Genomic DNA, 57,671 nt, shown 5'->3' with positions numbered 1-57,671 from the left:
GAGTAGAATCCACTCATTCTTGATCGCAAAGGGGATCAACGCCATCCCTATCGATCCTAGAAAACAAATCCATCCCAATACCCTCTTTCTCCCCCATCGATCGGAGAGAGCCCCCAGAGGCAATTGAAAGAGGAGACTACCATAGACAAAAGCGCTAATCAATATGGACACCCATGTCGCTCCTAGCCCTTCACGCAGCCCATAAACAGGAAAGCTTCCTGAAAGAGTAGCCTCAAGGAACCCATATAAAAATCCAGGACAAAGGGCAACAAAGCCCATGCGGTTAATCCGTACCATTCTCCTTCCACTTGCCTCTGAAGGATTATTAATCGGCGGGCGATGATCTTCGAGGAGGAAGATCCCTACTAAAACGATGAGAAGCAACGCTCCCATGGTAACAAAGGGTACCCATTCTCCAAACGTCAACAGATTGATGCCAAGAGGCCCCAGACCGAATCCTATCCCAAAGGCTAATCCATACTGGGAAAGCAGGCGTCCCCTTAGATGCATCGGACTTTCCGATGTAATCCATAACTGAGAAGCATAGTGAAGGATACTATCTCCAATTCCGACTACAAAACGTAGTACCATCCATGGCAAAAAGCCCGTCATTACCGGAAATAAAAAAGTGCCTCCTGCCAATAATACCATTCCAAAACCAATCACAGTACGGTACCCATAACGACGAACGAGAGCACCACAAAAGGGGGTAGAGAGTAACACCCCCAGATATAGAGCGGTAGCATGGAGTCCATTCATACTCGAGGAGACTCCATCTTTTTCTAACAACGTTGCCATCAAGGGAAGGAGTAATCCTTGGGTCAGTCCAGCTGCCGCCACTACTCCCAATAAGATCCTAAACCGTCTTTTTTCTTTTCCCTGTCCCATCTCTATCTCACCCAACCCTATTCATCAAAAAGAGGCCGATTCCTGGGAATGGGCCTCTTTCCTCAGCTTCTTTGATTAATGAGGAAGAAACGCCATTTGCAGGATAAATAGAACCATAAAGATATACAGAAGCGGGTGAATCTCTCGACCACGCCCCCGAATAATTTTTAACAATGGATACGAAATAAAACCAAAGGCAATCCCCGTTGCGATACTAAAAGTAAGAGGCATGCTCAACATCGTAATAAATGCAGGGAAGGCTTCATCAAAGTCATCCCAAGCTACTTTTGCCAATCCACCCATCATCAAACAACCTACAATAATCAACGTAGGGGCCGTAATCGCTGGCATAGCAGCCACTGCACTTACCAAAGGCTCGAAAAAGAGCGTACCTAATAACAATATGCTAACGACAACAGCCGTTAGACCTGTACGACCACCAGAAGCAACACCCGTCGAGGATTCGATATAGGCACTTGTTGGAGAGGTGCCCATAACTGCCCCAGCAGTCATCCCCGCAGCATCCGCAACCAAAGCAGAGCGCATTCGAGGAAAGGACCCATTTTTCATGAGACCCGCCTGTTCAGCTACTCCAATCATTGTACCTGTCGTGTCAAACAAAGTAACTAATAGAAAGGCAAAGATCACCGAATATAATCCTTGACTAAAAACTTCAGGCAATGATGTCAATGCCGCTCCAAAGGTAGGCGCCATACTGGGTGGCATAGTCACCAACGTCGACGGCATCTGAAAAAGACCCGCGATCCAGGCATACAGACCAATCAATACCATCCCAACAAAAAGTGCACCAGGAACGCGCAACGTCATCAGAATCAACGTAATGACGAGTCCACCTATGCTAAGAAGCGTCATTGGATCATGAAAGTCACCTAACCCTACCAGATTCACCTCATTATTGACAATGATACCAGCGGATTTTAACCCGATGAAGGCGATAAAAAGACCAATCCCTGCGGTAATTCCATATTTGAGACTTGGAGGAATTGCATGGATCAGCGCCTCTCGAAAACGGGTGAATGAAAGAATCAGAAAGATAACGCCTGCAACAAATACTGCACCCATCGCTGTTTCCCAGCCGATTTTGCTCTGCCCTACTACACTAAAAGCAAAATAAGCATTAAGGCCCATACCCGGTGCAATCGCAATCGGATAATTAGCAAATAGCCCCATGATTAACGTACTTAAAACCGATGCTAAAACCGTCGCTACAAACACTGCCCCAAAATCCATCCCCGCCTTCTTTAGAATGGATGGATTTACTACCACGATATAAACCATGGTTAAAAAGGTCGTTAACCCTGCCAGTATCTCACGGGAAATGTTCGTTCCACGATCAGAAAGTCCAAATAAACGCTCCACAGTACCCCTCCTACACCCCTAAATACGAACATTAAAACAGCCTCACATATATAATAATCGTTTTTAGCACGATTCTCAAGAACTAACCTTGTTCTTCGATTTTCAGCTAAATCTTCATGCCATCATCAAACAATAAGATTTCATTTAGTCTAGCCAAAAATACGGGCCCCTCAATCCTTTCTAGTAGCCATGATGTCCGCCGATACGACAAAAACCCCCTATACATAGGATGTAGGGGAAAAAGGGGGATAGTACAACGAGGAGGGATAGTACAATGAATCGAGCCCGGATAAAAACATATCGACATCGAATCGGAAAGAACCTCTACTTGATCATCAAAATTAATCAATCCGCTACTGCAAAAGCAGAACAAGGAAATGTACTAGCCAGCAATGCTCTTAATGTACAAATATTTAAAAATAAAAAGAAACAGAAAAAGTAACCACTGGTAACAGTATTTCACCCAAATTTTGAAAGGGGGAGAACTACATTGAAACGTCAGTCACTTAAACGAAACTCCGTTCGAAGGGGTAGAAACATCGTGATTAATAATCAGTCTGCCAAAGCCTCAATCAATCAAGGCGGCAATTCCTTTGCAATCAATGCTTCTGATGTTGGCATCGTCCGAATTCGACCATAATCATAACCCTTATTTTTAATGATCACAGCCATGACAATACCCTCTTTCAGCTCAAATGCTTATGATATACTCCAGAATAGGCCTCTTATCATTTACTCAGGGTCACGAACCTCATAAAGAAGTTCGTCCTCTTGTTCATCATAATCGACTCGCAAATCGTTACCATCTAGGAACCATAGCTCATCTTCCTCAATAAAAAAGGTAATTCCCTCCTCTACCGTTTGAAGTCCCGGATGACGAGGCTTCTCTACCGTTAACCGCAATGAAAATCCATTAGGGTTTCTACCTATTGAAAGCGAATCATCATAACGCACATCAAAACGTAAAGCATCTCCTTCGCCAAGTGACAACTCCCTTTGAAACCAATGCAACGCTGTAGGTGTAATTTCTATACCCATCGTACAACCTCCTTACCCGTAAAGATCAATAAAACATTTACACTCTATTAATCTACTATTCGTATAAAAACGTTAGATTGGAGTCAACGGTAACCCCCTTACCGTATCCAGCATCTCGGTCTACTTTCCTGTAAATGGAGAGTGGGCCTTTTCTTTATGATGAAACGAAATCATTTCAATGAACACCTGCTCGCATGACCTTTAAGTTTTTGGTATTATGAAAGAACAATTAGAACTCTTTTCTACGATTCATAGCTCATGATTGAACCAGAAACTACCTCAAGGAGGCCTCTTAATGTACCATATCACCGCCTTCGACAATGAAGGAAACAAACTTATTGATCAAAGCATTGAAGCCCAAAATGACACGCAGGCAAAAGAAAAAGGGCAAGCCATTCTACAAGAGAAAGAAGCCACCGGATCCCCTTTTAGAATCATACACAACTCTGGGCGCCTCATCGATTTTCTTAGCCACAAAGGTAAGAGCGCGAAGGAAAAAGCCTGATCCTCAACAGACCCTCGTTTAATAACGAATCAGGGTCTTTTTTTGAGGGTCTTTACTTTTCTTGGATTACCGTAGCCTCTACAGCTAATGCCACATTTCCTCGAATCGCATTGGAGATCATACACCGTTTCTCCGCAACCTCGGTCGCCTTCCTCGCCTCTTCCATTTGATTCACTGTAACATCATGATGAAGAACCACTTTTGGTCGGTGAGTGATGCTCTCAAACTTCTGGCCGGTTATCTCCACATTCACTATACCAACGGTCTCAAGTGTAAGATCCCTTACAGGGATTTTCTTTCTCTCCAGCATCGCTGCTAACGTAATGATGTAACAAGTGGCTGCTGCCCCAATCATCATCTCATCTGGATTGGTACCGATCCCCGGTCCCTTCATATCCTCTGGAATCGATACTTTCGTCACTAAATTACCCGTAGCGATCCTGCCTTCACCGCCTCTTCCTCCAAACCAATCGGCTGTTAGGCGAAATTCATGCTTTGGCATATTACTGTTCCCTCTCTTCAACATATTCGCCTCGATGGAGGTTAAATTTTATTGTACATTGCCTATGACCAGAATTCCAAGAGAAAATGCCTCTGAGGAGAACCACTCCCCAGGGGCATCGGTATCGGGTAAATTTAGAAGATTCTACTACAACAATCGGCTAATAAAACCTGCTGTCTCTGCCATAACCAATTCCTTATCATTATCCAAGGTAGCTACATGGTAAGAGTTTTCTAATTCGATTAACGTCTTATCGGACGAAGCGATGTTTTCATAGATCCACTGGGCATTCATCGGAGGGACTAAATGATCTTCGAGGGACTTAAATAGTAGGGTAGGACAACCGATTGCAGATACTACCTTTCGCGTCTCATCCGTTAAATGAATAATCTCTTTAAAAGAGCGTAGGGGAACTTTTTCATAGGCTAACTCACGAACACCCTCCGCTTTAATATCGGAACCAATCGCATCAAAGAAACGAGGCTCCTCCATTTGAGCAACCTCAGCTAGGTGAGACATCTCGATTGCTGGATTGACTAGAACAACCCCCTTAATCTCGGGATAGCGACTAGCCAGGTGAAGAGCTAGCGTACCACCCATGGAAAGGCCTACAACAACGATATGAGAACAAGTCTCTTGTAGCTTTCGATATCCCTCTTCCGTTGATTCAATCCAATCCTGATAGGTGGTCCCTTCCATATCTTCATAATGGGTACCATGTCCTTTTAGACGTGGTCCGCATACGGTGAAACCTTGATCTGCCAAGAACTGACCTAATCCCCGCACGCTCTGGGTCGTTCCAGTAAACCCGTGCTGTACCAAAACCCCCATTTCATTTCCTGGGAGGTAGAATGGCTCTGCATCCTTCATAACCGTATATTCTTGTGCCATCAAAAACACCCCTTATGATATCGCTTTCATTTCCTGAACAAATTTCGACGACTCCTAACCATATCCTTTTCCCACTTCGTAATCCACACAAGGTACCTATACCCCCCAAATAAAAAGGCGGAGCTTTTGCTCCACCTCGCTTATCTTCATGATTATTTCAGGCTATATAACTTCCCGAATTTCTCTTGCAAATATGCCAGATACGGCTTCACTGTAAGGTCTGATCCCGTCGCCCGTTTGACGATATCCGCCGCAGTATATTGAGATCCATATTGGTACAGATTCTCCTTAAGCCATCCATGTAAGACACCAAACTCCCCATCCTGAATCTGGTTCGGAATGTTCGGTTTAGCTCGGAGTGCTGCATCATAGAACTGGGCTGAGAGAATATTGCCCAGGGTGTATCCTTGGAAGGCACCGCCGATATTCCCAAAGTACCAATGTACATCCTGAAGAACACCATCTGCATCTTTAGGATCAAATACACCTATATCACTCTTATAACGTTCCCGCCAAGCTTCAGGTAGATCCTTTACAGCTAATCTTCCTTCTAGTAAATCCAATTCCAAGTCAAATCGAATCATAACATGCAGGTTATATGTCAACTCATCCGCATCGGTACGGATCAAGGAAGGTTCTACTTTATTGATCGCCCGGTAGAAAGTGTCTAACGATACCCTGCGAAATTGTTCTGGGAAGGTGGCTTGCAATTTGGGATAAAAATGTTTCCAAAATCCATAGCTACGTCCCACGATATTCTCCCAGAGACGGGACTGGCTTTCATGAACGCCTGATGAGGCTCCTTGTGCAAGGGGCGTTCCCTCAAAGTTCATCGAAATTCCTTGCTCATAAAGAGCGTGCCCTGTTTCATGGATGCTAGAAAACAACGCTTCCGTCATGTTGTTTTCCTTTACCCGAGTAGTAATCCGGACATCCCCCAAAGAGAACTTGGTCATAAAGGGATGATGTGTCTTATCCAGCCGTCCCCGATCAAAGTCGTACCCTAGTTGTCTAATCACATCTAGACCAAACTTCCACTGCTCCTGCTCGGGAAAATGCTTCTTTAGGCAAGAATCATCCACTGGATCTTGTTCTGCAATCGCTTTTACTAGGGGAACTAGTTGTTTCCGTAAATCAGAAAACAACGGACGTAATACCTCCACTGTCATCCCTTCATCTGAATCATCGATCAGTGGATCAGCAATATGCTCATGGGGAAAATACTCCGCATATTGACGGCTATAATCCAACGTCTTCTCTAAGTAGCTTTGTACTTTAGTAAAATCATTGGCTGATCGTGCTTCTACCCAAACTTGATAGGTATCCGTCAAGTGACTCACCATCTCTGCCATAAAAGAGGCAGGCACTTGAACTGCTTTTTCATACTGACGACGAGCGACACGAATCACTGCTGCATCCTGAGAGTCCACAGGCAAGCTTTTTTCATAGGAAGCTAACTCATCTAAGAGACGGCCGATCTCTCGATCCGTCTTCTTTTCATGGGCAATCTTCTCCATCAACCCGAGTTGCCTACCACGCGCAGTAGCGCCTCCCTTTGGCATGAAGGTATTTTGATCCCAGTTTAACAGCGCACTAATATTATTTAAGTCATAAACTTCCGATAAATAACTCTTCAATTCTTTCAATTTATCCTGCAAGAGTATCCCCTCCTACATTTTTATATCTTCGTATGTAGATCATTCTCAGTGTACTCTTTCCAAACAAGGAGGGCAACGGTTTTATTACCAACAAAAAAGGGCCTTCCATAAAGGAGAGGCCCTGCTCACATTGGTCTACCAACCACAGCCCCAGCCACAACCACCACCGTAGCCCTTGCCACCACCATAGCCGCCGTAACCACTGTCACCAAACAAGACAAAGATCGTTGCAATGATTAACAGAAAGATCAATAGACGCCTAAGACCAAATCCACCAAATCCACAACTACTTCCAGATCCACAGCCACAGTTCCCGCTCATAGACAATTCCTCCTAACGAGTTTTCCGTACAGAATACGTAAGAGGAATCCTTCTCGGAAGGGACGAGTACCCCCTTTCAATCGCCTGTTTTAACAATTTGATAGGGAATCGCCTCCATCTCCTATGAGACCTATTCCATAAACTTGAAACGAATTATACTGAATTTCTACACTGGCAACCTGGAAATGGACATCGCTTTGAAGGCTTAGGGTCGACTATAACGCCAACCACATGACAAGGATCAATTCTCTTCAAATGAATGCCTACTTCAATCAATATATTCCCAAAGGGATCAAACCCTTGGAAAGTGCCTCTTATAGGGTGCTCTATTCCTTTTACAAACAACGTCACAAACACACCTGGTGAAAGATTTTGGAGTAATTTGATTATACTAGAACATTTTGGCTTTACCCTTTTCTTTCTATGACATCTTTTGCAATGGCACCTTTTGCAATGACACCTCTTATGAGGACAGGTCATCAACCCACCCCCTCTCCTTCGTTTCTATTAATCTATGAAGGATAGGAGAAAAGGGTTCGTAATACTAACCTAAACTACTGCATTTCAATGAAGAATCCACTGTTCTAGTTCGGCTAAAGAAGTAATCGGCCGTTCACAAGCAAATTTCCGGCAAATATAAGCCGTTGGCTGGCCTTCAAGTGGTGATTGTTCCGCTATGAATGGGACCAACTGAATGATCTCGTCCGTCTTCTCTATCGGACGATAGATGAGGACAGCACCGGGTAGAAATGTTTCTTGCACATGGCGGATCATCTCATTCGTTCCTCTGTCTCCAGCTCGTCCAGAAATTACGATCTCCATCGGATTAACATAGCTGAATTGAACCGCCATCAGTGTAAATGTATACGCCATCGGCGCATTCTTCATTGTCGTTGCAAAGGCGGATAATTGAGCTTGAGCCTGCTGATCCCAATCTGGATCTGCTGTCAATCGCGCTAAACGAAGAAGATTAAGAGATGCTACACTATTACCCGATGGGGTTGCTCCATCACTCGTCTCCTTCGTCCGTGTGAGAAGCTCCTCTCCATCCTTCCCTGTGAAAAAGAGCCCCCCCTCCTCTTCATCACGGAAAAGATCCATCATAGCTTCAGACAACTCCAACGCTCTCTTTAAGAAGCGCGGCTCAAAAGTAGCCTCATAAAGCTCGATCAGCCCCCATGTAAGATATGCATAATCATCCACATAGGCTAAGATCCCCGCTTCACCATCCCGCCAGCGGGCCAATAACCGCCCATCATTCCTCACCAGTTTCTCTTCGATAAACTGAAGCGCCTTCACCGCCGCATCAGCATATTGCATGTCGCCCAATACTCGCGTTCCTTTGGCCAGTGCCGCAATCATCAGCCCATTCCAAGCCGTTAACACTTTATCATCCTTATGGGGGTGAATCCGCCCTTTACGAGCATCAAATAGCTTTTGCCGTGAAACTTCCAAACGACTCACTAGTACATCCTCTGATAGACCGTACTTAGTAGCTAGAGAAGAGACATCTTCCCCAATGAGATGAGGGATATTCTTCCCCTCGAAGTTGCCAGCTTCGCTAATATCATAGCAACGACAATAGAGAGCCCCTTCGTCCTCCCCAAGCACTTCCTTCACCTCATCGGGTGTCCAAACATAAAACTTACCTTCTACTCCTTCAGAATCCGCATCCTCAGCAGAGTAGAAGCCCCCTTCAGGTGCTGTCATATCCCGAAGCACGTAGCTAAAAATCTCTCGAGCTGTCTGTGCATAGACCTCCTTTTTTGTCACCTGATATGCTTCTAGATAGGCATAGGCGAGTAGTGCATTATCATAGAGCATCTTCTCAAAATGGGGGACAAGCCACTTCTCATCCACTGCATAGCGGGCAAAGCCATAGCCCACATGATCATAGATTCCACCCTGGCGCATTCCCTCCAGAGTCTTTTCTACCATAGCTAGAGCCCTTGGCTCCTTCTCTTGTTTCCAGTATCGCAGGAGGAACATCAGATCATGAGGACGTGGAAATTTCGGAGCTCCACCAAATCCCCCCCATTTCTCATCAAAGGAGGAGTCAAATTGTTTATATGCTTCCTCCAGTACATCCTCTGCCCACTCCCCTTGTTCAGACTGGAGCAACTGGGTCTGAAGAGCCTGGGTGATTTTCTCCCCAGCATTCTCCGCTTGCTCCCGTTCATCCCTCCATACTTGAGCCACCCGGTGTAAGATATCCATCAAACCTGGCTGACCATAGCGTGGAGTTTTGGGAAAGTAGGTTCCCGCAAAAAAGGGTTTTTGCTCAGGGGTTAGAATCACCGTCAGTGGCCATCCACCATGACCTGTTAGCGCCTGACACACGGTCATGTATAAATGATCCACATCAGGCCGCTCTTCCCTATCGACTTTGATAGGGACATACCACTTATTGAGTAAATAGGCGACTTCTTCATCCTCAAAGGACTCTTTTTCCATGACGTGACACCAATGGCAGGTTGAAGGATAATCACAACCCTTACGGGCTATGAATACCCAATCGACAGGAAGACAGGCTTGTCTTCTCTCTTAGCTTTTTCAAAGGCCTCATCACTCCAAGAATACCAATCTACCGGATTGTAGGCATGTTGGAGCAAGTAAGGTGACTTTTCCTTGATTAGTCGATTAGGCTCACTCATTGGATCACCCCCCTTTAGATGGTTTGGTATATCTTAACATAGTCTAGCCAAAGGCTAGAAATTTATAGATCAGCTTTTTGTTCTCACATTTTGGGTCTGTATTAACTCCCTCATGAAGCCTTACAGTATCAGACCGCTCTTCCCTATCTACTTTGACAGGAACATACCATTGTTTAGTTGTGCCTGTACTATAGCGAAGATGTTAGTTGACAGAATAATGAATCTCAGATAATATATCGTTACAATATATCGAAAGGATAGATGTAACGTGTCGGTGGAGCATATTATACTCGGAGTCCTCAGTTGGACGCCGAACTCAGGTTATGGTATTAAGTCGGAAGTAGAGCAAAGAGGAAGGGAGCAAGGGTGGGGACGTCTTAGTTACGGAAGTATTTATCCGAAACTGAAGAAGCTTGAGGTTGAAGGATTGATACAGACCTTGACAGTAGAGGAAGAGGGGAGAAAAGTAAAAACCTACGAGTTGACAAAAGAAGGATGGTTGGAGCTTTCTAACTGGTTGATCCAACCACCTGCTTCAGCAGAAATACGGGATGAATTGAAAATGAAACTAAGTTTCTGGGATTCAACTCTGCCTGGTGACCGAACGACTCTCATAGAACATGTGGAGCTAAGACGGAGAGAGACGAAAGATATGTTGAAACATTTCGACAATTGGTCTCACAACGGTGTATCCGCTATTGGTGAGATCGGAGGGATGGGTATGGATTACATAAAAGAACGTCTTCGTTTGGATCTAACATGGTGTGATCGGATGATTGCACAACTATATCAGGCACCTTCATCCCCAAGGCAGGATCCACAAGGGTTATTTATAAAGTCTGAGGAGAGAAAAAAGAGAAGCTTAGAGGATTAATAATTATCTATTCACAAGGAGAAAAAAGCATATGCATGTTCTCACTAAAATGAAGACGGGTATGAGCAACGGGCCTTTTCAACCTCTTACTCACCTTCCTTTTCGTCGTTTGTTTACTTCTCAAATTTTCTCAGACTTAAGTAACTGGCTGGACTTGATTGCCATCGGGACTTTGATTACTTACCAATGGGGTTTGGGCGCAGAAGCACAAGCTGCATTTGCTTTTATGACGGGTATACCGTGGATCGTAGTAGGGCCCTTGCTGGCCATTTGGGTAGATCGATGGAACAAAAAGCATGTAATGCTGGCTTGCTGTCTCCTACGGATTCCATTAATAATCGGATTTATCTTGGCCCCCAACATAGTAATATTGCTGGTTTTTGTCTTTCTCAAAGAAGTCTTGGATGTGATATTTGACCCTGCTAGACAATCCGCCATCAAATCTATTGTTTCTATGGATCAATTGCAAGAAGCAAATACCTTGAGTCAACTTTCTGTCCATACCTCCAAGATTGTTGCTCCAGCATTAGGCGGATTCATCGCCGCTAAATACAGTCCGGATATGGTATTTATCGCCGAAGTAATCGCCCTATTGTTAGCATCACTTTTTCTGTTTCGGTTGCCTTTGGGAGAAGAGCCAGTATCTGAATCCGCTTCAAAAGGAAAAAAAGGATTTTCGATGAGTGAATGGACTGTAGGCATCCACTTTATTTTCTCCAATCGGGTATTACTCTTTTCTGTGTCGATGATGACCATGGCAATGTATATCCTCTGGATGTACGATAGATTAATTATCTTGTGGGCCAAAGAGCTTGACCTAAGCGTAGGTGATTATGGTGTATTACTTGCTGCAATCGCCCTTGGAGGTGTAATCGGCGCTTTTCTCGTTTCACCTCTGAGTAAGATCTTTTCCAATCCATTAAACATGATGACTATAGCAGGAATGGTAGGAGGGGGAGCATTACTTGTGATAGGAATAGGGGGCTTAGCCTGGTTTACTGCTCCGTTCTTAGTGTGGTGGTTAGTATGGTTTGGAATAGGTTTACTTGGTCCCTTTACAGCCATTCCCTATGCTACCTTGTTACAGGCAGAATCACCTTCTAACACGATAGGGAGGACTGTGGCAACTGTGAATGCCTTGCAAAACTCCGCCATGCTTGCATCCCCTTTCGTAGGAGCATATCTAGCCGTTAAAATAGGTATAGGAAGCGTTTTCGTTATAGCAGGTGTTACCTTCTTTACGGTTTGTGCGATTGGAACCTGGTTGGTAAAGAGCTTAAATCTGATCCCAGTGACGATGCGGATAGAGGAGGACAAGGTTTCTTAAGTTCAATAGTCTCGTTTCATCTACCAACATATCTTTTCAAGATATATCCCTTACACAAGGTAGATTCGACCGATGTCTAGATCAAATTCAGTACAAACAGGAATGCTACAAGTTACTTATTTTAATTTGTTTAGTAAAAAAGTTAAAAAATCAGGTTTATTTTTTAATCGCAGGTATAACTGTGGCGCCGTAAACCATGAATAACCTCTTCGAAGTTCTTCAAGGCTGATTGGCTCAATTTCCTTAAAAAAATTAATGGGGACAGCCACTCCTTGATCAAGTCCTGCCAGATAGCTGACCACCCCCTCCCCCCATCCAGGTACTTCATTTTCTGCTATACGACTAATCTTCTCTACTGAACCTACAATCGGCTGTCCAAACTCAACATAGCCACACAATGATTTGATAGGGGAACTAACATATAAAAAGGCATTTACAGGTTCATTGACAAATTTTCTCCTATACTCATATCTCTTAATTTCTCGTTTAATATCATTGAAGGGCTGAGGGCGGATACTCAAAAGCATATGAGGCCTGTTATTTGACGCCTGTTTCCTTTCAATATCAAGAGAAAGTTGAGTCAGTTCCTTCTTCACGATTGTCATCCCTACCTAATTATTTAGTATCATCGTAAGTAGTCTAAAGGAAATGGTAGTTGGAATATTTCCTTTAGGAAAACTAGATGACGGTCTTGGTTTAGATCCGTATATAGCTTTTATTATACTTGAATAGGAAAGAACCCTACGTGCAAAAAGAGGGGTTCGATCAGCCGATTCGCACCTCCTAAAAGTAGTAGAGAATCAGAAAGAACCCTCATACCATACAAAGGGTTCTTTCTGATTCTCTTATCATATGAGCTTTTTTTCTCATATCTGTAATAGATAGTTCCAACCAACATCTATTTTATTAGGGTGAGTTTATATTTTCACTAACATTTTGCCAATGTTCTTCCCAGAAAATAGTCCGATGAAAGCTTCTGGTGTTTTCTCAAACCCTTCAACAATGGTCTGCTTCACAATGATTTCCCCAGCGTTTAGCCACGGTGCGACTGCATCGATCAGCTTTTGGGTTGCCGCAGCATAATCCTGCGGAAAACCAACACCTTGCATACGCAAATTTTTAGGGACAAATTCAACCAGGTTAGACGGCCCAGGTAATGGTGTCGTACTTTCGTATCCAGATATCATACCTGAGATCGCAATGCGGCCATTTAGATTCATACAATCAATCGCCGCTTCCAGATGATCATAGCCCACATTATCCACATAAACATCGATACCATTAGGGGCTGCTTGTTTAAGCAATTCCTTGACATCCCCATCTTTATAGTTAAATGCAGCATCGAAACCAGCCTCTTCTAATAGCCAACGAACTTTTTCTGGACTACCTGCCGATCCAATGACATATCCAGCGCCAAGTTTGCGAGCAAACTGACCTACTAAATTACCAACTGAGCCGGCAGCGCCCGAAACAAAAACCGTCTCTCCAGCCACAAGAGAAGCATATTCCGTCAAAGCACGGTAAGCGGTCAACCCAGAGTACCCCAGAACACTTAATATATACTCATTCGGAAAATCATTCGAAGCTATTTTCATTGCAGTAGCTTCAGAAAATACGCTATGTGTACTCCATCCAGCAGGACTGTAAACCGGATCCCCTATTTGCAACATGTTCACGTTGGAACCTTTTTTTTCAACAATTCCGACTGCCCCTCCAGGAATCGTTTGACCAAGTTCAAGTGGAGGGAGAAAAGAATCAAAGTCTCCAAATGCTTCGCGCATAACAGGTTCCATTGAAATAAAAGTGTTGCGGATGAGCACTTCGTCCTCACCTGGTTCAGGTATGTCCAAACTAACCTCTTTGAAATCATCTATCGTTAAATTGCCCTGTGGTCGTCTAGCTAGTGACCATTGCTGCATTTGATTATTCATTTATTTTCTACTCCTTTTAGTGGCATACAAATGAAATCCTATTTAAAGTGTACCCAATATGTTGGAGCGACCAAACTTACTCATGCTCGTTGTAATGAATCGTAATGGAACCCCCCTGCCTTAACGGTAGGGGGGTTCCAAGGGAGATGATCATTTTTATGCGTGATTTACAACACGCTCTGCGTATTAATTGACAGCTCTATTTTCTTTTATTTCTCCGCTTCATATCCCGTAGCGACTACATCCAATTTCCCTGTCTCTGGATCAATCACTAAGCCATGAACAGGAATCCCTTCGGGAATTAAGGGGTGCTGACGAATGACTTCTACACTTTGCTTTACGCTTTCTTCTACCGAATCGAACCCTCGTAGCCAATGTTTCAAATCGATACCTGCTCGCTCTAATGTATCCAGTGTATCTTCTGAAATTCCTCGATCCATCATCTTTTCCATCGTTTCATCTGGACGGATCCCGCCCATACCGCAACCATGATGGCCTACAACGCATACCTCACGAGCACCTAGTTCATAGATCGCAACAACTAAACTCCGCATCACACTATCGAAAGGATGGGAAACGATAGCTCCCGCATTCTTGATAATTTTTGAATCACCATTTTTCAAATTCATTGCCTGTGGCAATAAATACGTCAGCCGGGTATCCATACAGGAGAGAATCACTAGCTTTTTATCTGGAAATTTAGTGGTGCGGTACTGATCGTATTGCTTCTCCTGTACAAATTCTTGATTGTGCTCCAAGATTTCTACTAGTAAACTCATTCTGTCCACTCCTTTTGTTTGTACCAATGAAAATGTTAACGCAATTAACCTGACAAAATGTCTGGGTTGAAATCAGCTTACGAACGTTCTTCGAGGCAATGTTGCACTCAGCTAGACAATCTGCCTGAGGTATTTATTCGCCAACCGTTATTTTTTAGGTGTATGAAAAGGGAGATGGCCAACCCTAGTCCTATACCCATTGTTAAGTCCACAAAAACGGTCGCGGTAAAAGTAGCTAATAGGATGAGGGAATTACCCACTCCCGATCGTAATATTTGAGCAAATGCTTTTCGTTGACCCATGTTCCAAGCAATAACCATTACTACCGGAGCAAGACTTGCGAGAGGAACTTTTTCGACATAGGGTGCAGCTATTAGTAGGACCAATAAAGCTAAAATAGCATGGATCATCCCTGAAAGCCGAGAGACCGCACCACTATTAATATTGGTCGCTGTTCTGGTAATGCCTCCGGCTGCTGGAATCCCACCAAAAAAAGGAGTTACGATGTTTGCAATACCTTGTCCAATTAATTCTTTTTTACGGTTATGCTTGGTTCCAGACATTTCATCCGCAACAGTAGCTGTAAGCAATGACTCCATTCCACCTAATAAAGAGATTGTGAAGGCTACTGGCAAAAGCATAACTATTTTATCAAAGGTGATTTCAGGAGCATCAAACATAGGGAGTTGATTGGGGATGTTACCAAATACTTCTTCAATCGTGGCGACTTGATTCGGAAAAAGAAAGGTAGCTAAAAGTGTTGAAGCCAAGATACCGATCAGAGCATTAGGGATTCTTGGATAAAGCTTCGTCCCGATGATAATCAGCGCCAAACAAGTTATCGCGGTGATCACACTGTACACGTTTATATTCGTCAGATTAACCAGGATTTCTTTCATATTTAGATAAAAATATTTGTATTTTTTGAGCTCATTAAGCCCCAAAAAACCGGCTATTTGGCCACTGAAAATGATTACAGCAGTGCCTGCTGTAAAGCCTGTTATCACTGTTTTAGGTATGTACTTCATTAAAGATCCAGCATTACATATAGCAAACAGAATGAGCAGGATCCCAGCCATCATCCCTGCAATAATTAAGTTTTCAAAGCCATACTGGACTACTATACCAAATAAGACAGGTATAAAGGCACCGGCAGGCCCACCAATTTGATACTTTGACCCACCAAGCAAAGAAATGAGAAAACCTGCAATAATCATCGTGTAAAGACCAGAAACCGGAGGGGCACCAGAAGCAACAGCAAAGCTCATACCCATCGGGAGAGCAATGACCCCCACTAATACCCCTGCTAAAATATCTTGTCGGAATTTTCGAATATTATAACCTTGAAATTTATCTTTTATATACAATTTAACCCTTCACCTCTAAACCATAGATGACATTCGAAGTTACGGCTTACGTAACCTGTTTTAAAAACTCTTGACTTTCAACATCTGAGTAAGGTTGGAGTTGTTTTTTGTCTTTTTAGAGTTGCAAATACTTGCCAGGCTTTACATTGAACTCAGGCTTCCTTTTTTCATGACTTTTGCAGCAATGATCAAAAAGCAACAATCACGACAATCAATAATTTTCACTTAAATTATCCATGATTTTTCATCCTCCCCCTTTTGGGTACAAACATATTTTAATTGAATAATATATACACTTTATTCATTTCGATCAAGCATTTTTGTGTAGCATTTTTGTGACAAATACAATTGTATTATATCTGAATTGAATCAAATCAATCTGTATTATAACAAGAAAAGAAACTATATTATAATTACTATAGTGTATACATTATTCACTAAGAGCCCTATAAGATTAATTTTGATCAGGACTGTTGATTAGCAAAGGTTAGAATAAAGCTATAAAGTCATAAAAAAAGAGAGGGATTCCCTCTGTTCCTCTCTGAAAATAATTTCTAATTAATAGTAGTAAACGGAAAGAAATGCTATTTAATTCCTCTAGTAATAACAAGGAGTACCGGCGTTTTTTGTAAGAAAAAGAACATACCCTACTCTTTACTACATTCAGAGAGTGATTGTAATAAAATATCAATTGATATGTAAGGTCAAAAAGAAAGAAGCACAATTTCATCATGCTTCTTCTTGTAAAAATAATTAAGATTGTTGACGTATAAACAGCCTTCCTAGTAAAAACATGACTGTGCTTAAGATAAAAAAATACATTGGCATGGTTACAAGTAAACCATTGTGAAGGAGACTCATTCCTGTGGTGACAAGACTAACGACCAAATAATACCCTGCACTAAAAATAGCTCCTGCAGTTCCAATCACATCTTGAAAGCCAACAAGTGCAAGACTTAAACAGTTTGGCAAAGCCATGCCTTCTCCTAAAAGCACAATAAACAAGGTAAATAGAATACACACAAACACGAACCAGTTAAGTTCATGGGCCAAAACACAAACTACTGTCAACAATAGTGACCCAATAAACATAACGAAACAACCAATGTGGATAATTGTTTCTGCTGAGCGAGTCAGCAAAAGCTTTTTGGAAATTATTGCTCCTAATACGACTGCCAGCGCAACGAGAACGCCCAAAAATCCGTACAACCCCGGTGAAAGATTGAATTGATCGATAAAGATAAAAGGAGCTTCTGCGTAATAACTAAACAGTACCCCATTCAATCCACCGATTAACAGACCAAAAGTGAGAATACGCGAAGACGCTACAATACGTCTAACTACAGGAAATACGGCAACTTTATTTCTATCCGATTGTTTCCTAGTTTCTTCGAGCTTCACGAAGGTATAGGCAAACAAAAGTACACTCATGCCAACCAGAACAAAGAAAACAGCTCTGAAACCAAATACTTGATCAACCCAACCTCCAATAAGCGGGCCAGCAGCAGGTGTAAATGCAATCACTGCGGAAATTTGGGCAAACATCGCGTGACGTTTGCTTCCAGATACACTTTCACGCAAAATGGTTTGTGTAATAATAGAACCGGTAGCTGCACCAAATGCCTGAATGAATCGGCCAGCCAACAACCAAACAATGGATGGAGCAACCAAACACATGATACTTCCGATTCCATAGACAACTAATCCGCCTAACATTGCAGGCCTTCTTCCGATCAGATCAGAGATCCAGCCCCAACAAAAAACACCTAAAGCAAATCCAACGAAGTATATGCTTAATGTCATTTGAACCCAAGAATTTGTTGCGGCAAATGACATTGAGATATCTGGAAGTGAGGGTGTATAGATCGTTTCGCTAATTTGTGGAAATGCCACGAGAACGATCATAAGCAGTAAAGATGGCGTTTCTTTTTTATTCATTTTTATGCCCTCCTACAAGCATAAGTCTATTCTTTTAAAAAGAGCAGACTTAGCTAGGGAAAAGGCGGGACCATCTTTAAAATACGTTCATAAACTACCATGTACTATCACCTAGTATGCTTTAAAATAGGAGGGTTTAACTTAGAACAGTATAAACCTTTTATTCTATTTATGAAAGGTTTTATGGTTGTAAGCGCTGAGAATATAATTAAAGATCAGACAACTGATAGCCCATTAATAACCGCACGAAGACTATGTAGAATGAATTAATTGGAAGGTTTCTAACTTAATAAAAGGAGAAGGCAATGACTTTAAAGCTTTATGACGCCCTATACGGTGAATCTGAGGTAGATGGTGTCCTGTTAGAACTTATTCACAGTGAGCCCGTACAACGATTAAAAGGAATTCATCAAGGTGGGGCTAGCTATCTTGTGAATCCAAATTGGAACAACAAACGGTACGACCACCAATTGGCACTATGATGCTTGTGAACAAACTCGGAGGTTCATTGGAAGAGCAAGTGGCTGCCTTATTGCATGATATTTCACATACGGCGTTTTCCCATGTTATTGATTATGTCTTGGGGTATAAAGAAGAAAATTACCATGAAATAATTTATGAACAGATCGTTGTTCGATCATCCATTCCCGATACTTTGCAGAAGGCCGGACTGAATTGGGAAGACATCTTACTTGATGAGAGCCAATGGACTTTGTTGGAACAGTCAGCCCCACAATTATGTGCAGATCGTGTTGATTATACATTACGTGACTTATACGCCTATGGCGATATAACCCTACAAGAGGCGCAGTATTTTTCGAACCAACTTGTGGCTTTTGATGGACAAATGGTTTGCAACGATCCACTAGCGGCCGAATGGTTTGTGAACACCTACTATAAAGAAGTCGTTGGTTTTTTTATGGACCCGCTAAACATGTTTGGCAATGATCAGCTTGCAAAAACATTAAGTTTTGCTTTGCAAAAAGATATATTATCTATAGAAGATTTTCTGAAGGAAGATGAGGATGTAATTCACTTGTTAGAGGAATCTGGTGATAGCAGCATTACATCTATGCTGCATACGCTTTGTAACAGCAAGGTAGAGGAAGGAACCCTATCTTGTTACGACGTTCATCAAACAACAAAAACGCGCCTGATCGATCCACTTGTTGTCGTTTCAAGCCAACTTGTTCCCGTATCCAACTTGTCAGCTAATGCCAAAATGTTGACGGAACAAGCAAAGGAAACGATAGAAAAAGGAATCTACATAAAATTTTGCTCAAAACAATAAGCAAATCAAATAAACAAATGTTGACTATAAGCTAAACTTCTTGAACGATTATCCAGTTATACGCCTCCTGTACAAACAAAGAAGTGGGCTGAATTAGCGGATGTATAATTAGCAGTATCTGCCCTATGGATCAATGGGTTGAAGGATCAATGAAGGGGTTGATCAACAGGATTTCCCCCTGGATCAACCCCTTTTTATATTAGATAGCTACTCCCTCAATATCACATCATTAAGCTCTGATTATACTCCGGAGACAAAACTATATTCGTATAGGTTCCTTTCCCCTCTATATAGTAGTAGGTGTGTTCAACACCTGCTGGAATAAAGATAGAGGCTGGACTATGAACGATTTGTTTCTCCGCTCCTAACTCCACACAACATGTTAATCCCGTACCATCTAAAGCTTCTCCCCAAAAGATAAAGACACTGTCACAATGATGCGTATGACGATCTACATGATTATCAATGGCATTACCCGTAAAGGTGCGTTGGATCACATAGAGAGTGGAACGGGGGTCGACGCGATGATCTAAGACCACCCAGCGTGTCCCTGGACCATCTCGATGAAACTGTAATTCCGAAGCTCCCTTTTCAAAAGGCTCCCCCGTTCGAAGCGAGATTGGGAGTATGGCTTCCTTTAAAGGGGGACGCTCGGGAGACAAGGTGCGAACTCTACCAATCCGTTCCGGAGGATATGGCTCATAACTTCGAGGTGTTTTTTGTACAGCTTGTACATGATACTTGGCCGTGTGAGTGAAGGCATTCTTCCCTACTACTGGCCGCAGATGATCCGGCCGATAACCTGTTACCCACTGGACTGCATGGGAAAGGACTGGGATTTTTGTAAGGGGGAAATGGTGCTCTCTCTTTTTCTCCTGCAACAATACCGCCAGTTGTAATAAATCGACGATTCCTGTTCTCTCCCCAATCCCCAATACTGAAGCATCTATCACCGAAGCACCTGCATCGATAGCAGCCCAAGCATTAGCCAATGCTAAACCAAAATCATTGTGCAAATGAACCTCAATATCATGATGCAACTCATTAACGGCCCACCGCACGATATCTTCACATTCCCTAGGTTCCCAGACACCCGTTGTATCCGCTAGGCTGATTCGATCGGCACCTGCCTCAACAGCCACCTTCCCTAGCCAATATAGGTCACTACGACGTGTACGGGAAGCATCCTCTAAGGTGAACCTTACCTTTAAGCTGAAGCGCTTCGCTTCTTGGATCGCAGTAATCACCTGGGTTTTTACTTGTTCACGGGATTTGCCACCAAACTTGGCTTCCAGGGAACAATCATTTATAGAAGACCAAATTCCTACCCAGTCACCATTAGCACGATGAACCGCTCTAACTTCTTCCGGTACGGCACGAGCATGCATCAAGATCTGTGCTCTTTTAGCTGCATCAGCTACTTCCCTGCAAATCGCTTCATCCTCTGCAGAAATTCCCGGATGACCAACTTCGATGAGATCCACATTGAAATCTTCTAGCAGATGAAGGAGGTGAATCTTATCCTGTGCGTTAAATCGAACCCCTGGATGCTGTTCTCCTTCGCGTAGTGTAGCGTCTAGTATTTGAAGAGAGGCCACTCTCTTCCCTCCTTCTCCGGCTTTATCTTATTGAAGAAATTGGTCAGTCTCTTGGAGTAATTTCCTCCGGTTTTTCTCATATAACGCCCAATGTGTCGCATTTTTAATGGAAACTTCCTTTTTATCCTTCGAACTCGTAAGCTCTTTATATACTCTGCGGTCTGCAAAGGAATCTAACTCACCATAAATGACAAGCGTAGGCGCGGTGATCTTGGACATATCATAGAGGGGCCGATCACTCCATATCGCAAATAGATCTTTTAATGGGCCCATCGGACGCCGGATGGCCCCATTCTGCTTTTCAGCACTAGGATCCGAATCAGCAAACACTTTACTCACTTGTTTAAATGCTTGGTGGGTTACTATCCTTTTCCCACCCTGCATCATAAACCAATGTTGCATTCCTTGTACCATCTTCACCTGTTGATAAGCTGGCGCCTTTTCATTAAATTGGGTAGGGTCTTGTTTGGATTGAAAGGGTTTTGTCATCATAGGAAGTTTAAAGCCATGCATAAAGCCATACAGCACTAACTTGTTTACATTTTGAGGATGCTTTGCCGCATACTCTCCAGCAACAACACCTCCCCAGGACCAACCCACCAAATCCACAGAGTCTACTTTTCGCTCTTTCTTCAAGTAGTTAATGACCTTTTCCAAATCACGTAAGGAATCCTTATGATCGATTACGGGTTTGTTTTTTAGCGGCGGTTGTGACATTTCTACTGGACGAGAGGATCGACCAAAGCCCTTGAAATCCATCGCCCAGGTATCGTAGCCTTGCTTTGCCATATGATCCATCCAAGAGTAGCCCGGTACATCGAAGGCCTTCGCCGATGGAACACTAAAGGGCTCTAAAAATAAAAGCACCCGTTTTTTATTCTTCGGTAAGGTTTTACCTGCTACCTTATGTCGAAGATATAGCTGTTCACCAGGGTTAGCCCCTTGAATCTTTCTCTCATCCAATGAGACCTTTTTTGTTGAGGTTGAATCGTTTTGCTGGCAGCCAGCAAACAATCCAACAAGGATACAGAGAACAATTGCACTCGCGATATGGGGCCATCTTTTTCTACTCCTCATTTTCTCCTCCTATTAGCTAGGCGTAGCCAATTGAATAAGCGCAACCATTCCTGCAGCAATGATAAGACCCGCTGGCAAACCTTTCACCAAAAGCACAGCAACCAAGGTCCCAAGTAATACACCAAAAAGCACTACAGGTTGTGTTGAAAGCACACCAACCCCTTTGCCACCGATATAGGAAATCGCAAAACCCATCAGAATGGCAAAGATACCAAGAGGCGTGATCAATTGTTTCACAGTCCCAAGAATATCTACCTTGCTATTGGTCAACGGAAAGAGCAAGAAAACCATCAAGAAAAAGATACCGACATGAAACGAATGTTTTTGTAGCATCGCTGTAACAGGGGCATATCGAACAAGACATACTCCTACCAGCAAAAGAGCCGCTGATGCTAACATGTAATCCTTTAACACCGCCGATACCCCAGCAATCAATAAGAGTGCAATGATCGCTTGCATACCTTATCCTCCTTTTATTACAAAATGGTGTTATCCCAGCAACCTTCTGGAGGGGTTTGTACTTCTACCATTTGTGGCTTTGCAAAATCCACACGAATCAACTCAGGGCCAATGATCGGCTTCAGACTTTCTCGCTGGAGTACATGTTTAAAAGCTTCAAAACTTGCTAAAACTCCGACGATATTCGCCACTGGAGAGATCACAGCCCAGGGGGATTCCTTTTCCACATAATCATGGGCCCACTTTTCATCGGCACCATGTTGGATCGAGTGAATAGCCCGTCCGTCCTTTAATGCATTCACCTTTGCCTTCATCTCTTCTGTAAGAGATTGCAAGTAGGAAGGGTGACTTAACGCTTTCTCATAGGGAAGCGAAGTAGGAGTCATCGACATCACTCCTCCACGGAAGGGTGGGGTGACGGCGATCCATACTGAGGGGATACCGATCTTTGCCGCTGTGCGGTGAATAATCACACGTGCTACAAGATTATCTGTCGCATCGATGATCACGTCCGTATCCCTGAGCAATTCTTCGGCATTCTCTTCTGTTACAAAAGCTTCTGTTACCTGAACCTCTATCTCCGGGTTAATATCTGCTAATGTTTCCTTTGCCATCTGCGCTTTGCTCTTACCCAAACGGCTGACAGAACTAAGCATCTGCCGATTTATATTACTCGCCTCAAATTGATCCCGATCAATAACATGGATATGTCCAATTCCCATCCGTGCCAGCATAATCAGCGTAATGCCACCCACTCCTCCAGCACCTACCACGGTCACCTTTGCTTCACGGAGCTTCTCTTGCTCTTCCGTAGAAATGACTCCTAAGTTCCTCTCAAAACTAGCCTGGTATAAGCTATCTCCGATCAAAGCATCCATGTTTATACCCCCCTATGATTTATAAATGAGCGTAGTTCCAACCGCCACTAGGAGCCTCTTTTACTTCAACGGCTCGTGCCTTATCCAAATCGATCAAGATCGCCTTGGGGGCTGCTGCCATCGCCTTACCTGTCGTCAAAATCTGAACGGTTTCATGGAAGCTAAAGGTTGCAATCAACATCGCCCGCACTGGAGTAATAATCCAACCAACTCTCCCTGCACAAAAATCATCCGCCCACTCCTGAGGAGCCCCACGCTCCACAGAATACCGAGCGCGTTCCTCCTTAATTTTGGCGATCTCTTCTCTCAGTGCTTGATCCGTTAACTTCTCTCCCTTACCTGGTAGATTTAAAATATCCTCATAATGAACACCCTCGGGATGGAATGAGGAGACAAATCCGCGATTGGGAGGACTACCTGACATACCGACGCTAGGAATTCCCAATTCTCGAGCTGTTCTGTGAATGATTACCCTAGAGGGCATATCGTCCACAGCTTCAATCACAATATCGTGTCCCTCTATAAGCTCAACCACATTTTCTTCATCGACACTAGCCTGGACAAACCGTGTAGATATGTATGGATTGATATTTTTTACCGTCTCCTCAGCTACCTGCGCCTTTGCTTTATTCAATTGATCCACGGTGGCAAGCATCTGCCGATTCATATTGGAGATTTCAAACTCATCTGGGTCCACCCCAGTGAGATGACCAACTCCCATACGAGCAGCCAAAATCACTTGTATTCCACCAACTCCACCCAAACCAAAAATGATCACTTTCGCCTTCTGCAATCGTTGCTGCTCTTCTTCGGAATAAACTCCAATGTTCTTTTTAACCAATTCCCAATAAAAATCCGAGGAAACATGAGATAAATCTAACACCTTTTATCATCTCCCTCCTGAAGATCAATCAAGTCATTTTTCCAGATAAAATCGAACTTACACACCCATTATTAAAGTGTTGTCTGAATAATTTCAAGCACAATTCTGTTACTATTTGTTGAATTTAAACATTTAGTAACACAAACGACACAGAATCTCCAAACATAAAAAGAAGTGAAAAAATTTCAACAAGGGATGTGTCAGCTACGTAAACGATCCACTAACATACCACTGTATTCGCAGCAATAAATTTATCCATGGGTACTTTAAGTGAGGGGGAAGGTTCGATGAAGAGCAGATCGCAGAGTCAATCTGGATACGAAACCATCCCACAACCTATAGGGAAAGACGGAACGGGCGCTACAGATTATGGTCCACGGGATATTATGCGAGATCTTGAGAATCCTGACATGCTAGTCCCTCCATCCACGGATGCTGGAACGTTACCCAATTTAAGATTCTCTTTCTCTGACACCTCGATGACATTAAGTCACGGTGGCTGGTCAAGGCAGATAACAGCTAGAGAACTGCCAATCGCTACTACCTTGTCTGGAGTGAACATGCGTCTAACACCTGGGGGAGTGCGCGAACTACATTGGCATCAAGAAGTGGAATGGGCCTATATGATCCTTGGGAGGGCACGGATTACTGCAGTGGATCAGAACGGGCGAAACTTTATTGCTGATGTCGGCCAGGGGGACTTGTGGTACTTTCCTCCGGGCATTCCGCACTCAATCCAAGGGTTAGAAGAAGGTTGCGAGTTTTTGCTTATCTTTGATGACGGGAATTTCTCAGATCTTAACACCTTTTCTATCACCGATTGGTTTGCTCATACTCCCACAGAGGTACTGTCGGCGAACTTTTGTGTTCCAGAAACCGCCTTCGCCCACATCTCTAAAAAACAGCGATACATCTTCCAAGCAAATGTACCTGGATCACTTGAAAGTCAAAGGGTTTCTAGTCCCTACGGAACAGTCCCTTTAAGTTTTACTCACCGATTATTAGCACAAAAACCCCTTGTTACTTCCGGTGGGTCCGTGCGAATCGTCGATTCTACCAATTTTCCCATTTCAACTAAGATCGCCGCGGCATTGGTTGAAATCAAGCCAGGTGGTATGAGAGAACTTCATTGGCATCCTAATAATGATGAGTGGCAATATTACCTTTCCGGAATGGGGCGCATGACTGCATTCGGGGCCAATGGTAGAGCGCGAACCTTCGATGTCAGGGCAGGCGATGTAGGATATGTCCCCTTTGCCTTTGGACATTATGTTCAGAACACAGGAGAGCAAAGCATGTGGTTTTTGGAAGTATTCAAAAGTAACCGTTTTGCAGATGTGTCTCTTAATCAATGGATGGCACTCACACCTCGAGAGCTCGTTGCGGATAATTTACTTGTCGGACCTGAATTAATAAATGCCTTGCACAAGGTAAAGTCTCCTGTTGTTCGATGCGAAGGGATTCGTTATCGACAAAAAGATTAAATACAAATTAAAAAAGGGCCCGGGTATTCCCAGTCCCCTCTTCTTCACTTTGTTCTAGTGTCTAATTCTCGTATTCGTAGAATTGGGGAATGCCTTAAAACCATAGCCCCAAAAGTCTCCACATGGCCGAGCATAAAATTTCTCTTTTATCTGTTCATAGGGAATATACCCATCAGCTCGCTCAATGATCTTTCTAGCTACTGGATAGGCAACCAAATCGGAGATTTGATGCCCATTTTCATTGTAGCTTTTAGGTAAAAAGGTGAGATCGACAATGCACTTTTGGAACTTCTCTGGGGTCAAGTTTTTGTTACCATGATTCATCAGTTGGTTAAACCGCAGCGTATAGATCTGCATTTTCCTTCTGCCCCCGTGATTCAGCAATTAATACACAACGATGGGAGGTCTGTTTAAAGTAAAAATAGAGTCGTTCCATGATAAATTCAAGGGTGAGATCGTAGGGAGAGTGTGGTGTCACATAATGATGAGTATGATCCAATTTATGAATTCCAGCAGCAATGATATCAAATTTTAATTGGTCGATTAGTTGATACATATCTCCCATAAAGTTTGTGCGAGTCTCGGGGTTAAAAAGGAAATCGAACGCTCCTCTCGTCTTTCGCATCTCTACGGAATGAAAAATAATCCCACGATGCCCCCAGTATTTATACTTTAGGGAATCAATGAGCGGATTGGCTTGTTGAATATAGTAGTTCTTCTCAAATATCGTGGAGGCTAATGCAAATACAGGGAACTGTTTATCGATATATCCTAAACTATGATCTCCTGATTCATCGAGAAAGACCAAGTGCGAGACCTTATCCAACATCGATCTACATACCCTCCGAGATTAGCTATGTTATCACGCATACATCCCATTATGTGAATTGCTCCACTCGTTTATACCTTTCTCCCTGTTGTATATGGTTGATTATCCCCTTAGTTCTGAACGTTGCAATATCATGATTCATAGTATCGGACTTCATCCTCATCACCCTGCTGTACATAACGTTTTCAGATAGGCGTTATGCCATCTTCTCGATCAAAGAACCAGCTGAATCCCTGGATACCTATGTCAGGCTTAATATCTCACGAATATCCTCTTCCCCAAGCGAAGACAGCAATTGCTCTCCTGGCTGGATCACTTGGTCTATGAGCGCTTTCTTTTTTTGCTGGAGTTCATGAATCTTCTCTTCGATGGTTCCTTTGGCGATCAGCTTAATCACCTGTACAGCCTTTTTTTGACCAATGCGATGAGCGCGATCAGCTGCTTGCTGTTCCACTGCTGGGTTCCACCAAAGATCATAGAGGATTACTGTATCGGCACCTGTCAAATTCAACCCGGTTCCTCCTGCTTTTAAAGAGATGAGAAAAATCTCTTTTTCCCCAGCATTAAACTGATTAGCCATCTCTAAGCGCTCTTTTACCGGCGTTCGACCATCAAGATAATGATAGGGAATTTCACTTAGTTCCAACTCTTCTCGAATAATAGCTAGCATACTAGTAAATTGCGAGAAGATAAGCACTCTACGATTGTTTGCTAGTAGTTCTTCTAGCAGTTCATAGAGTTGCTCACTCTTTCCTGAGTCACTCGTGTAGTTCTCTACATAAAGCGCAGGGTGACAACAAATTTGCCGTAGGCGTGTCAATCCCGCTAAGATCTTCATCCGATGTTTATTAAAACTATTCTCTTGGATCGCTTGCCTTGTCTCTTTTTGAATACGTTCTAAGGTGGCTAGATATAGCTTCTTTTGATCCGGAGTTAACTCGGAAATCTGGATGGTTTCCATTTTCTCAGGAAGTTCCCTAAGAACTTGCCCCTTCATTCTTCGCAAAATGAAGGGACGCACCCTCCGGGCAACTGTTTCAGGGGATAACTTTTGAAACTGCTGTCGATTGGAGAATAACCCAGGGAGAGTCACATCGAAGATGGAATGCAACTCATTCAGGTTGTTTTCGATCGGTGTCCCTGTCAAAGCAAAGCAAATCTGTGCCCGAAGCGCTTTCACCGCCTGGGCCGTTTGTGAACGTGAATTTTTAAGTGCCTGTGCTTCATCAAGGATCAAGGTGCGAAATTCAAAGGGCTGATAAGCCTCTATATCCCTGCGCAAGAGCGGATAGGAGGTAATCAGCACATCCACTCCCGTCAGTTGTGCAAGGCATGCTTGCCTCTCCTCTTGGGCTCCTGCGACCACGACGGTTTTTAGCTCGGGAGCAAAACGATGACACTCACTCTCCCAGTTATAGATCAAGGAAGCAGGTGCGATAACGAGAGCCGGCCTATCGTGTTGGTCTCGCTCAGACAGCATGAAGGTAAGTGCCTGGATCGTTTTCCCCAAGCCCATATCATCCGCCAAAATACCACCAAAACCATAGTGAGCTAGGGTTTTCATCCAATGGAATCCAAAGCGCTGATAGTCTCGTAACGTTTCATCCAGTCCACCTGGCACAGGAAAATCGAGGTTTTCCGGATCCCTCATATTACGTAGCAATCGCTTCAGTCGCTGGCCCAGCTTTACTTGCTCCGTACTCCCCTCTAGGAGTGTATCCAATTGCATCGCTCGAAGAGCAGGCATTCTCAATGTTTCCCCATCAATATGCCTGTGTAGCGAATCTTCCTCCATGAGTACCATCCGCAGAGAATCCATCTCCCTATTCTGTAACGAAAGAAAGGACCCATCTGTCAAACGCAAATACGATTTTTTCTCTACAATGGCTTGTAAGAAATCCTTTAGCTCTGTCTCATCAACATCAGGTAGCTCAAAGGAGATCTCTAACCAATTGGTTCCTTCATCCAGCTCCAGGTGCGTAGGAGGAGTCGCTCGAGGTGTAATCATCCGCTCAGAGGAGTTCGTCGTGTAGATCTCAGCCAATTGCTGTAGTTGAGGAAGCTGCTCTTGAATAAAGCGATAGAGCTCCTCCTCCCCCTCTAGATATAACTCCTTTCGATGGTAGTGAAAACCCGCCTCTTCAAAAAGGGTCATGATCTTCTTTTCTGTCGCAAGATCGCGAATCAGGATGGGATCATCTTCCCTCTTTCCTTCTTGAACAAAGGGATCGACAACCGTATTACCGTAAGCATATTTCACGCGTGCAGTCAGCCGCTCTTCTCCATCTTTAATAATGAGATCTAGTCTTACTTCAGCAACAAGGTCAGGTTGAATGATTTGTTCAGCTACATGTCGATCCAACTTCAAGTTTCCCTCATCCTTCATAAAGGGCAATAATGTAGACGCAAAGGTGTCCATTTGCTCTGGTTGAATCGATAATTGCTGATTCTGTATTCCTTGAAGTTCCTGATACAATGGGAGAACAAGCTTCTGTTGCAACGGATTCAAGCGGTAAATCGCTCCCCCATAGTAGCAGTACCCATCCTCTGACAACAGCGTCGGCTCCGATTGAGAGAATGATGTTGCTAGAGCAAATCGGTGCCCTTGTTTACTTAAAGTAAAGGAGAAAGGTGACTCATCTTCGATCAATGGCATTTCTGTAACTTCTTTCTCCTGATCCATCAATACAAATTGCCCCGCTGGTAAGAGATCGAGAAACTCTCCTACTTTCTCAGGGGGGATGAGTAATGAACGTGGGTCCTTTCGTCTCGTATCTGTCTGCCATGGGTTACTCATGCTTCGATATACTCGTTCGTTATCTGCGACAGCGGAGAGGAAGTGTAGCATTCGTTTATCCTGTGGCCAGAAATGAAAAATCTCTGGATCATAGGTAAATGTTTTTGTAAAAGGTAGCGTTACCTTGTCTGTATAAGCTCGAAGAAATTCCTTAACATCTTTCACAACATACCGTCTCTGCGGACCTATTTTTAATTGCACATTAAATACCATCCAGCCTCTGTACCACGCAGGCTGAAATTCGAGTTGATATTCTACCGAAAGAGGCTGCAATCCTGCATCGTTATCCTCTACATTTAATTGTTGATAACGATCCATGATCTCTTGTAGAAAGATACTATTATCCTGAGAGTTGAGTAGACTCTGCTCTGGGGTAATTCCTCGTTGCTCTGCATAATAGAGAGAAAGTAATACAGCCACGATATGCTTGCAATAACCATTGTATAAATGAAAAGCAAGACACTCACACGAGGCGTCCTCAACCCCTCCGCTCTCATCATTGATTGTAATTCCTACTTCATACTCCTCTTCCCCCCATACAGAAGCACAGTAGGAAGATTCCTCCTGTGAATACTTTATTTTTTTCACATGGCCACTCTGATAATATGCTTCTCCCCTTTTGTAAATCTCTGCTGAAACCAACCTCTGAATTTCTCTTAGCGTGGCCACCATATCCTCACCCCGTTTTCCACATTCACTGAATCGATTACGTCATCAACCTATTGTAATTACTGCCCTGAATTCGCTCAAGCCATAACTTTGAGTTGGATAACTCCCTATCCTCCACTATACTGTAAAGCCCATGTCTACTTCTATGGTGGTGTAGCCACTATCCACTTCCATTACCATCCAAAAAAATTTCATTTTGTCCTAGGGCTTGCGATATAATCAGTTAAGTCTTACTTATTCACTGAAAAAAGGGGCGATTTTGAATTGTCACGTACATGGTTACAGCGGGAAGGTCCTAAGTGGGTTCAGGATGGGATCGTTTCTGAAGAGCAGTTCATTGACATACTGGATCGTTACCCAGTTAAAGATCGTCGTACACAATTGTTACCCCTGTTAGCGATGATTCTTATTGGTGTTAGTATACTCTCAGCCCTGGCATCCAACTGGGGGGATATTCCCCACCTTCTTCGACTGGGTATCCTCATCATTATCCTGGTCAGTTTTTACATCGCCGGGGAACTTCGGACATCACGAGGTTATCCCCACACTGGAGCGGCACTAAGCGGTATCGGAGTGATCTCCTTCGGTGCAGGCATTGCCCTATTAGGCGATATGTATCACCTTATCGCAACGGATGCTCGGCTATTTATCCTATGGGGCCTCTCCGCATTAGGAACGTTACTCCTTTATAGACATCCTGTTTTCTTTTTTTTATCAGGGGCCATCTTTTTATCCGGACAGTTCTATTCGGTCACATCCTTCGATAGCTTTAACTGGCTCATCGCTCTTTTATTTGTAGTAACCTTGGTACCTTATGCACACTATCGATCACCACTTTACGCTCGTTTCGTTGGTGCAGGAGTAATCCTTCAGGTTGTCATGGGTTTTACCATTTCCGATATCCCTTTCTTGTGGTCCATCCCTGTGATTGCAGGACTCTACACCTTTACGGACCTTGTACTATCGGATACCTGGCGTCGACCCATCCACGTCTCTTCACTCGTTGTCACCCTGTATGTTAGTTTCTACTGGTTTAATATTGCTCCACAAGACGCGAGTGATATGCTGGTTTACCCGCTGCCCAATTGGAAGTGGTTTGTACCTGTGCTTCTTCTCCTTTTCAGCCTTTCCCTATGGACAAAGTGGCAACAGAAGAAAATGATTCATGCCTTTGATTGGGTTCTCTTTCTCCCCTGGTTTCAGCTTACACAATTGAGTTCAAAAATGGTGCACACCACTGTATATCTTTTGATGCTTTATATCTTTGTTACCTATGTCCTTCTACAAGGGTTTAAGAGTGGCCAAACCCGTATGGCTAACACAGGGATTTTCCTTTTTCTTATTACCACAGTAAACGCCTATTTCAATTTTGCGTGGGATTTCCTCCCAAAATCCCTCTTCTTCCTTCTAGGTGGTCTTCTTCTCTTCGCCCTCAACTCCTTATTACAACGACAAAAGAAGGCATCGCTCACCGGAGGAGGTAAAGAAAAATGAATCGTCGTCGTTGGCTTCCATTACTTATTAGCTTACAAGTTCTGATACTGGCAACCATCGCATCCAGTTGGTACGCAATCGACATCTGGGGGAAGGAGATCCGATTAAAAACGAAACCTTATGATCAATCGGAACCGATGATTGATAAAGAAATTGATCTAGTTTATCAGCAATCCGAAATCTCCTCTTCTCTCTGGAAGGGAAAACAACGGGAATATCTACAAACTAGCAACCGCTGGTATTACGCCAAACTGGCTCCTGTGGGAAGAACTTGGGAGGTTCAAGGCATTTATCCTGAGAAACCTACTTCACATGGAGATGAAGTCATCCTTCGCACACAGGTTGAGGAAATGGATTCAAAAAAAGTAATGCTCCATTTTGGTCTTGAGGAATATACCCTTCCGCAAGGTACTCACGTCAATTGGCCCGATAATAAGCCTCTTATCACTAAGATTAAAGTGGCACCTTGGGGGCAAGCAAAAGTCATTTCCGTATCTGAAGAATAAGAAATTCTATACGCTACACATCTAATGACAAAGGGGATTTCCTTGAAGTCCTCTTTGTCATGACCGATCACCAAACGCTCACTGCACCCAAAAATAAATTGTAACCAAATTGAAAGGACTCTCAGGGACTTAGTGGAATATATAGAGATAAGAGTAAATATTCTGCTATAAGGACGACCATGGAAAGGTGGTCGAAGGAATGAGAGCGGATACAGATCTCTTCAGAGGAACTGGTAGATCAATTTGGGTCGTTGCCCACGCCTTTGGGTTAATCCTTCTCTTATTCGGGCTTTATTTTACAGTCCTAGAGCCACCAAAAACTGCCGATTGGGAGTCACTTATTTTCTACACAAGCGGGGGCTGGATGATCCTCGGTGGCCTTTCACTTTTTCTCATCAGCCTAGCTAACCTCTGGCGTACTCAAGGGCTTTACACTGTTAAGCTTCCTAGAGAATCTAGAAGGCAACAGAAATAATAAAAAATATGGTATAAAAAAGGGGGACCGTCATCTAGGAAAACGGTACCCCTTTTGTCTTTTTATCTAAAGGATTCAGTTGTACAGTTCACAGACCATCCTGTTGTATTTTTTGTGAGGTGAAGGAAGGTCGAACCATTTACTCGGGACAGCTCCACATCAAGAACTCCCTTCCCCACTTTTAACCCATGCACCGTCAATCGATTCATCCCATCAGGAAGGCGTGGAGAGAGTTGTAAGCGACGTCTACTAGCATCTGGGATGATCCCAAGAATCGTCTGAAGGAGAACAAAGCCCACCCCAGCCGACCCTGCATAGGGTGCACAGGCTGAAGGATCGGGTACGAGCCCTCCTACTTCTTTCCCATAACCACAGTAAAACTGCGGTAAACGGAACTTGTCAAAGAATCGAGAAGCATGAATAAGATCTTGAATCAACTGATCCGCTCGATCATGAAAACCCATCTCTTTTAAACCAAGCAAAATGAAGGAATTATCATGAGGCCATATAGAACCATGGTATCGATCAAAAGGATTATATCTTTCCGCCTGGGTACTTAGGGTCCGAATTCCCCAGCCGCTATACATATCGGGGGCAAAGAGGCGTTCCACCAACCGTATCGCCTCTTCTTTGTCATACAATCCTCCTAGTAAACCATGTCCCACTTTGCTTGTAAAACCTGGGATCGGCTTCTTTTCCTGATCCAAAGCAAAGGCAGGTATCCCCTCTTTTTCAAGCCAAAACTCCCTGCGAAATCGCTTTTTTAATGCTTCAGCTTCCCTTGATAGACGACGTGCTTCCTCAGTATTCCCTAACTGATGATACAGCTCTACCCAAGCAGACTTTGTCCAGTAAACATAACTTTGCACTTCAGCAAGGGCGATAGATGTTCTGCCAGTTTGCTCCTCTGCATTCCCTCGGAGGGTATACAGGGGATCGGAGCCAGGTTGGTTTGCAGTGTAACCAAAATCTCCTGGATCTCCATAGGTATCGATCCAATCCAACGCCCTCTGCGCCACAGGCATCATTTCACGAACAAAGTCGATATCTCCTGTCCAGCGATAGATCTGAGCGATCAATATGAGAAATAGCGGCGTGGTGTCTATTCCAGTAAAATCAAAGGACGGTGAAGCTCCCTCAATGGCACTAAGTTCTCCAAAACGAAAAACATGGGGGATCTTTCCGGGCTCTTCACCCCAAGAAGGTTGAAATTTCTTACCCTGGTAACGTGCTAATGCACGGACAGCACTTTTAGCTACTTCAGCATCCACACAGAGGGATTGTAAAGCCGCTAGGATACTCCATCTTCCAGAAAAAGCAGCGTGCCATGGAATACCTTCTACAGGGACTAGACCCTCACCCCAATCCGCTAGGAGCAAACGCATATCCTTCAGACTTCGGAGATAGAGGGAGTTAAAATCCGTGTCATCAGAATCTACCCTAGGTGCTTGTTCGATCCACTCCTGATAATTTTTGTGGGCTGCTTCTTCAGCCACCTTCGCTTCATAAATTTCTAGGGCTTCATCATCCACTTGAGGTAAAAAGCGAAGCCTTACCTTTTTGCTCAACTTTGGTTCTAGATAAAGGGGAATCCGCAAAGATCCACCCTCTCCAGGCGTATCCGGAGCAGGAGTCACCCGGATCTCCAATGACCGCTGAACACCATCCCCACCTATGTAATCGAAGTGAAGTCCAGTATCTGACCAACGTACCGGTTCACACTGTCCGGTATTTCCTTCTTCATTACCACATATTACAGCCCGATCAGCAAAGTCTGCGTCAAACTGAAAATACAAAGGGACCGCTACAGGCTTCAACCCCCGATTGAGAAAAGTAAATGTCTCATAGAGAACACCATCATATAACGTGCGTTGACGAGTAATCTCCAATGTATTTCCCGTGATAGGTTCACCAGATAGTTGCTTCCCAGTCTCCTGAGTACAACGACAAAGGCTTGTCGCACCCTCTGTTTCAACAGAGAGGATCCGTATTGGAAGATCCTCTCCTAGTGACCATTCTAATCGATGAAGGAAGCGGGTATCCTGTCTAAAGAACCCCATCCCCTCTTGATTGTTCAATAGAAGATCCCCTCGATCATTGGTATATAGATACAAATGGCCATCCTTGATCACTTGGCTCATATCAACACTCCTCCCCAGGATCCGTTGGTAGTAATTCATTCATTTGTTGCTTCTGTTTTTCCTCGTCTACGTTTTCGTCTTCCTTTCCCGTCTAAGAAACGGTAAAATAAAGATCGCTTACTTTTACCATTTCGCTATCTACCCCCCTCATGTAATAAGGGGTTAACAGACAGATTTTTAAAAGTGATCCAATATCGAAAGGACGGCGCACATATCGATGGTGAATTCTGTTTTTGAAAACTATCCCCTTTGGGCTTCTCTTATCGCCATCACTCTGGCTCAGTTGCTCAAAGTTCCGTGGAATTTCATGGTAACCCGCCAATGGAATTGGAGCTGGGTTCTAAACACTGGAGGAATGCCGAGTGGCCATACGGCTGCGGTAACTTCCTTGGCTACATCGATTGGTATCTGGTATGGATTTGCTTCCCCACTCTTTGCTATTACAACTATTCTTGCACTGATCGTTATGTATGACGCTACAGGAGTTCGCCGACAAGCAGGGATGCATGCCCAAGTGCTTAACCAATTAGCTGAAGATTTCACCCAAGTCTTGGGAGAACTCCGCCACATTAATCGAAAGTCCCCCCGCGAAACAGGGGTAAAGTTGAAGGAGATTCTTGGTCATCAACCTATCGAAGTCTTCGTTGGTGCATGGTTTGGTGTAGGTATGGCTTTCTTTCTTTACTGGCTATGGTCCTGATTCTCTTTTTATAGTTTCGATAGCAAGTTTATAACATGCTTATCAGCCATTTTACTACATTCTGCAAGGAGTGGAGTATATGCAACGCATTGTCTCTATCTGTCCCAGTAATACGGAGATCCTCCATGCTCTCGGTTTAAGTGATCAGATCGTTGGCATAGACAATTATTCAGATTGGCCAGGCTCCATCCAGAACCTTCCACGCCTTGGCCCTGATCTTGATATTAATATCGAAAAAGTAATCTCTTTAAAGCCGGACTGGGTACTCGCTTCTCTAAGTGTCCCTGGCATGGAAAAAAACATTGATCGCTTAGAAAAAGCAGGTATCCCTTATTTAGTCCTCTACCCTGACCGGATCGAAGGTATCCCCAGTGACATAATCAAAGTAGGAAGAAAAGCAGGAATAGAGACGCATGCTCAAAAAGTTGCACAAGCCTTTGTGGATCAATTAGATGAAATCAAAGAGCAGATCCCTAAAAACCGACCTACTCCACGCCTTTATTGGGAATGGTGGCCAAAGCCCGTCTTTACCCCTGGTAAAGATAACTGGCTTACTGATGTGAGTTCCATCGTAGGTGGAGTCAATGTATTTGGACAAGAGGGTGGTCAAAGTGTCAAGACAAATTGGCAGGATGTCGCAGCTCATCGACCTGATTATACACTCGTCGCCTGGACAGGGGTACCCATCCATCGCGTGAAAAAACATCTGATCCTGGAACGTTCAGAATGGAAGTCTCTCCCTTTTGCTCAAGAAGATCGCGTCTATATTTTAGAGGAAGGCTGGTATTGCCGCCCTTCCCAGCGCATTCTCACAGGGATTCGTCATCTTGCCCACATTCTATATCCTGATTTGTTTTCCCCAGTAGATCCTGACCTTCCCTTACTATAATCACGATCATGATGTTTCTAGCACAAAAAAGCCTCCATTCGGAGGCAACTTTTCTTTCTTAGGTGTAATCGGTTTCAAAACATACGATATCCATTTACGCGAAGATAGTTAATCACCCATCCACCACTGAGAACTCCCAATAGACCCACCGTCAACATCAAATAATCGCCACCTAGCAGTACACCCTTAGTGATGAAAAAATAAACCAATAACCCTGCATATAGAACCAATGGCACCCATGTGGTTTTGAGGATCATATTTAATATAAATGAAATTCCAAAACCCATAAACGTGAACAGTGGTATCGCAATGATAAGTTGGAGCACATTCACAGTTCACTCACCCCATCGATAAGATCAACTACTAAATTTTCAATCATGCAATAGTTTACCTGATTCGTCTATGCTAGGTCAATTGTCTATCGTTTGTGGCATTCCACTGACACTTCCCCCCGCAGTTTGCGAGGGCTTTCGACATACATTACAATAGGAATGAACGTAGTAATCAAAGGGGATGACAGCATGCGTCCACAAAGTGGAGGAAGACCTCCAATGGGGCGTCCGGGCATGAATACCGGCGCACAAACTGGTAGTGAACAAGCAAAGCCCAAACTACCGACTCAATTTGTTAACTTCGTCTTCTTCAAAGTCGACCCTGCCTTCCGCCGTTTGAGCGAGGAAGAGCAACAAAAGGGGAAAGAAGAATTCGCCGCAGTAATTAATGAATATCAAGGCGGCGGCACCATGGTTATTTCCTATTCTACAGTCGGCATCCGTTCTGACGCTGACTTTGTATTATGGCGGATTGCTAAAGATGTAGAAACCTTTCAAAAGATGAGTCATGAACTCCTCCATACCGGTTTAGGAAAGTATCTGGAGATCACCTATTCCTACCTCTCCTACACCAAGCGAAGTGTGTATGTAGATAAAATGGATCCTGAGCATCAGAATCCTCGTGTCTACATCATTCCAGGAATGAAGAAGTATCTCTTTGTTTATCCTTTTATCAAAACCCGAGATTGGTATCAGCTTTCATACCCTGCTCGACAGGGAATGATGGACGAGCATATCCAAGTGGGAAGTAAATTCCCATCCGTCAAGCTAAATACTACATACAGCTTTGGTATCGACGATCATGAGTTTGTCGTTGCCTTTGAAACGGATGAGATCACCGATTTCTCCATTCTTGTTCAAGAGTTACGGGAAACGGAAGCAAGCCGTTATACGCTACGTGATGTACCGATGTTCACATGCATTCATCATGCAGACGTGATCCACTGTTTAAATACACTCTAACCAACTAAATAAATCACCTGGCTTAGAGATTTGCACCCCTTCAAAGTAGACACAGGAAAACCCCCTGTGAAATGAACTACTAAGGGGTGCTCTTTTATTGCGGATGATTTGACAATACCTGTAGCGAGCCATCTCAAAGCAGAGAGGGACATATAGCGATAGAGAAATATATTAAAAAAATAAACTGACCCCTATAAATATAGACATCAGTTTATCATTTAACCTAGGACTTTTTCTCACCAGGCGTTTTATTTCTTCGGCTGTTTTCCACTGCCTTTACAGCAACCACAGGTTTCTGAGCCACCAAGAAGGAGCTGATAATATCCTCGTCCTTCACAGTAGATACATCGCTCACCCTTTCGAACTAATCTGCTTCCTTCCATAAGATGGACACCCCCACATTGTTTTGTTTGTCGTTAATTTTCAGACAATACTACAGGATTTCGCTGAAAAAGAAAAGAGGGAAATTTTGGGGTGAGAGGAGCCCAACTCCTAAGTAAGCGCTATCAATTTATATTTCCTCTTTTTATCTCTTGATTTTTCTACGTAACAGGTAATCCCATGAAAAGTGACCAGCTTGACACCTTAGGAGCTAGGGTATAGTTAAAATGGATAACCATTCGTCAGAGGAGGCAGGATCTAGATGGCTCACGATTTACAAGCAACCACTCGATTACATAACGGTGTCAAAATGCCTTGGTTTGGACTAGGTGTTTACAAAGCCGAAGAGGGTACAGAAACAGAAAATGCGGTTCGCACCGCACTCGAACACGGATATCGTCACATCGATACCGCTTCTCTTTATAAAAACGAGGAGAGTGTTGGTCGTTCCGTTCGGGAGTCAGGAATTCCGCGAAGGGAAATCTTCGTTACAACGAAGATCTGGAACACGGATCAAGGATATGATAAAACGCTTTTTGCTTTTGAAAAGAGCCAAAAAGACCTGAATCTTGACTCCGTTGATCTCTATCTAATTCATTGGCCTGTTAAGGAAAAATATAAAGAGACGTGGCGAGCTATGGAACGGTTGTACGATGAAGGACAACTTCGTGCCATCGGGGTGTCTAATTTCCATGTTCACCACCTGGAGGATCTTATGTCACGCTGTAATATCCCGCCAATGGTTAATCAAGTAGAGCTTCATCCTCGTCTCACACAAAAAGAACTACTTCGCTTCTGTCAGGGAAATCATATTCAATTAGAGGCATGGTCCCCCTTGATGCGCGGGCGTATTCTAGAGAATGAATCCTTGAGCAAAATCGCTCAGCGTCATGGCAAAACGGTCGCCCAGGTCATTCTACGTTGGGATTTACAAAATGGGATCGTCACCATTCCCAAATCCGTTCGAAAAGAGCGGATCATCAGTAATGCGGATGTATTTGACTTTGCGCTTACCTCAGAGGAAATCGCCATGATTGATCAATTACATACTGGTGAACGAACTGGAAAAGATCCAGACAACTTCCATTTTGACTTTTAAACAAAAAGAAACAAAAGCCCCTTTGGCGGCGGTTCTCGCCAAAAGGGCTTTTATTTCTGGTGCGTTGGTTCTGCCTATAGCTTTGCTTTTTTGAACGCAAGCGAGATACCACCGAGAATGAAGAACCAACGAGCATCGATGATCTTCTTCAAAAGGCTTGCTTTTCTACCAAACACTTTTTTATTGTTTTTACCTACCGTCCCGATCCCTATCTTACGACCTAAGGATGCGACAGTTCCTTTTGGAGCATAAACATAGGGGGTCATATCTCCACCACGGAGCACTGCCACCATGTTTTTCGCCAGGTGTTGACCTTGTTGCATCGCCATCTGAGCAGTTGGTGGGTAAGGACGTTCTTCATCGTTGAATACAAGAGAGTTATCCCCAATGATGAAGAGATCCTCATAGCCTGGAGCTCGTAGAAATTCATCCACTTTTACTCGCCCACGCATGGTTTCTAAGCCAGTCTCTTCAAGAAGAGAATTACCACGCACACCACAGTTCCAGACCACATTAGCAGCCTTAACCTCTTCACCGCCCTTGAGAATAACGCCATCTTCAGTCACAGCTTCGATGGGAGTATTGATGCGAAAGTCTACCCCTTTACCACTTAAGTAGTTAACAGCATAGTCTACGAGTTCTTTATCAAAGCCAGGCATTACTGTCGGTGCTGCTTCAATCGTGATAATTTTTACTTTCTCACGTGGAATATCAAACTCTGCACAGAGATAAGGAAGTCGGTCCACAAGCTCCCCAACAAATTCGACGGAAGTAAAGCCTGCACCACCTACTACAATGGTAAGCAACTCTTCATTCTTCTCTCCGCTTGCTTGATAACGAGCAAAGTTGTACTCAATATGCTCACGAATCATCCGTGCACTATTAAGATTATTAATGAGAAGAGCATTCTCCAGTACTCCCTTAGCACCGAAGGTTTCCGTATTTGCACCCAATGCACAAATCAAATAGTCATAGGACAAATTCTCTTCAGTTCCTGCTAATCGAACGACCTTTTCTTTTGGATCAAATCCGGTCACTTTATCCTGAATAAAACGCACTTTGTCCCGGCTGATCAAAGAATCAATCGCAACACGGGTATGATTTGGATCGAGAGTTCCTGCTGCTGGTTCATGTAATTGAGTCGTTACATAATGGTACGGATTCAAATTGATCAGCGTAATTTCCGCTTCCTGATGATTTAACTGTTTTTGGAGCCCCCGTACGGTCATTAACCCACCGAAACCGGCGCCCATTACAACAATCTTTGGAAGTCCCATGGTTACCACATCCAATTGTTAAATATTTCACAATAAATTCATCCGTGCCGTCAGACACTATAGACCATGATATGATTTTCCTATCCGTTTGACAAGGGGGTCTCTATAATGATCTCACTACACACATTGTACCCCGAGTTACCCACCTTATCCTGGAATGAAACTAGGTGAATTTCGTCACAAGCCTTAGAAAAATACAGGTTCCATCGTTTTTTTCTTCTTCCATTGCAAAGTGACAAGAATTACATGGAATCGAATCCATGGTAAATTAGGATAAAAAGGGAATATTTAGTTGACTTTTCCTTATCCCTTGCTGTTGGTTCCCATTCCTCTTCATGGTAGTATATTAACTAGCTGACTAGAAGGAGCAACCCAAACCAATTATTTCGCTCCTTTTCCTAAATCCAGTCGGAGGTGCAACAATATGTCAGAGGATACAACCCAAGCCCATTCGGATGTAACTGAAATCACAATAATCGGCGGTGGACCTACGGGGCTTTTTGCAGCCTTCTACGCTGGAATGCGTAAATCAACCGTCAAGGTGATTGAAAGCATGCCTCAACTAGGCGGACAACTCTCAGCACTTTACCCAGAGAAGTACATATATGATGTAGCCGGCTTTCCCCGTGTGCGTGCACAGGAATTAGTCGATAATCTGGTTGAACAATGCAAGTTATTTGAGCCGCAATATTGCGTCGATGAAAAAGTTCTTCATATTGAAAAAAATGCCGATGGACTATTCGAAATTACAACAGATAAACACGTTCACCTCTCCCAATCTGTGATAATCACTGCTGGCGTTGGTGCCTTTGAACCCCGGAGGTTAAATGTAACTGGAGCTGCAAAATATGAAGGGATCAACCTCCATTACTTTGTCACAGACTTAAACTATTTTGCAGGGAAGAATGTGTTAATCGCAGGAGGCGGGGATTCCGCAGTCGATTGGGCAAATATGCTTGAACCGATCGCAGCATCGGTCACTGTAATCCATCGCCGAGATCAATTCCGTGCTCATGAGACCAGCGTAGACACGATGCGTAATTCCAGTGTTCAGATCATCACGCCCAGAGAAATAATGGCTCTCCATGGCGAAGATTGTATCGAGACTGCTGTGATTGCCGACCCTAAACAAAATATAGTGGAAGAACTGCCTATAGATGAGGTAATTGTAAGCTATGGTTTTGTTTCTTCCCTCGGTCCTATCCAGGAGTGGGGACTTGAAATCGAAAAGGGATCTATCCTCGTCAATTCCCGTATGGAAACCAATATTCATGGGATCTATGCTGCTGGAGATATTGCCACCTATCCTGGAAAAGTAAAATTGATCGCTGTTGGATTCGGTGAAGCTCCGACTGCTGTTAATAATGCGAAGCAATACATCGATCCTAAAGCTCGCCTTCAGCCTGGCCACAGTTCCAATATGAAGATATAACAGTATAGGTATAATTAGATTATAACAATACCCTTAAAGGAAACCCAGGTAGAGTCGCCTGTGAGTACCGCCCGATAAGGGTATTTTTTCATTTTGCGGCATTTGCACATGTTTTCATGTACTCGAGACAAACTAGCTGGAGATTAGCCAAAACTTTTTCTCATTATTCCCGACAGAGGTCGGTGACCATTATGATACGATCAAGCACTGGATGTCCTGTTTGTAATGGTTTTAAAAGTTTAACTACTATTTGTCACCAATGTGGGCATTGGTATGAGGATCGAGGCCGTATCTTTGATGCTCTAGCGGCTTATAGCCCCTATCGTCCCATTGATGAAATGAAACAAACTGACGGATATATCGATCATTTTCTTAATTTATGCCCACACAGCCTATACTGCCCCCATTGTGGTTCAGAGGAAGTAAACTTTGTCCAGGAAATCGGGATGTAACACTCCTTGCCTCAGCTCCAGATAAATAGGACACCTCCCCAACAGGAGGTGTCATGGTTCATCATCTTATTTGCACTCGTCGCATCAAAACCATGAACGTCTTTTGTTCGCTCGATTCGGCCCAAGAATTGACTACGATTTATTTTACTTCTTCACATGTGCTTTTCCGTCGCCGCCGTTAAACCACGTCTAAAACCGCAATCTTATCGAACAAGTTACGCACCTCATTCTTTACAATCCATCTTCATCTGTACCTCTTAATTCAGGAACGTGGCTCTCTTCGATTAAACCTGAATGATTACCTACGTTTCCCCCGCCAAGCCCTTCATTTACCATACGATCAACATCAAGGTCGTAACGCTCCCGCCCTTGGCAATCGACATCCTTTTCTTTTGCTAGTTCTTCTAGATATTTTCGTTCTTTTTGTGCTTGTTCCAACTGGGCTGCCGTGTTATCTACTCTCCCTGCTCCCAATCCTTCATCAATCATACGATTAATTTCTTTTTTCTCATCAGATTGGTTATGCCGTGTCATCGGTTTTACACCTCCAAGATTAGCTTTCACCGAAAATGGCACTCCCATTCCTTAAGGTTCTCTTCCCATCACACGGCTGAAGATTCACCCTATTTATTGCCTTCCACAATAGGTAAACGATAAAACATAACTCCTCAACGAAGGGATCGCCGTTTGAAAAGGCTGCTGGTATACTCTGAGGGAGAATATAAATACTTTTCGTTAGGACGTACAGCTATCGTATGTTTAGAAGCTGGAGGGCCTGTTGCGGGTATAGTTTGTGGAGCAATCCCGCATCCATGGATAGTTCATTTATAATAAAAACGGGTTTCCTCAACGCTGAGGAAACCCGTTTTTATTGTGCATTGTTTACAATTTTCCCGGTAATGGTCCGGTGATCCCATTCCACCGATAATCTAAATTTTGTTTTATTGTCAATAATTAGATAGTTTTTCTTGAACAGTTTTTTCTAGCCGACTTTAACGTAGTCGTTTCGCCGCTACAAAGCTTTTTTTCCAGGTCTTTGAGCTGAGGGATTGAACTTTAACCCCTTTGGTGGTGGTAGCTACGAAATTATTCTTACTAGTGTAGACTCCGACAAAGGTTACTTTTTTACTGGTTTTTCCTTGTTTAAAGAAAACGAGATCACCCGATTTTAGATCACTTTTTCCCACACTCTTCCCTTTAGTGTACTGACTAGAGATCGTACGAGGGAGGGTAAGGTTATAACTTGAGTTCTTGTACACGTACTGAGTAAAACCCGAGGCATCAAAACCTTTGGGAGTTGTCCCGCCCCACTTATAAGGGGTCCCTACTAGCTTTTCGGCAAGGGTTTCTGGCGAAGGAGTAGGAGCAGCTAAAGCTGTTTCATGCACAGCAAAACTAGCAGATAACATGCTGACAGCTAATACAAAACCGGCTACTAATTTCATAGGGCGAAAAAAAAGATTCATTACGTGTAACCTCCATACAAAGTATTTAAATAAGCTCACCATGGTGAACTTGACCCAAATAGTACTTGGAAATTAACTAAATTTCAATACCCAAAATTATTTTCTTATTTTTTATTTTTTTCTGAATACATCTCTATCATTTCTATTAGTGGTAGCGACGTCTTAGGTTTTGTAGCGTCATCCCCTATTTCCATTGTCATCAGCCTGAGTTTTTTCATGGTCTACCGTATTGTTGCAATGGCAAAGCATCCTCTTATGAGTCTATCACCAACTATTCTCTCGTGCATATATTAATAGTATCTCAGAACTTGGAGGTGAAAGATCTATGTCCGCAAACCGAGTTCGGGACAATGGTTTTGAAAATCAAACCCTTGGTATGCCAGTGGGTGCCCCTTGGCAATCTATCAACACTACAACCATTGTTAGCGGTGGTGCACAACTGGAGGGTAACTTCGCTGCCTCCCTATCGCAAGGTGCCGCAATTACCCAACAACTTAGGCGTTTGATCCCAGGAAGAAGCTACACATTTACAGCGGCATTTTCCACTGGAGCAGGTAGTGGTACGATCGATGTAAGTATCGGTTCAGTTACTCGAAACTATCAGGGCAACTCTGTCGTTGGAGCATTTCAAGAATACGCCACTTATGTCTTCCGCTTTAATGCTCCCGCTGCTACACCATCCCTGACCATCACCAACAATACCAATACAACAGTAAAAGTGGATACTATATTTGTCCTTCTACAGGAGGATAAATAATACAAAGAGCGTGACAAAGGCGTTGGCTATGCCAACGCCTTTGTTTTTATCCGTTTATATTAATTCCTTACAGGGTTCCTACCCCCAATGACACGATGATCAAATACCCTACAGTACCTCTAGGATCAACATGCCACCATCCTTTAGATCAGCACTTTTCCGGTGCACCTTCATTCGTAGCTGTTCTAAAGGATGTGCCACAACCACACGTGGCAGTCGCGTTCGGATTGTGAATGGTAAAACCGCCACCCATCATGGATTCTTTATAATCGATCTGCAAACCTCGAATCAGAGGCGCATCCTTTTCATTAACCAATATACGAATCCCATGTAGTTCGAGTTCCGTATCGTCTTCTTTTTTCTCATCTTCAAAACCCATTCCATAGGTAAAACCGCTACATCCTCCACCTTGCACGCCAATGCGCAGGTAAAGTTTTTCTGGGTTTTCCTCGTCTTTGAGCATATCGCTAACCTTATATCCCGCTTGTTCAGAAAGCTCGATCACGTAGGATCCCTCCTTCATTATCAACATCAAATAGCACCTTAAAAAGCACCTTCACTATAGATTATACCGAGAAGGAGAATTTGGCACAACCAATGCCCATGGTTCACTCGTAATCTTATCGTCCTAGCACAGTAGAGGGGATTTATTTAAGCCCTACCAATCGCTACTTCACGGATCGTAGAGGTATATCGTCGAATGATGTATATCCCTTGGTTTTTCATGGCTTCTCCTCGATACCATTCATTCAGAAGCTCGTCCAACTGTTGACTAATTCCCACCACAGTTGGATGAGTAAATCCAAGTTCTCGTGCTTTTGTCTCCATTTGCCTGCGTACTCTCTCTATTTTTTGTTTCAGATGATCTCGCTCCATACGGAACGACCCCCCTAATATATACTACAACATCTGACCATGTTACCTGAATGTTACCCCATCAACTACCTCTTCAAAACCATTTTCTGAAAAAATAAATACGAGAAACGAATAGTCACCTTATAACTATAAATGACCTCCTCTTCTCCTACACACTACCTATTCGATGGCAGAACATCCGTTTCCTTCCTTCTATGTCGTTTCAAGTCTGTTTTTTGCAATTATCTACCCTATTGTCAAAATATATACATATTAAACCAACAAACCAAGGCATCTATGAAAAGTGCCTTGGTTTTTACCTGTGCATCTACCCTTTATAAAAGATCAAAGAGATCCTTCATTCTTTGCTGATAGTTCTCAATCTCTTTGCGAATATTTCTCCCTAACTCCTCTGCGGTCTCACCCGTTACTATCTCCCCATTAACCATTGCATAGGGGGAAGTAGCACATAGTTCACAATGCCCTAAACAGCTCGTTTCAAGGACATCCAGCTCGTGATCCTGTTCCAGTTCGACCCGCAGTTTTTCAACATCCTCCGTCAGGTTATTGATGCAAAATTCCACCATGGGTTTCATAACAAGATCCCCCTTGATTATCTCTTTCCCTCTTGGGATCCATTACTTCCATTGTAACCACCCTCATTTGAAAATAACAAGAGGATGAATACCCACCCCAATAGGGTTACGGTAAATGAAAAAAGCCCATCGAGTAACGATGGACGAAATGACAACCATTAGAAGTAGTCCTGATGATTTTTATTTTTTCTACCTCGAGTTTTTTTTGGATCAAATAATCCTTCATCTTAGCCCTCTGTGCCAACTGAAACCGTAAGACCCATCTCATCTAGTTTGCCTTGGATCTCCTTTAAGCGGGGATTCCCTTCTCCAATGATTTCATTATTTAGTACGACCACTGGATACCAGAGATCCTCTTCTACTACCCGGTTAGAAAAGGCTGTTTCCTCTTCTCCCTCAGGTTGATGAATATCTACATAACGAACCTGAACCTGCTCACCATATCGCCTTCCCAGCGCCGCTTCAAGCCATGTAGCAGTTTCTTGAGTCGATGGAAAGTTAACACAGCTGGCACAACGTTCTTCTGCACCATAGACAAGAATAGTAATCGGCGTATCCATCCCTTCACCTCTTTCATACAAAGCTTCCAAAAATATTAGCGAAGAGCCTGTTCTAGGTCTTCGACTAGGTCCTCTGGATCTTCTACCCCCACTGAGATACGTATCAAACCATCTGTAATCCCTAGCTCTGCCCTGCGCTCCTCAGGAATCGAGGCGTGCGTCATTCGAGAAGGAACGGAAATCAAACTTTCCACTGCACCCAAGCTTTCTGCCAATGTAAACCACTGTGTGCGAGACAATACTTCCTCCGCTCGTTTACCGCTGCCTACATCAAAGGAGATCATCCCACCAAAGCCACGAGCTTGAGTACGAGCAAGTTCATGACCGGGATGATCCTTCAGCCCTGGATAATACACCTTCTTTATGTCTTTTCGAGTTGATAGCCAATTAGCCAGATGTCTAGCACCTTCTTCGTGCTGACGCATACGCAGGCCTAGCGTCTTAATGCCTCGTATCAGTAGCCAGGAATCCTGTGGCCCTAAGACTGCACCAATGGAGTTTTGTAAGAAATGAATCTGTTCTCCCAATTCTTCACCCTTTACTGCCACCAAACCAGCGACGACATCGCTATGCCCACCCATGTACTTCGTAGCACTGTGTAGCACGATGTCAGCACCTGAATCAATCGGATTCTGCCAATAGGGCGTCAAAAAGGTATTATCCACTATCAAAAGAAGTCCACGTGATTGGCATATAGCTGCCATTTTGGAAAGGTCCGTTACCTTTAACAATGGGTTACTCGGCGTTTCAATGTAAACAGCCTTCGTTTCTGGACGGATCATATCTTCTACTGCTTCAGGATGGCTACTATCCACAAAACTACTCTGTATCCCGAGTCGATTGAATACCTTGGAGAGAACGCGATACGTACCACCGTATATATCATCCCCGACCACCAAATGATCACCTTGATTAAACAGCGAGACGACCGTAGAGACCGCTGCCATTCCAGACGAGAAAGCAAAGCCACGTGTACCGTTTTCAAGCTCTGCAATCAAGGTCTCCAATGCTGATCGGGTCGGATTCCCTGTGCGTGAATACTCATAACCGCGATGCTTTCCTATTTCGTCCTGTTGATACGTAGATACTTGGTAAATCGGCACACTCAAGGCACCTGTATGCTTATCCCCCATAACGCCACCGTGGATTAGCTTCGTATCAATTCTCATTTGTTAATCCTCCTCAGAGTATATTTGCTGGCTCAGATACCGTTCGCTACTATCCGGAAAGATGACCACAATATTTGTTCCCGGAGATGCTTTTTCTGCCTCTCGTAACGCTGCACTAAAGGCGGCACCTGAGGAACTAGCTACTAATAACCCTTCCAAACGAGACAACTGTCGCACACGTCGGAAAGCTTCTTCATCAGTCACTACATGAATTTCATTAAAGTAGGCAGGGTCCATATAATCGGGAATCAATTCCATGCCTATTCCTTCGATTCTATGAGGTCCAGGTTCTCCTTTTAAGATGGAGCCCTCAGGTTCTACAATTACCGTTTTGATTGATGGATCTCTTTCTTTTAAATACCGAGCACAGCCCATAAACGTACCACCTGAGCCTGCACCTGCTACGAACACATTTACCTGACCATCCATCTGCTCCCAAATTTCAGGACCCGTACTCTGGTAATGAATTTCAGGATTCGCGAGGTTTTGAAATTGTTGTGGGCAATAGGCGTTCTCAATCTCTCCTTCAAGCTCTTTTGCTCGAGCAATCGCACCTTTGATCCCTTCTGAATTAGGGGTATTGATTACTTCGGCACCAAGAGCACGCATTAACTGCTGTTTTTCCTGAGAAAATTTCTCAGGTACAACAAACATCACCCGATAACCTGTGCCAACTGCCGCTAATGCGAGGCCTATCCCCGTATTTCCCGCTGTCGGCTCAATAATTGTTCCCCCTGGTTCTAGTTCACCACTCTTCTCCCCAGCCTTGATAAGGGCTACCCCCAGGCGATCCTTTACACTTCCACCTGGATTGAAAGCTTCCAATTTAGCGTAAATTTGTACCCCTTCGGGTAAAGCAAAGCGTTTGATACGTACGATTGGTGTATGACCAATCAATTCTTTTATATCTTCGTACACATGCTTCATCAGTCAGCCCTCTTCCTGATGGTTATCGTCTGTATCATATTATAATATCCACCTTATCCTAACATGTTTTTCATTCCGATAAAAACGATCTGATTACTGCGTTAAAGTGCTGTAGAGACAATTCCCATTGTTTCCGCTATACTAGTAAGGGAAGAACTCGAATTTCCGTCATGCCGATTGATTTTAAACGCACTTCGATCTAAAATAAATGTTGAGCAAAGTATGCCCACACACCTTAGGGGACTTTTGCTGAAAGGAGCATGATCATGAGAGAACAAGTACAAGAAGTTCTAGATAAACTACGTCCATTCATTCAACGTGACGGTGGCGACGTTGAACTCGTCGATATTGAAGAGGGGATCGTTAAGGTTCGCCTCCTCGGTGCTTGCGGTAGCTGCCCTAGTTCCACCATCACCCTCAAAGCAGGGATCGAACGTGCTTTGGTTGAAGAAATTCCTGGAATTACAGAAGTTGAACAGGTGCTATAACGCTTTTTTTATGAACAAAGACAACCGCTTCCTAGATATGTACATTCTAGGAAGCGGTTGTCTTTTATGTTACTCATCGTTATTACTTCACGCCTTCTTCTTTTTTCAAGGATTCTTCTTGATACAAGTGGCAGGAAACCCAGTGTAGAGGACGAACCTCTTGCCATGTTGGGATTTCCTGCGCACAAATGCCCATCGCTTTAGGGCAACGTGTGCGAAAACGGCAACCACTTGGCGGATCGATAGGGCTTGGTACATCCCCTTTTAAGATGATACGCTCTTTTCGTTTCTCGGTTTCCGGATCTGGAATTGGAACCGCGGACAAAAGTGCTTCAGTATACGGATGGAGTGGATTGTCGTAAAGTTCCTGGCTATCCGCTAGCTCAACCATATTACCAAGATACATGACACCCACACGATCACTGATATATTTCACCATGGACAGATCATGAGCGATAAAGAGATACGTAAGTCCTTTTTCCCGTTGCAATTTTTTCATCAGGTTAACGACCTGTGCCTGGATCGATACATCCAACGCAGAAATCGGCTCATCCGCAATGATGAAATCAGGATCTACTGCTAGTGCACGGGCAATCCCAATTCGTTGCCGCTGGCCACCCGAGAATTCATGAGGGAAGCGATCTGCATGTTCTTCGTTGAGACCAACCGTTTTCAAAAGTTCTACTACCTTATCCCGGCGTTCCTTACCTTTAGCCAACTCATGGATATCTAAACCTTCAGCAATGATATCCCCAACTGTCATCCGTGGGTTCAATGAAGCATAAGGATCTTGGAAAATCATCTGCATTTCACGGTTAAATTGCTTCAGATTTTTACCTTTGAGATCTTTGGTCATTTTACCCTTGAAGTTAATATTACCATCGGTTGCTTCGTAAAGACGGATGATGGTCCGTCCAATGGTCGATTTTCCACAACCGGACTCCCCTACCAAGCCCAGTGTTTCCCCTTTGTAAACATCAAAGGATACGTTATCGACAGCTTGAACGACTTGGCCACGTCCTACATTAAAATGCTTCTTGACCTGTTGTACCTCGAGGATTTTTTCCACTTTCGGTTCTACTGCGCTCATTTGGAAACCCCTCCTACCACGTCATGGGGAATATCTACAGGCTTTGCCATCGGGTGCTCAAGCCAACATGCTACTTGATGAGAGTCAGAAGAATTTGTCGTTTCAGGCATATGCTCTTTACATACTTGCATCGCATGCTCACACCGGCTTGCAAAAGGACATCCCTTCGGTGGTGTGAGAAGGTTTGGCGGAGTTCCCAGAATCGGTGAAAGTTCGGTATCACGCGACAGGTTGAGGCGAGGCATCGAACCCATCAGACCCCAGGTATAGGGATGGCGTGGTTTGTAGAAGATTTCTTCCACAGTACCTGTTTCTACTACCTTACCTGCATACATCACCACAACACGATCCGCTGTCTCAGCCACAACACCCAAATCATGGGTAATTAGAATGATGGATGTATCCATCTTCTCCTTCAAGTCGTTCATCAAGTGCAAGATCTGAGCTTGAATGGTCACATCCAAAGCGGTTGTCGGCTCATCCGCTATCAACAGCTTTGGAGCACAAGAGAGCGCTATCGCGATCATCGCCCGTTGCCGCATCCCACCACTAAACTGATGGGGATATTGATTGATCCGCGAATCCGGACTGGGAATACCTACAAGGCGTAACATCTCAAGGGCCTTCTGCCTTGCTTCTGCCTTGCCAAGCTTCTGATGTTTGATCAACCCTTCCATGATCTGCTTACCCACTGTCATCGTCGGGTTTAACGAAGTCATCGGATCTTGGAAAATCATCGCGATTTCCTTCCCACGCATTTCCTCCATTTTCTTCTCAGGAAGCTTCGTTAAATCATTTCCTTCAAATAGGATTTCCCCGTGTTTAATGACACCCGGTGGTTGAGGAATCAATCGCATAATACTTTGAGAAGTAACACTCTTTCCACAACCAGATTCTCCTACAATCGCTACCGTCTCTCCATTCTTCACTTCGAAGGAGACACCCCGTACAGCTTGTACTTCACCATTGTAGGTATGAAATGAGACATGAAGATCCTTCACTTCCAACACATTCTTACGATCCATAGGAATTCCTCCTTCCTTATTTATTGACGCAATTTCGGATCGAGCGCATCACGCAAACCGTCACCCACTAGGTTGAAACTAAACATGATCAATGAAAGTACCAAAGCTGGGAAAAACAACTGATAGGGGAACAACTGTAATACTTTATACCCATCATTGATTAATACACCTAGACTCGCTTCTGGTGGACGAATCCCCAAACCGATAAAAGCAAGAAATGCTTCAAAAAAGATGGCTGTTGGGATGGAAAACATAATGGTAATAATGACGGGCCCCAAGACGTTAGGAAGCATGTGCTTGGTTAGCATACGGCGAGTGCTAGCACCTAACGTACGAGCAGCCAACACGTATTCCTGGGACTTCAATTTAAGCATTTGCCCACGAACCACTCGGGCCATCGTAATCCACCCTGTAATTCCTAGAGCAAGGGCAATCGCAATAATCCCGGGTTTCATCCATAACAATAACAAGATAATGACAATTAAATTTGGTATACCATATAAAACTTCGATAATCCGCTGCATCCAATTATCGACCTTACCACCATAATACCCTGAAATACATCCATAGGGAACACCAATAAACAAGTCAAAGGCCGTGGCCAAGAAAGCAATTAAGAGCGAAATTCCAGCCCCATACCATGTTCGTGTCCAAACGTCTCGACCAGCGCCATCTGTACCAAACCAGTGATCACCAAAAGCTTCCTTATTGATTAAGTCGTAATTCACAGATCGATACGAATAGGAATGAATCTCTGGTCCTACAATAGCCAAAATCCCAATCACCAACAAAAGGAGAGCTCCGATTAATGCACCTTTATTTTTAAGGAAACGACGCCAAACATCACCCCAAAAGGTAATCTTTTTACTGGAAACCCCTTCTTGTGCCAGCGTATCTCTTTCTATCGGTTGAAACATCTCTGGAGTTAAGTTCTGAGTTGAAGAGTTCATACTACTCATTCCTGCACACCTCCGATACGAATCCGAGGATCGATAATCCCATAGAGTACATCCACCAAAAACATACCGACAATGATTAATGCGCTATAAAAGATGGTGATTCCCATAATGACCGTATAGTCATTGACCTGAATGGAATCAACAAACATCCAACCCATTCCGGGAATAGCAAAGATCTGTTCAACTACCAGCGAACCTGTAATCAAACCGATAATAAGCGGACCGAGTACCGTAACTGCAGGAATCAAAGCATTGCGTAAAGCATGTTTGATAATAGCCGTACGTGCACTTAACCCCTTCGCCTTTGCTGTCTTCATATAATCCTGGCCCAACACCTCAAGCATCTCGGTTCGAATATAACGGGCAATAGTTGCCATCACCAACACAGCCAGCGAAAGGGTTGGTAAGATTGAATATTCCGGTCCATCCCACTTAGCAGGTGGTAGCCATTGCAACTTCACCCCAACATAGTATGAAAGAAGAGTGGCTAACACAAAATTGGGTACGGAGTAACCAAGAATTGAAAAAACATTTGCTACGTTATCCACCCAGGTTCCGCGACGAAGGGCCGAAACACAACCCAGAATAATTCCAAAAATGACCCCAATAATTGTCGCTTGAATCCCTAGTTGTAAGGAAGCTGGAAAACCCTGCATGATCAAATCTGTTACACTGCGACCATCATACTTAAAAGAAGAGCCTAGATCAGCCTGCGCAAGTTTACCCAAAAATGTGACGTACTGTACAGGTAAAGGTTTATCCAAACCGTATTCCTTGAGGATCTCTTCCTTTAATTCAGGAGGAAGTTTATCTTCATGTTGCAATGGTGAACCAGGCATGGTGTGCATCAAGAAAAAAGTAAGAGTAATGATCACCCATAGGGTGATAACCATATACATAAACCGCTGAAGAGCAAAACGGCCCATCATTCAAAACTCCTTTCGCATAATAGTCACAATCATTCAACAGGTTAATAGGTAGCGCACAGAAGGTATATACCTCCAAGGCATATACCTTCTCACGCACCACTTTCAAGTTGTTATATAAAGCTTCCCCTTACTTATCTTCCATTGTAATCCACTTAAATGTAAAGTCGGATCCGAAGGGGTGAGTGGCGAAACCTTTGACATTGGTTCTCTTTAAATATAAGCGAGTGCGATACATGAGGGGAGCAATAGCTGCGTCCTCCATCATTACCGCCTCAGCTTTTTTCAAGTCCTCGGTCCGCTTCTTAAAGTCTGGGTTAGCTTTAGACTTCTCGATAAGCTTATCAAATTTCTCGTTGCTCCAATCCCCACGGTTCATCGGGTTTCCTGTTACCCATAAATCGAGGAAAGTCATCGGATCATTGTAATCTGCACCCCAACCAGCATAGCTGATTTGAAATTTGCCTGCATTCTCTAAATCCAATTTCTGGTCGAAGGGCATAGGGCGTAAATCCACATCGATTCCCAATACGGTATTCAACTGTTCTTTCAAATACTCTTGATCTTTCTTAGCACCACTTGTATCATAGCCTAGCATTTCAATAGATGGGATCTTTTTGATTCCTTCTTCTTTCATACCTTCTTTTAAGAGCTTCTTCGCGCCTGCTTTATCATACTTCACATATTCCTTCGTCAAGCTACGGAAGGACTTGTCACCATTTACTTGAATTACTGGAGGAACAAGGGCACCAGCAGGCTTGGAACCGTTTTTCTGAATCTTATCCGTTAGGATATTGCGATCAACTGCCATGGAGATTGCTTTACGGATCTTCACATTTTTAAAGAATTTATCTTTAGTATTAAATTGGAGATAGAAAGTAGATGCTTCTCTGAAAGGCATTACATCCGGCTTCCCCTTATACTTATCAACAAATTCATCACCCAACTGCGCGAAGTCTGTCTTACCCGTATTGTAAAGGTTATTCGCCGTACCTTGATCTTTCACGATATCCGCATGAATCCCTTTTAATTTCACACTCTTTTTATCCCAATAGCTTTCATTCTTCTTATAGTCATAGCTTTTTTGGTGCTGCCATTTCGAGAGAACAAATGGACCGTTGTATACCATTTTATCGGGCTCAGTTGCGTATGCCTTGCCGTACTTCTTATAGATATCTTCACGAATCGGTTTATAAACGGTGAAAGCTGTCAAGTCAAGGAAGTATGGGATCGGGTCTTGCAGTTTTACTTCCAAGGTTTTATCGTCAACCGCTTTAACCCCTACAGCGTCTGCTTTCCCTTTTTTACTGTTGTATGCTTTTGCTCCTTTAATCGGATACAAAACATAGCTATATTCTGCCTTCGTTTTAGGATCGAGGGCCGTTTTCCAAGCAAATTCAAAATCCTTTGCTGTAACCGGTTTCCCATCACTCCATTTAGCGTCACGAAGGGTAAAAGTGTACGTTTTCTTGTCATCGCTTACTTTTACATCCTTAGAGATAGCTGGAATGGGCTGGTTGTTTTTGTCTAGGCGATAGAGGCCTTCCATCGTGTTGTTGAGGATAACATTTGAAGAGGCATCTGTCGTTTTCGCACTGTTCAACTGAGGTGGTTCGGATGTGTCGATCATGTTGAACACTTGCTTATCTTTACCGGCGGTATCATCTTTAACACCACCACAACCGCTTAACGCTAGACTAGCAACTACTAGACTAGCGAGAGAAAGATATAACTTTCTACGCATGAGTTTCCCCCCTTGGGAATTAAGAAAAATTTCTTTATATATTGTTATGGCCCGCACGGACCTATAACACCAAAGTAGTAGACGGATTCCATTTCTCCGTCAAAGGAAATATTAAAAATACTATTACCCACGGCATAGTAATTCGACTGAAAACCCGAAATTCCTCCTTGATGTTGCAGATTTATTCCGCCTTTTTCGAGAAATTTCGTTTTGTAGCACTAGGTAAAAGGAAAGTAATTTTCTCACAATTCGGCTTAAATTAACAAGGTAGCCTTATCATAACCTTTGCGTTTCCTAAAATCAAACTAGTAAATATTGGTCATCATGCATGTGGAGCTCACAAAAAAAGTGCCCTTCAATTTAAGAGCACTTTTTTCATCATCATATAAATTTATTTAGTTTTCCCATCTAGGTATGCCCACTTAAGGCTTAATTCTGCACCGACAGGATGGCGTACAATATCCTTTACATATTGCTTTTGCAGAAAGACTTTCCCTCCATAAAGAACGGGAGCGATCGCTGCATCCTGTAGCATGATTCCTTCCGCTTTCGCCATATCTTTAAAGCGTTTTTTGAAGTGGGGGTTGGTCTGTGATTTTTTTATCAACGAATCATACTCTTTGTTTTTCCAATTCCCGGTGTTAAAAGGGTTATCCGATAACATCGTATCAAGAAAGGTCATAGGGTCATTGTAATCAGCTCCCCAACCCATGAGAGACATCTCGAAATCGCCGCTCGTTTCCCTCGCTGACTTTTGTTTCAACGGCTGTGGATTCACCTCTACATCAATACCCAGGATTGTATTTAGTTGTTCTTGAATAAAAATAGCTGCTTGTTTACGGTAATCATCGTAGCTGAGCATCGATAGCTTTGGCTTAGAAGTATACCCCGCTTCTTTCATCCCCTCTTTCAGAAGACGTTTTGCCTCTGTAGGGTTATATATTTGTCCTTGAGTATCATATTTACGGAAGTTCTCATTATCTGTCCCTGTAATAGTAGGCGGTACAAAAGTAGTAGCCGGCTTAGAACCATCCTTTAAAAGTTTTGCTAATGTATCGCGATCAATTGCATAACTGATCGCTTTACGAATTTTCGTATTTGCGAGGAATTTATTATCTGAATTGAAGCTGATATATTGACTAACTGCACCCGTGAAGGGTGTAAACTCTGCGCTCTTTTTAAATGCATCGGAAAGAGCCGCATCCAATTGGGTTATGTCTGCCTTACCCGTATTGTAAAGGTTAACCCCTGTCGCTGTATCTTTCATGATGGACATATTGGCTGTTGCTAACTCCACACCACTACGATCCCAGTATGTCATACTCTTCTTTAGTTGCACTTTCTGCTCATGTTGCCATTCGGATAAAGAAAAGGGGCCGTTTGTAACCATTTTGTCTGGTTCAGTACCGTATTTGTTACCATGTTTTTCAACGATGTCTTTTCGTTCTGGGAAAAATACAGGAAACGCAGTTAGCCCTTGAAAGAAGGGGCTTGGGTTTTTCAACTCTACCCGCAGTGTTTTATCATCTACTGCTTTAACACCGACATCCTTTGCCGATTTTTTCCCTTTATTATACGCTTCTGCATTTTTGATAGCATAGAGAATATAGCTGTATTCCGATGCCGTTTTTGGATTGAGTGTCCTTTTCCAGGAATACTCAAAATCCTTTGCTGTGATGGGTTTTCCATCGCTCCACTCAGCATCTCTTAAAGTAAAGGTATACACTTTTTTATCTGGGGAGATCTCCATCTTCGAAGCAATCGCTTCTTCGGGACGATTATCTTCATTTAGACGAAAGAGTCCTTCATCAATATTATTTAGGATATCAAAAGCCACTGTATCCACTGCCTTGGATGGATCAAGACTATTGGGCTCTGATGCGATGCTCATTTCCAACACTTGTTTTGCATCTGCCCCTCCATTCTGCTCACCAGTCGTCCCACTATTCACTCCACTACAAGCAGACAACATCAAACTTAACCCCAATCCAATGAATCCTACCTTAAACCCTTTACCCATCGTTCTTCCCCCTCAGATCACTTGAATACCCTGAGCAAATTCCATATCGAAAATCGATCTACCGTACAACAACTTGTCCTAACATATGAAGCCTCACCTATTATAATTGAATTTAACTACCGAAAAAAGAGAAGGCAAAAAATAGGGAGAAAATACAGAATTACATAATTGCGCCCTTCCTGCTTTTGGGATACACTGAAATCCTCATAAGAGAGGGGGATCCCATGCTTAATAATCGTTTTCTGTGGATCATCGTTGCTACTTTGATGAGCATCTTTGCTACTTGGGTACTAAGTGACGGTTCAATCATCCGCTGGATTAACGCACTTTTTATGACAGGATTGATCTCTTTAGTCATAGCTGCAGCTTATTTCGTGATCAACGGCGGTTTTTTCAATAACTTTGCTAAGGGATTCTCAAAAATATTCACACTAATGAGCAATAACGCTCTGAGATCAATTGTAAAAGATCATGAGTTTGATGATTCCCCAGATGGTGAGGATAGTAAAGTAGAGCGAAAAGCTTGGGCTACCCAATTAATTATCTCTTTAACCTTTATTCTAGGTCTCGTTGATATCGCTCTCTCGTTTCTTCTTCTCTACTTTATTTAATCTTAAACTTGAAATATATCCTATTTTGGTAATACCCCATAAAAAAAACAAGTCACATATGACATTTTGACACTCCCACAGTTGAAGCAGTGGGATTCTTGGGAGATCCCATCTACCGACAGGATCGATTCCAAGCTTAGACGGTCTGCCCAACCGCAAGTACACGAAGTCCTTCTTGCAAGATGTTCTTGGATGCATTGATGTCTCGGTCATGGTGAGAGTGGCACGTAGGGCATGTCCATGCTCGCAGGTTAAGATTCTTCACATCCTTATTGCGGTAGCCACAGGCGGAGCATAGCTGACTAGAAGGAAATTGTTT

Annotated in this window: 57 protein-coding genes and 2 pseudogenes (1 of these 59 running past the window's edge); 19 read left to right on the top strand and 40 right to left on the bottom strand. The window is 43.4% G+C overall.

Annotated features, from left to right (window positions below; all coding sequences use genetic code 11):
* On the bottom strand, positions 1-888 hold the 5' portion of the coding sequence (locus tag BLV90_RS11905) for an MFS transporter (RefSeq protein ID WP_091741224.1). The gene continues 312 nt to the left of window position 1, outside the view; 888 of the gene's 1,200 nt are visible here — the first part of the coding sequence; it begins with the start codon at positions 886-888; its stop codon lies beyond the left edge, outside the window.
* Positions 889-963: 75 nt separating this feature from the next.
* Positions 964-2,268 (bottom strand): NCS2 family permease, encoded by a 1,305-nt coding sequence (locus BLV90_RS11900; protein ID WP_091741222.1) that lies wholly within the window; start codon positions 2,266-2,268, stop codon positions 964-966.
* 274 nt (positions 2,269-2,542) lie between these two features.
* Here BLV90_RS11900 and BLV90_RS16285 point away from each other — a divergent pair, with 274 nt between their 5' ends.
* The gene (locus tag BLV90_RS16285; RefSeq protein ID WP_177168037.1) at positions 2,543-2,710 is read left to right on the top strand and encodes a hypothetical protein; all 168 of its coding nucleotides are present in this window, start codon (positions 2,543-2,545) and stop codon (positions 2,708-2,710) included.
* Between the two features lie 290 nt (positions 2,711-3,000).
* Here the strand turns inward: BLV90_RS16285 and BLV90_RS11895 are convergent, their stop codons facing one another.
* Positions 3,001-3,306 (bottom strand): HesB/YadR/YfhF family protein, encoded by a 306-nt coding sequence (locus BLV90_RS11895; RefSeq protein WP_091741220.1) that lies wholly within the window; start codon positions 3,304-3,306, stop codon positions 3,001-3,003.
* A 295-nt stretch (positions 3,307-3,601) separates the two neighbouring features.
* On the opposite strand from BLV90_RS11895, the gene BLV90_RS11890 reads away from it, so the two are divergent.
* Positions 3,602-3,811 carry a YhzD family protein gene (locus BLV90_RS11890; protein ID WP_091741218.1) on the top strand — a complete coding sequence of 70 codons (210 nt, stop codon included), beginning with the start codon at positions 3,602-3,604 and terminating at the stop codon, positions 3,809-3,811.
* A 52-nt stretch (positions 3,812-3,863) separates the two neighbouring features.
* Here BLV90_RS11890 and BLV90_RS11885 read toward each other — a convergent pair whose 3' ends face one another.
* The 5 genes and pseudogenes from BLV90_RS11885 to BLV90_RS11865 form a co-directional block, all read right to left on the bottom strand.
* Positions 3,864-4,313: an SACOL1771 family peroxiredoxin gene (locus BLV90_RS11885; RefSeq protein ID WP_091741215.1), complete on the bottom strand. Its 450-nt coding sequence runs from the start codon at positions 4,311-4,313 to the stop codon at positions 3,864-3,866.
* A 147-nt stretch (positions 4,314-4,460) separates the two neighbouring features.
* Positions 4,461-5,204, bottom strand: coding sequence for an alpha/beta hydrolase (locus tag BLV90_RS11880; protein WP_091741212.1), 744 nt, complete (start codon positions 5,202-5,204; stop codon positions 4,461-4,463).
* Positions 5,205-5,356: 152 nt separating this feature from the next.
* Positions 5,357-6,862 carry a carboxypeptidase M32 gene (locus BLV90_RS11875; protein ID WP_245726343.1) on the bottom strand — a complete coding sequence of 502 codons (1,506 nt, stop codon included), beginning with the start codon at positions 6,860-6,862 and terminating at the stop codon, positions 5,357-5,359.
* A gap of 135 nt (positions 6,863-6,997) precedes the next feature.
* Entirely contained in the window at positions 6,998-7,183 is a 186-nt protein-coding gene (locus BLV90_RS15990; protein ID WP_143035051.1) for a hypothetical protein, read from the bottom strand.
* Between the two features lie 564 nt (positions 7,184-7,747).
* A pseudogene (locus tag BLV90_RS11865) lies at positions 7,748-9,837 on the bottom strand (thioredoxin domain-containing protein).
* A 268-nt stretch (positions 9,838-10,105) separates the two neighbouring features.
* Here BLV90_RS11865 and BLV90_RS11860 point away from each other — a divergent pair.
* Together BLV90_RS11860 and BLV90_RS11855 are read left to right on the top strand one after the other, a co-directional pair.
* On the top strand, positions 10,106-10,711 hold the full coding sequence (locus BLV90_RS11860) for a PadR family transcriptional regulator (RefSeq protein ID WP_177168036.1): 606 nt from the start codon (positions 10,106-10,108) through the stop codon (positions 10,709-10,711).
* Positions 10,712-10,742: 31 nt separating this feature from the next.
* Positions 10,743-12,038, top strand: a complete 1,296-nt coding sequence (locus BLV90_RS11855; RefSeq protein WP_091741202.1) for an MFS transporter — start codon at positions 10,743-10,745, stop codon at positions 12,036-12,038.
* Between the two features lie 116 nt (positions 12,039-12,154).
* Here BLV90_RS11855 and BLV90_RS11850 read toward each other — a convergent pair whose 3' ends face one another.
* The 5 genes from BLV90_RS11850 to BLV90_RS11830 all read right to left on the bottom strand — a co-directional run bounded on the left by BLV90_RS11850 (position 12,155) and on the right by BLV90_RS11830 (position 18,053).
* Positions 12,155-12,634, bottom strand: a complete 480-nt coding sequence (locus tag BLV90_RS11850; protein WP_091741199.1) for a hypothetical protein — start codon at positions 12,632-12,634, stop codon at positions 12,155-12,157.
* 321 nt (positions 12,635-12,955) lie between these two features.
* On the bottom strand, positions 12,956-13,969 hold the full coding sequence (locus tag BLV90_RS11845; protein ID WP_218142301.1) for an NADP-dependent oxidoreductase: 1,014 nt from the start codon (positions 13,967-13,969) through the stop codon (positions 12,956-12,958).
* Positions 13,970-14,178: 209 nt separating this feature from the next.
* Entirely contained in the window at positions 14,179-14,748 is a 570-nt protein-coding gene (locus BLV90_RS11840) for a beta-class carbonic anhydrase (RefSeq protein ID WP_091741196.1), read from the bottom strand.
* 107 nt (positions 14,749-14,855) lie between these two features.
* Positions 14,856-16,115, bottom strand: coding sequence for a SulP family inorganic anion transporter (locus tag BLV90_RS11835; RefSeq protein WP_091741193.1), 1,260 nt, complete (start codon positions 16,113-16,115; stop codon positions 14,856-14,858).
* Positions 16,116-16,868: 753 nt separating this feature from the next.
* Positions 16,869-18,053 (bottom strand): multidrug effflux MFS transporter, encoded by a 1,185-nt coding sequence (locus BLV90_RS11830; RefSeq protein WP_091741190.1) that lies wholly within the window; start codon positions 18,051-18,053, stop codon positions 16,869-16,871.
* A gap of 305 nt (positions 18,054-18,358) precedes the next feature.
* On the opposite strand from BLV90_RS11830, the pseudogene BLV90_RS11825 reads away from it, so the two are divergent.
* Positions 18,359-19,344: pseudogene (locus tag BLV90_RS11825) on the top strand (HD domain-containing protein).
* 221 nt (positions 19,345-19,565) lie between these two features.
* On the opposite strand, the gene BLV90_RS11820 reads toward BLV90_RS11825, so the two are convergent.
* Genes BLV90_RS11820 through BLV90_RS11800 form a run of 5 tightly spaced genes read right to left on the bottom strand, consistent with a single transcriptional unit; the run spans position 19,566 to position 24,239 of the window.
* A complete protein-coding gene (locus BLV90_RS11820) occupies positions 19,566-20,942 on the bottom strand; it encodes a LeuA family protein (RefSeq protein ID WP_091741187.1) in 1,377 nt (458 codons plus the stop codon).
* Positions 20,943-20,969: 27 nt separating this feature from the next.
* Positions 20,970-22,019, bottom strand: a complete 1,050-nt coding sequence (locus BLV90_RS11815; protein WP_091741184.1) for an alpha/beta hydrolase — start codon at positions 22,017-22,019, stop codon at positions 20,970-20,972.
* 12 nt (positions 22,020-22,031) lie between these two features.
* A complete protein-coding gene (locus tag BLV90_RS11810) occupies positions 22,032-22,478 on the bottom strand; it encodes a DUF441 family protein (protein WP_091741181.1) in 447 nt (148 codons plus the stop codon).
* Between the two features lie 17 nt (positions 22,479-22,495).
* Positions 22,496-23,356, bottom strand: coding sequence for a HesA/MoeB/ThiF family protein (locus BLV90_RS11805; RefSeq protein WP_091741178.1), 861 nt, complete (start codon positions 23,354-23,356; stop codon positions 22,496-22,498).
* A 19-nt stretch (positions 23,357-23,375) separates the two neighbouring features.
* Positions 23,376-24,239 (bottom strand): HesA/MoeB/ThiF family protein, encoded by an 864-nt coding sequence (locus BLV90_RS11800; RefSeq protein WP_091741175.1) that lies wholly within the window; start codon positions 24,237-24,239, stop codon positions 23,376-23,378.
* Positions 24,240-24,526: 287 nt separating this feature from the next.
* Here BLV90_RS11800 and BLV90_RS11795 point away from each other — a divergent pair, with 287 nt between their 5' ends.
* Entirely contained in the window at positions 24,527-25,723 is a 1,197-nt protein-coding gene (locus BLV90_RS11795; RefSeq protein ID WP_091741172.1) for an oxalate decarboxylase family bicupin, read from the top strand.
* 54 nt (positions 25,724-25,777) lie between these two features.
* On the opposite strand, the gene BLV90_RS11790 is transcribed toward BLV90_RS11795, so the two are convergent.
* The 3 genes from BLV90_RS11790 to BLV90_RS11780 form a co-directional block, all read right to left on the bottom strand.
* The gene (locus BLV90_RS11790) at positions 25,778-26,080 is read right to left on the bottom strand and encodes a hypothetical protein (RefSeq protein WP_091741169.1); all 303 of its coding nucleotides are present in this window, start codon (positions 26,078-26,080) and stop codon (positions 25,778-25,780) included.
* Positions 26,055-26,552 carry a DUF3800 domain-containing protein gene (locus BLV90_RS11785; RefSeq protein ID WP_091741165.1) on the bottom strand — a complete coding sequence of 166 codons (498 nt, stop codon included), beginning with the start codon at positions 26,550-26,552 and terminating at the stop codon, positions 26,055-26,057. The genes BLV90_RS11790 and BLV90_RS11785 overlap by 26 nt, the downstream gene beginning before the upstream one ends.
* 241 nt (positions 26,553-26,793) lie before the next feature.
* A complete protein-coding gene (locus BLV90_RS11780) occupies positions 26,794-30,018 on the bottom strand; it encodes a DEAD/DEAH box helicase (protein ID WP_177168035.1) in 3,225 nt (1,074 codons plus the stop codon).
* Positions 30,019-30,282: 264 nt separating this feature from the next.
* Here BLV90_RS11780 and BLV90_RS11775 point away from each other — a divergent pair, with 264 nt between their 5' ends.
* The 3 genes from BLV90_RS11775 to BLV90_RS11765 all read left to right on the top strand — a co-directional run bounded on the left by BLV90_RS11775 (position 30,283) and on the right by BLV90_RS11765 (position 32,493).
* Positions 30,283-31,512, top strand: a complete 1,230-nt coding sequence (locus BLV90_RS11775) for a DUF2157 domain-containing protein (RefSeq protein ID WP_091741158.1) — start codon at positions 30,283-30,285, stop codon at positions 31,510-31,512.
* On the top strand, positions 31,509-32,018 hold the full coding sequence (locus BLV90_RS11770; protein WP_091741155.1) for a GDYXXLXY domain-containing protein: 510 nt from the start codon (positions 31,509-31,511) through the stop codon (positions 32,016-32,018). Before BLV90_RS11775 ends, BLV90_RS11770 begins: the two co-directional genes overlap by 4 nt.
* A 199-nt stretch (positions 32,019-32,217) precedes the next feature.
* The gene (locus tag BLV90_RS11765) at positions 32,218-32,493 is read left to right on the top strand and encodes a hypothetical protein (protein ID WP_091741152.1); all 276 of its coding nucleotides are present in this window, start codon (positions 32,218-32,220) and stop codon (positions 32,491-32,493) included.
* A gap of 62 nt (positions 32,494-32,555) precedes the next feature.
* On the opposite strand, the gene BLV90_RS11760 is transcribed toward BLV90_RS11765, so the two are convergent.
* The gene (locus tag BLV90_RS11760) at positions 32,556-34,634 is read right to left on the bottom strand and encodes an amylo-alpha-1,6-glucosidase (protein ID WP_177168034.1); all 2,079 of its coding nucleotides are present in this window, start codon (positions 34,632-34,634) and stop codon (positions 32,556-32,558) included.
* 217 nt (positions 34,635-34,851) lie between these two features.
* Between BLV90_RS11760 and BLV90_RS11755 the strand changes: the two genes are divergently transcribed.
* Entirely contained in the window at positions 34,852-35,334 is a 483-nt protein-coding gene (locus tag BLV90_RS11755) for a divergent PAP2 family protein (RefSeq protein ID WP_177168033.1), read from the top strand.
* 79 nt (positions 35,335-35,413) lie between these two features.
* A complete protein-coding gene (locus tag BLV90_RS11750) occupies positions 35,414-36,223 on the top strand; it encodes a cobalamin-binding protein (protein ID WP_091741146.1) in 810 nt (269 codons plus the stop codon).
* Positions 36,224-36,297: 74 nt separating this feature from the next.
* Here BLV90_RS11750 and BLV90_RS11745 read toward each other — a convergent pair whose 3' ends face one another.
* Complete coding sequence (locus BLV90_RS11745) at positions 36,298-36,555, bottom strand: YuiB family protein (protein WP_091741144.1); 258 nt, start codon at positions 36,553-36,555, stop codon at positions 36,298-36,300.
* Between the two features lie 189 nt (positions 36,556-36,744).
* Between BLV90_RS11745 and BLV90_RS11740 the strand changes: the two genes are divergently transcribed.
* Complete coding sequence (locus BLV90_RS11740; protein ID WP_245726342.1) at positions 36,745-37,518, top strand: chlorite dismutase family protein; 774 nt, start codon at positions 36,745-36,747, stop codon at positions 37,516-37,518.
* Between the two features lie 248 nt (positions 37,519-37,766).
* On the opposite strand, the gene BLV90_RS16280 is transcribed toward BLV90_RS11740, so the two are convergent.
* Positions 37,767-37,901 carry a YuiA family protein gene (locus BLV90_RS16280; protein WP_177168032.1) on the bottom strand — a complete coding sequence of 45 codons (135 nt, stop codon included), beginning with the start codon at positions 37,899-37,901 and terminating at the stop codon, positions 37,767-37,769.
* Between the two features lie 260 nt (positions 37,902-38,161).
* Between BLV90_RS16280 and BLV90_RS11735 the strand changes: the two genes are divergently transcribed.
* On the top strand, positions 38,162-38,998 hold the full coding sequence (locus BLV90_RS11735) for an aldo/keto reductase (RefSeq protein WP_091741138.1): 837 nt from the start codon (positions 38,162-38,164) through the stop codon (positions 38,996-38,998).
* Positions 38,999-39,072: 74 nt separating this feature from the next.
* Here BLV90_RS11735 and BLV90_RS11730 read toward each other — a convergent pair whose 3' ends face one another.
* Entirely contained in the window at positions 39,073-40,275 is a 1,203-nt protein-coding gene (locus BLV90_RS11730; protein WP_091741135.1) for an NAD(P)/FAD-dependent oxidoreductase, read from the bottom strand.
* 424 nt (positions 40,276-40,699) lie between these two features.
* On the opposite strand from BLV90_RS11730, the gene BLV90_RS11725 reads away from it, so the two are divergent.
* From BLV90_RS11725 to BLV90_RS16700, 3 genes are all read left to right on the top strand, one after another.
* Positions 40,700-41,707, top strand: a complete 1,008-nt coding sequence (locus tag BLV90_RS11725) for an NAD(P)/FAD-dependent oxidoreductase (RefSeq protein WP_091741132.1) — start codon at positions 40,700-40,702, stop codon at positions 41,705-41,707.
* Between the two features lie 191 nt (positions 41,708-41,898).
* On the top strand, positions 41,899-42,159 hold the full coding sequence (locus BLV90_RS11720) for a hypothetical protein (RefSeq protein ID WP_091741129.1): 261 nt from the start codon (positions 41,899-41,901) through the stop codon (positions 42,157-42,159).
* Between the two features lie 53 nt (positions 42,160-42,212).
* A complete protein-coding gene (locus BLV90_RS16700) occupies positions 42,213-42,341 on the top strand; it encodes a hypothetical protein (RefSeq protein WP_281242027.1) in 129 nt (42 codons plus the stop codon).
* A 49-nt stretch (positions 42,342-42,390) separates the two neighbouring features.
* Here BLV90_RS16700 and BLV90_RS11715 read toward each other — a convergent pair whose 3' ends face one another.
* Positions 42,391-42,693, bottom strand: coding sequence for a hypothetical protein (locus BLV90_RS11715; protein ID WP_425433887.1), 303 nt, complete (start codon positions 42,691-42,693; stop codon positions 42,391-42,393).
* Positions 42,694-43,151: 458 nt separating this feature from the next.
* Positions 43,152-43,625: a C40 family peptidase gene (locus tag BLV90_RS11710; RefSeq protein WP_177168031.1), complete on the bottom strand. Its 474-nt coding sequence runs from the start codon at positions 43,623-43,625 to the stop codon at positions 43,152-43,154.
* A 325-nt stretch (positions 43,626-43,950) separates the two neighbouring features.
* Between BLV90_RS11710 and BLV90_RS11705 the strand changes: the two genes are divergently transcribed.
* Complete coding sequence (locus tag BLV90_RS11705; RefSeq protein ID WP_091741123.1) at positions 43,951-44,382, top strand: hypothetical protein; 432 nt, start codon at positions 43,951-43,953, stop codon at positions 44,380-44,382.
* Between the two features lie 148 nt (positions 44,383-44,530).
* Here the strand turns inward: BLV90_RS11705 and BLV90_RS11700 are convergent, their stop codons facing one another.
* From BLV90_RS11700 to BLV90_RS11675, 6 genes are all read right to left on the bottom strand, one after another.
* Positions 44,531-44,905, bottom strand: coding sequence for a HesB/IscA family protein (locus tag BLV90_RS11700; RefSeq protein WP_091741375.1), 375 nt, complete (start codon positions 44,903-44,905; stop codon positions 44,531-44,533).
* Between the two features lie 128 nt (positions 44,906-45,033).
* Positions 45,034-45,258 carry an aspartyl-phosphate phosphatase Spo0E family protein gene (locus BLV90_RS16770; RefSeq protein WP_091741120.1) on the bottom strand — a complete coding sequence of 75 codons (225 nt, stop codon included), beginning with the start codon at positions 45,256-45,258 and terminating at the stop codon, positions 45,034-45,036.
* A 314-nt stretch (positions 45,259-45,572) separates the two neighbouring features.
* Complete coding sequence (locus BLV90_RS11690; protein ID WP_091741117.1) at positions 45,573-45,833, bottom strand: DUF1450 domain-containing protein; 261 nt, start codon at positions 45,831-45,833, stop codon at positions 45,573-45,575.
* A 227-nt stretch (positions 45,834-46,060) separates the two neighbouring features.
* Positions 46,061-46,393 (bottom strand): YuzD family protein, encoded by a 333-nt coding sequence (locus BLV90_RS11685; RefSeq protein WP_091741114.1) that lies wholly within the window; start codon positions 46,391-46,393, stop codon positions 46,061-46,063.
* 35 nt (positions 46,394-46,428) lie between these two features.
* Positions 46,429-47,562, bottom strand: coding sequence for a bifunctional cystathionine gamma-lyase/homocysteine desulfhydrase (locus BLV90_RS11680; RefSeq protein WP_091741111.1), 1,134 nt, complete (start codon positions 47,560-47,562; stop codon positions 46,429-46,431).
* 3 nt (positions 47,563-47,565) lie between these two features.
* Positions 47,566-48,489: a PLP-dependent cysteine synthase family protein gene (locus BLV90_RS11675; RefSeq protein ID WP_091741108.1), complete on the bottom strand. Its 924-nt coding sequence runs from the start codon at positions 48,487-48,489 to the stop codon at positions 47,566-47,568.
* 260 nt (positions 48,490-48,749) lie between these two features.
* On the opposite strand from BLV90_RS11675, the gene BLV90_RS11670 reads away from it, so the two are divergent.
* Entirely contained in the window at positions 48,750-48,977 is a 228-nt protein-coding gene (locus tag BLV90_RS11670; protein WP_245726341.1) for a NifU family protein, read from the top strand.
* A gap of 82 nt (positions 48,978-49,059) precedes the next feature.
* On the opposite strand, the gene BLV90_RS11665 is transcribed toward BLV90_RS11670, so the two are convergent.
* From BLV90_RS11665 to BLV90_RS11640, 6 genes are all read right to left on the bottom strand, one after another.
* Positions 49,060-50,067, bottom strand: a complete 1,008-nt coding sequence (locus tag BLV90_RS11665) for an ABC transporter ATP-binding protein (protein WP_091741102.1) — start codon at positions 50,065-50,067, stop codon at positions 49,060-49,062.
* Positions 50,064-51,092 (bottom strand): ABC transporter ATP-binding protein, encoded by a 1,029-nt coding sequence (locus BLV90_RS11660; RefSeq protein ID WP_091741100.1) that lies wholly within the window; start codon positions 51,090-51,092, stop codon positions 50,064-50,066. The genes BLV90_RS11665 and BLV90_RS11660 overlap by 4 nt, the downstream gene beginning before the upstream one ends.
* A 20-nt stretch (positions 51,093-51,112) precedes the next feature.
* Entirely contained in the window at positions 51,113-52,042 is a 930-nt protein-coding gene (locus BLV90_RS11655) for an ABC transporter permease (RefSeq protein WP_425433890.1), read from the bottom strand.
* Between the two features lie 5 nt (positions 52,043-52,047).
* Positions 52,048-52,977, bottom strand: coding sequence for an ABC transporter permease (locus tag BLV90_RS11650; RefSeq protein WP_143035050.1), 930 nt, complete (start codon positions 52,975-52,977; stop codon positions 52,048-52,050).
* A 130-nt stretch (positions 52,978-53,107) separates the two neighbouring features.
* Positions 53,108-54,721, bottom strand: coding sequence for a peptide ABC transporter substrate-binding protein (locus BLV90_RS11645; protein WP_091741090.1), 1,614 nt, complete (start codon positions 54,719-54,721; stop codon positions 53,108-53,110).
* A gap of 391 nt (positions 54,722-55,112) precedes the next feature.
* A complete protein-coding gene (locus BLV90_RS11640) occupies positions 55,113-56,741 on the bottom strand; it encodes a peptide ABC transporter substrate-binding protein (protein WP_091741087.1) in 1,629 nt (542 codons plus the stop codon).
* Positions 56,742-56,965: 224 nt separating this feature from the next.
* On the opposite strand from BLV90_RS11640, the gene BLV90_RS11635 reads away from it, so the two are divergent.
* The gene (locus BLV90_RS11635) at positions 56,966-57,352 is read left to right on the top strand and encodes a DUF3899 domain-containing protein (RefSeq protein ID WP_091741084.1); all 387 of its coding nucleotides are present in this window, start codon (positions 56,966-56,968) and stop codon (positions 57,350-57,352) included.
* Positions 57,353-57,488: 136 nt separating this feature from the next.
* Here the strand turns inward: BLV90_RS11635 and BLV90_RS11630 are convergent.
* On the bottom strand, positions 57,489-57,671 hold a 183-nt coding region (locus BLV90_RS11630), incomplete at its 5' end, for a zinc ribbon domain-containing protein (protein ID WP_143035045.1).

Origin of the sequence: Marininema mesophilum, from assembly GCF_900106775.1 — a bacterium.
Taxonomy (GTDB): domain Bacteria; phylum Bacillota; class Bacilli; order Thermoactinomycetales; family DSM-45169; genus Marininema; species Marininema mesophilum.
Note: the sequence above shows the minus strand (reverse complement) of the source record. Positions and strands in the feature narration are given on the sequence as shown.

What these genes read in the sequence shown, in the direction of transcription:
- BLV90_RS11845 (WP_218142301.1), bottom strand. Translation starts at nt 13,969, where the DNA reads ATGAATAATCAAATGCAGCAATGGTCACTAGCTAGACGACCACAGGGC.
- BLV90_RS11685 (WP_091741114.1), bottom strand. Translation starts at nt 46,393, where the DNA reads ATGGATACGCCGATTACTATTCTTGTCTATGGTGCAGAAGAACGTTGT.
- BLV90_RS11885 (WP_091741215.1), bottom strand. Translation starts at nt 4,313, where the DNA reads ATGCCAAAGCATGAATTTCGCCTAACAGCCGATTGGTTTGGAGGAAGA.
- BLV90_RS11730 (WP_091741135.1), bottom strand. Translation starts at nt 40,275, where the DNA reads ATGGGACTTCCAAAGATTGTTGTAATGGGCGCCGGTTTCGGTGGGTTA.
- BLV90_RS11680 (WP_091741111.1), bottom strand. Translation starts at nt 47,562, where the DNA reads ATGAGAATTGATACGAAGCTAATCCACGGTGGCGTTATGGGGGATAAG.
- BLV90_RS11690 (WP_091741117.1), bottom strand. Translation starts at nt 45,833, where the DNA reads ATGAAACCCATGGTGGAATTTTGCATCAATAACCTGACGGAGGATGTT.
- BLV90_RS11750 (WP_091741146.1), top strand. Translation starts at nt 35,414, where the DNA reads ATGCAACGCATTGTCTCTATCTGTCCCAGTAATACGGAGATCCTCCAT.
- BLV90_RS11855 (WP_091741202.1), top strand. Translation starts at nt 10,743, where the DNA reads ATGCATGTTCTCACTAAAATGAAGACGGGTATGAGCAACGGGCCTTTT.
- BLV90_RS11895 (WP_091741220.1), bottom strand. Translation starts at nt 3,306, where the DNA reads ATGGGTATAGAAATTACACCTACAGCGTTGCATTGGTTTCAAAGGGAG.
- BLV90_RS11675 (WP_091741108.1), bottom strand. Translation starts at nt 48,489, where the DNA reads ATGAAGCATGTGTACGAAGATATAAAAGAATTGATTGGTCATACACCA.
- BLV90_RS11650 (WP_143035050.1), bottom strand. Translation starts at nt 52,977, where the DNA reads ATGGGCCGTTTTGCTCTTCAGCGGTTTATGTATATGGTTATCACCCTA.
- BLV90_RS11840 (WP_091741196.1), bottom strand. Translation starts at nt 14,748, where the DNA reads ATGAGTTTACTAGTAGAAATCTTGGAGCACAATCAAGAATTTGTACAG.
- BLV90_RS11665 (WP_091741102.1), bottom strand. Translation starts at nt 50,067, where the DNA reads ATGAGCGCAGTAGAACCGAAAGTGGAAAAAATCCTCGAGGTACAACAG.
- BLV90_RS11640 (WP_091741087.1), bottom strand. Translation starts at nt 56,741, where the DNA reads ATGGGTAAAGGGTTTAAGGTAGGATTCATTGGATTGGGGTTAAGTTTG.
- BLV90_RS11720 (WP_091741129.1), top strand. Translation starts at nt 41,899, where the DNA reads ATGATACGATCAAGCACTGGATGTCCTGTTTGTAATGGTTTTAAAAGT.
- BLV90_RS11645 (WP_091741090.1), bottom strand. Translation starts at nt 54,721, where the DNA reads ATGCGTAGAAAGTTATATCTTTCTCTCGCTAGTCTAGTAGTTGCTAGT.
- BLV90_RS11705 (WP_091741123.1), top strand. Translation starts at nt 43,951, where the DNA reads ATGTCCGCAAACCGAGTTCGGGACAATGGTTTTGAAAATCAAACCCTT.
- BLV90_RS16285 (WP_177168037.1), top strand. Translation starts at nt 2,543, where the DNA reads ATGAATCGAGCCCGGATAAAAACATATCGACATCGAATCGGAAAGAAC.
- BLV90_RS11770 (WP_091741155.1), top strand. Translation starts at nt 31,509, where the DNA reads ATGAATCGTCGTCGTTGGCTTCCATTACTTATTAGCTTACAAGTTCTG.
- BLV90_RS15990 (WP_143035051.1), bottom strand. Translation starts at nt 7,183, where the DNA reads ATGAGCGGGAACTGTGGCTGTGGATCTGGAAGTAGTTGTGGATTTGGT.
- BLV90_RS11790 (WP_091741169.1), bottom strand. Translation starts at nt 26,080, where the DNA reads ATGCAGATCTATACGCTGCGGTTTAACCAACTGATGAATCATGGTAAC.
- BLV90_RS16700 (WP_281242027.1), top strand. Translation starts at nt 42,213, where the DNA reads ATGGTTCATCATCTTATTTGCACTCGTCGCATCAAAACCATGAACGTC.
- BLV90_RS11795 (WP_091741172.1), top strand. Translation starts at nt 24,527, where the DNA reads ATGAAGAGCAGATCGCAGAGTCAATCTGGATACGAAACCATCCCACAA.
- BLV90_RS11785 (WP_091741165.1), bottom strand. Translation starts at nt 26,552, where the DNA reads ATGTTGGATAAGGTCTCGCACTTGGTCTTTCTCGATGAATCAGGAGAT.
- BLV90_RS11660 (WP_091741100.1), bottom strand. Translation starts at nt 51,092, where the DNA reads ATGGATCGTAAGAATGTGTTGGAAGTGAAGGATCTTCATGTCTCATTT.
- BLV90_RS16770 (WP_091741120.1), bottom strand. Translation starts at nt 45,258, where the DNA reads ATGGAGCGAGATCATCTGAAACAAAAAATAGAGAGAGTACGCAGGCAA.
- BLV90_RS11815 (WP_091741184.1), bottom strand. Translation starts at nt 22,019, where the DNA reads ATGAGGAGTAGAAAAAGATGGCCCCATATCGCGAGTGCAATTGTTCTC.
- BLV90_RS11890 (WP_091741218.1), top strand. Translation starts at nt 3,602, where the DNA reads ATGTACCATATCACCGCCTTCGACAATGAAGGAAACAAACTTATTGAT.
- BLV90_RS16280 (WP_177168032.1), bottom strand. Translation starts at nt 37,901, where the DNA reads ATGGAAGGAAGCAGATTAGTTCGAAAGGGTGAGCGATGTATCTACTGT.
- BLV90_RS11880 (WP_091741212.1), bottom strand. Translation starts at nt 5,204, where the DNA reads ATGGCACAAGAATATACGGTTATGAAGGATGCAGAGCCATTCTACCTC.
- BLV90_RS11655 (WP_425433890.1), bottom strand. Translation starts at nt 52,042, where the DNA reads ATGAACTCTTCAACTCAGAACTTAACTCCAGAGATGTTTCAACCGATA.
- BLV90_RS11805 (WP_091741178.1), bottom strand. Translation starts at nt 23,356, where the DNA reads ATGGATGCTTTGATCGGAGATAGCTTATACCAGGCTAGTTTTGAGAGG.
- BLV90_RS11810 (WP_091741181.1), bottom strand. Translation starts at nt 22,478, where the DNA reads ATGCAAGCGATCATTGCACTCTTATTGATTGCTGGGGTATCGGCGGTG.
- BLV90_RS11740 (WP_245726342.1), top strand. Translation starts at nt 36,745, where the DNA reads ATGCGTCCACAAAGTGGAGGAAGACCTCCAATGGGGCGTCCGGGCATG.
- BLV90_RS11755 (WP_177168033.1), top strand. Translation starts at nt 34,852, where the DNA reads ATGGTGAATTCTGTTTTTGAAAACTATCCCCTTTGGGCTTCTCTTATC.
- BLV90_RS11760 (WP_177168034.1), bottom strand. Translation starts at nt 34,634, where the DNA reads ATGAGCCAAGTGATCAAGGATGGCCATTTGTATCTATATACCAATGAT.
- BLV90_RS11765 (WP_091741152.1), top strand. Translation starts at nt 32,218, where the DNA reads ATGAGAGCGGATACAGATCTCTTCAGAGGAACTGGTAGATCAATTTGG.
- BLV90_RS11725 (WP_091741132.1), top strand. Translation starts at nt 40,700, where the DNA reads ATGTCAGAGGATACAACCCAAGCCCATTCGGATGTAACTGAAATCACA.
- BLV90_RS11670 (WP_245726341.1), top strand. Translation starts at nt 48,750, where the DNA reads ATGATCATGAGAGAACAAGTACAAGAAGTTCTAGATAAACTACGTCCA.
- BLV90_RS11830 (WP_091741190.1), bottom strand. Translation starts at nt 18,053, where the DNA reads ATGAATAAAAAAGAAACGCCATCTTTACTGCTTATGATCGTTCTCGTG.
- BLV90_RS11715 (WP_425433887.1), bottom strand. Translation starts at nt 42,693, where the DNA reads ATGACACGGCATAACCAATCTGATGAGAAAAAAGAAATTAATCGTATG.
- BLV90_RS11700 (WP_091741375.1), bottom strand. Translation starts at nt 44,905, where the DNA reads ATGAAGGAGGGATCCTACGTGATCGAGCTTTCTGAACAAGCGGGATAT.
- BLV90_RS11635 (WP_091741084.1), top strand. Translation starts at nt 56,966, where the DNA reads ATGCTTAATAATCGTTTTCTGTGGATCATCGTTGCTACTTTGATGAGC.
- BLV90_RS11735 (WP_091741138.1), top strand. Translation starts at nt 38,162, where the DNA reads ATGGCTCACGATTTACAAGCAACCACTCGATTACATAACGGTGTCAAA.
- BLV90_RS11710 (WP_177168031.1), bottom strand. Translation starts at nt 43,625, where the DNA reads ATGAATCTTTTTTTTCGCCCTATGAAATTAGTAGCCGGTTTTGTATTA.